This is a genomic window from Parazoarcus communis, from assembly GCF_003111645.1.
Classification (GTDB): Bacteria; Pseudomonadota; Gammaproteobacteria; order Burkholderiales; family Rhodocyclaceae; genus Parazoarcus; species Parazoarcus communis_A.
Map to the genome: position 1 here is coordinate 2,003,100 of NZ_CP022187.1, position 56,919 is coordinate 2,060,018.

Annotated in this window: 53 protein-coding genes (1 of these 53 cut by a window edge); 25 read left to right on the forward strand and 28 right to left on the reverse strand. The window is 64.1% G+C overall.

The window, feature by feature from the left end:
• On the forward strand, positions 1-102 hold the final stretch of the coding sequence (locus CEW83_RS09105; protein WP_108949055.1) for a YihY family inner membrane protein. 1,113 nt of this gene lie to the left of the window's left edge; the window shows 102 of its 1,215 coding nt (coding positions 1,114-1,215); its start codon lies off the left edge, out of view; the stop codon is at positions 100-102.
• 25 nt (positions 103-127) lie between these two features.
• On the opposite strand, the gene CEW83_RS09110 is transcribed toward CEW83_RS09105, so the two are convergent.
• Positions 128-1,651: a hypothetical protein gene (locus tag CEW83_RS09110; protein ID WP_108949056.1), complete on the reverse strand. Its 1,524-nt coding sequence runs from the start codon at positions 1,649-1,651 to the stop codon at positions 128-130.
• Between the two features lie 197 nt (positions 1,652-1,848).
• Between CEW83_RS09110 and rpsP the strand changes: the two genes are divergently transcribed.
• From rpsP to rplS, 4 genes are all read left to right on the forward strand, one after another.
• On the forward strand, positions 1,849-2,097 hold the full coding sequence (rpsP, locus tag CEW83_RS09115; protein WP_108949057.1) for a 30S ribosomal protein S16: 249 nt from the start codon (positions 1,849-1,851) through the stop codon (positions 2,095-2,097).
• A gap of 19 nt (positions 2,098-2,116) precedes the next feature.
• On the forward strand, positions 2,117-2,623 hold the full coding sequence (gene rimM / locus CEW83_RS09120; protein ID WP_108949058.1) for a ribosome maturation factor RimM: 507 nt from the start codon (positions 2,117-2,119) through the stop codon (positions 2,621-2,623).
• A 53-nt stretch (positions 2,624-2,676) separates the two neighbouring features.
• Entirely contained in the window at positions 2,677-3,417 is a 741-nt protein-coding gene (trmD, locus tag CEW83_RS09125; protein WP_234419074.1) for a tRNA (guanosine(37)-N1)-methyltransferase TrmD, read from the forward strand.
• An 86-nt stretch (positions 3,418-3,503) separates the two neighbouring features.
• The gene (gene rplS / locus CEW83_RS09130; RefSeq protein ID WP_108949059.1) at positions 3,504-3,896 is read left to right on the forward strand and encodes a 50S ribosomal protein L19; all 393 of its coding nucleotides are present in this window, start codon (positions 3,504-3,506) and stop codon (positions 3,894-3,896) included.
• 164 nt (positions 3,897-4,060) lie between these two features.
• Here rplS and lptG read toward each other — a convergent pair whose 3' ends face one another.
• Together lptG and lptF are read right to left on the reverse strand one after the other, a co-directional pair.
• Entirely contained in the window at positions 4,061-5,137 is a 1,077-nt protein-coding gene (gene lptG / locus CEW83_RS09135; protein ID WP_108949060.1) for an LPS export ABC transporter permease LptG, read from the reverse strand.
• The gene (gene lptF, locus CEW83_RS09140) at positions 5,134-6,213 is read right to left on the reverse strand and encodes an LPS export ABC transporter permease LptF (protein WP_108949061.1); all 1,080 of its coding nucleotides are present in this window, start codon (positions 6,211-6,213) and stop codon (positions 5,134-5,136) included. Before lptF ends, lptG begins: the two co-directional genes overlap by 4 nt.
• 123 nt (positions 6,214-6,336) lie before the next feature.
• On the opposite strand from lptF, the gene CEW83_RS09145 reads away from it, so the two are divergent.
• Genes CEW83_RS09145 through CEW83_RS09155 form a run of 3 tightly spaced genes read left to right on the forward strand, consistent with a single transcriptional unit; the run spans position 6,337 to position 8,788 of the window.
• Complete coding sequence (locus tag CEW83_RS09145; protein ID WP_108949062.1) at positions 6,337-7,839, forward strand: leucyl aminopeptidase; 1,503 nt, start codon at positions 6,337-6,339, stop codon at positions 7,837-7,839.
• 5 nt (positions 7,840-7,844) lie between these two features.
• On the forward strand, positions 7,845-8,282 hold the full coding sequence (locus CEW83_RS09150; protein WP_108949063.1) for a DNA polymerase III subunit chi: 438 nt from the start codon (positions 7,845-7,847) through the stop codon (positions 8,280-8,282).
• Positions 8,279-8,788: a hypothetical protein gene (locus CEW83_RS09155; protein WP_108949064.1), complete on the forward strand. Its 510-nt coding sequence runs from the start codon at positions 8,279-8,281 to the stop codon at positions 8,786-8,788. Before CEW83_RS09150 ends, CEW83_RS09155 begins: the two co-directional genes overlap by 4 nt.
• A gap of 131 nt (positions 8,789-8,919) precedes the next feature.
• Here CEW83_RS09155 and CEW83_RS09160 read toward each other — a convergent pair whose 3' ends face one another.
• From CEW83_RS09160 to dctP, 3 genes are all read right to left on the reverse strand, one after another.
• A complete protein-coding gene (locus CEW83_RS09160; RefSeq protein ID WP_108949065.1) occupies positions 8,920-10,452 on the reverse strand; it encodes a TRAP transporter large permease in 1,533 nt (510 codons plus the stop codon).
• 1 nt (position 10,453) lies between these two features.
• Positions 10,454-11,095: a TRAP transporter small permease subunit gene (locus tag CEW83_RS09165; protein WP_108949066.1), complete on the reverse strand. Its 642-nt coding sequence runs from the start codon at positions 11,093-11,095 to the stop codon at positions 10,454-10,456.
• A gap of 182 nt (positions 11,096-11,277) precedes the next feature.
• Positions 11,278-12,372: a TRAP transporter substrate-binding protein DctP gene (dctP, locus tag CEW83_RS09170; RefSeq protein WP_108949067.1), complete on the reverse strand. Its 1,095-nt coding sequence runs from the start codon at positions 12,370-12,372 to the stop codon at positions 11,278-11,280.
• A gap of 317 nt (positions 12,373-12,689) precedes the next feature.
• Here dctP and CEW83_RS09175 point away from each other — a divergent pair, with 317 nt between their 5' ends.
• Together CEW83_RS09175 and CEW83_RS09180 are read left to right on the forward strand one after the other, a co-directional pair.
• Complete coding sequence (locus CEW83_RS09175; protein WP_108949068.1) at positions 12,690-13,622, forward strand: LysR family transcriptional regulator; 933 nt, start codon at positions 12,690-12,692, stop codon at positions 13,620-13,622.
• Between the two features lie 98 nt (positions 13,623-13,720).
• Positions 13,721-16,717, forward strand: a complete 2,997-nt coding sequence (locus CEW83_RS09180; protein WP_108949069.1) for a valine--tRNA ligase — start codon at positions 13,721-13,723, stop codon at positions 16,715-16,717.
• Between the two features lie 95 nt (positions 16,718-16,812).
• Here CEW83_RS09180 and CEW83_RS09185 read toward each other — a convergent pair whose 3' ends face one another.
• Both CEW83_RS09185 and CEW83_RS09190 read right to left on the reverse strand, forming a co-directional pair.
• Positions 16,813-17,043: a sulfurtransferase TusA family protein gene (locus CEW83_RS09185; protein ID WP_108949070.1), complete on the reverse strand. Its 231-nt coding sequence runs from the start codon at positions 17,041-17,043 to the stop codon at positions 16,813-16,815.
• 91 nt (positions 17,044-17,134) lie between these two features.
• Positions 17,135-18,574, reverse strand: a complete 1,440-nt coding sequence (locus CEW83_RS09190; protein ID WP_108949071.1) for a M48 family metalloprotease — start codon at positions 18,572-18,574, stop codon at positions 17,135-17,137.
• Positions 18,575-18,688: 114 nt separating this feature from the next.
• Here CEW83_RS09190 and moaC point away from each other — a divergent pair, with 114 nt between their 5' ends.
• Positions 18,689-19,183, forward strand: a complete 495-nt coding sequence (gene moaC, locus CEW83_RS09195) for a cyclic pyranopterin monophosphate synthase MoaC (RefSeq protein WP_108949072.1) — start codon at positions 18,689-18,691, stop codon at positions 19,181-19,183.
• Between the two features lie 236 nt (positions 19,184-19,419).
• Positions 19,420-19,638, forward strand: coding sequence for a Nif11-like leader peptide family natural product precursor (locus tag CEW83_RS09200; RefSeq protein WP_108949073.1), 219 nt, complete (start codon positions 19,420-19,422; stop codon positions 19,636-19,638).
• A gap of 54 nt (positions 19,639-19,692) precedes the next feature.
• Here CEW83_RS09200 and CEW83_RS09205 read toward each other — a convergent pair whose 3' ends face one another.
• From CEW83_RS09205 to CEW83_RS09245, 9 genes are all read right to left on the reverse strand, one after another.
• Positions 19,693-20,664, reverse strand: coding sequence for a YcjF family protein (locus CEW83_RS09205; protein WP_108949074.1), 972 nt, complete (start codon positions 20,662-20,664; stop codon positions 19,693-19,695).
• Positions 20,665-20,745: 81 nt separating this feature from the next.
• Positions 20,746-21,459 (reverse strand): phosphate ABC transporter ATP-binding protein, encoded by a 714-nt coding sequence (locus CEW83_RS09210; RefSeq protein WP_108949075.1) that lies wholly within the window; start codon positions 21,457-21,459, stop codon positions 20,746-20,748.
• A gap of 10 nt (positions 21,460-21,469) precedes the next feature.
• Positions 21,470-22,174: an ABC transporter permease gene (locus CEW83_RS09215; RefSeq protein ID WP_108949076.1), complete on the reverse strand. Its 705-nt coding sequence runs from the start codon at positions 22,172-22,174 to the stop codon at positions 21,470-21,472.
• Positions 22,175-22,287: 113 nt separating this feature from the next.
• The gene (locus CEW83_RS09220; RefSeq protein ID WP_108949077.1) at positions 22,288-22,593 is read right to left on the reverse strand and encodes a hypothetical protein; all 306 of its coding nucleotides are present in this window, start codon (positions 22,591-22,593) and stop codon (positions 22,288-22,290) included.
• A 2-nt stretch (positions 22,594-22,595) separates the two neighbouring features.
• Positions 22,596-22,847 carry a MoaD/ThiS family protein gene (locus tag CEW83_RS09225; RefSeq protein ID WP_108951304.1) on the reverse strand — a complete coding sequence of 84 codons (252 nt, stop codon included), beginning with the start codon at positions 22,845-22,847 and terminating at the stop codon, positions 22,596-22,598.
• Between the two features lie 14 nt (positions 22,848-22,861).
• On the reverse strand, positions 22,862-24,127 hold the full coding sequence (locus CEW83_RS09230; protein WP_108949078.1) for an NAD(P)/FAD-dependent oxidoreductase: 1,266 nt from the start codon (positions 24,125-24,127) through the stop codon (positions 22,862-22,864).
• Between the two features lie 131 nt (positions 24,128-24,258).
• On the reverse strand, positions 24,259-26,106 hold the full coding sequence (locus tag CEW83_RS09235; protein ID WP_108949079.1) for an aldehyde ferredoxin oxidoreductase family protein: 1,848 nt from the start codon (positions 26,104-26,106) through the stop codon (positions 24,259-24,261).
• A gap of 13 nt (positions 26,107-26,119) precedes the next feature.
• The gene (locus CEW83_RS09240) at positions 26,120-26,596 is read right to left on the reverse strand and encodes a 4Fe-4S dicluster domain-containing protein (protein WP_108949080.1); all 477 of its coding nucleotides are present in this window, start codon (positions 26,594-26,596) and stop codon (positions 26,120-26,122) included.
• Between the two features lie 155 nt (positions 26,597-26,751).
• The gene (locus tag CEW83_RS09245) at positions 26,752-28,797 is read right to left on the reverse strand and encodes a sigma-54-dependent Fis family transcriptional regulator (protein WP_234419039.1); all 2,046 of its coding nucleotides are present in this window, start codon (positions 28,795-28,797) and stop codon (positions 26,752-26,754) included.
• A 221-nt stretch (positions 28,798-29,018) separates the two neighbouring features.
• Between CEW83_RS09245 and pedF the strand changes: the two genes are divergently transcribed.
• Positions 29,019-29,480: a cytochrome c-550 PedF gene (gene pedF / locus CEW83_RS09250; RefSeq protein WP_108949082.1), complete on the forward strand. Its 462-nt coding sequence runs from the start codon at positions 29,019-29,021 to the stop codon at positions 29,478-29,480.
• The gene (locus CEW83_RS09255) at positions 29,470-30,324 is read left to right on the forward strand and encodes a substrate-binding periplasmic protein (RefSeq protein ID WP_108949083.1); all 855 of its coding nucleotides are present in this window, start codon (positions 29,470-29,472) and stop codon (positions 30,322-30,324) included. The genes pedF and CEW83_RS09255 overlap by 11 nt, the downstream gene beginning before the upstream one ends.
• Positions 30,325-30,692: 368 nt before the next feature.
• Here the strand turns inward: CEW83_RS09255 and CEW83_RS09260 are convergent, their stop codons facing one another.
• The 3 genes from CEW83_RS09260 to CEW83_RS09270 form a co-directional block, all read right to left on the reverse strand.
• Entirely contained in the window at positions 30,693-31,013 is a 321-nt protein-coding gene (locus CEW83_RS09260; protein WP_108951305.1) for a c-type cytochrome, read from the reverse strand.
• A 58-nt stretch (positions 31,014-31,071) separates the two neighbouring features.
• Complete coding sequence (locus tag CEW83_RS09265; protein WP_108951306.1) at positions 31,072-31,440, reverse strand: DUF779 domain-containing protein; 369 nt, start codon at positions 31,438-31,440, stop codon at positions 31,072-31,074.
• 119 nt (positions 31,441-31,559) lie between these two features.
• The gene (locus CEW83_RS09270) at positions 31,560-33,080 is read right to left on the reverse strand and encodes an aldehyde dehydrogenase family protein (RefSeq protein ID WP_108949084.1); all 1,521 of its coding nucleotides are present in this window, start codon (positions 33,078-33,080) and stop codon (positions 31,560-31,562) included.
• A gap of 354 nt (positions 33,081-33,434) precedes the next feature.
• Between CEW83_RS09270 and CEW83_RS09275 the strand changes: the two genes are divergently transcribed.
• The 3 genes from CEW83_RS09275 to CEW83_RS09285 all read left to right on the forward strand — a co-directional run bounded on the left by CEW83_RS09275 (position 33,435) and on the right by CEW83_RS09285 (position 36,495).
• On the forward strand, positions 33,435-35,072 hold the full coding sequence (locus CEW83_RS09275) for a sigma-54-dependent Fis family transcriptional regulator (RefSeq protein ID WP_108949085.1): 1,638 nt from the start codon (positions 33,435-33,437) through the stop codon (positions 35,070-35,072).
• A 186-nt stretch (positions 35,073-35,258) separates the two neighbouring features.
• On the forward strand, positions 35,259-35,939 hold the full coding sequence (locus CEW83_RS09280) for a cupin domain-containing protein (protein WP_108949086.1): 681 nt from the start codon (positions 35,259-35,261) through the stop codon (positions 35,937-35,939).
• Between the two features lie 163 nt (positions 35,940-36,102).
• The gene (locus CEW83_RS09285) at positions 36,103-36,495 is read left to right on the forward strand and encodes a hypothetical protein (protein ID WP_199915252.1); all 393 of its coding nucleotides are present in this window, start codon (positions 36,103-36,105) and stop codon (positions 36,493-36,495) included.
• A 13-nt stretch (positions 36,496-36,508) separates the two neighbouring features.
• On the opposite strand, the gene CEW83_RS09290 is transcribed toward CEW83_RS09285, so the two are convergent.
• Together CEW83_RS09290 and CEW83_RS09295 are read right to left on the reverse strand one after the other, a co-directional pair.
• A complete protein-coding gene (locus CEW83_RS09290) occupies positions 36,509-37,225 on the reverse strand; it encodes a response regulator transcription factor (protein ID WP_108949087.1) in 717 nt (238 codons plus the stop codon).
• A gap of 35 nt (positions 37,226-37,260) precedes the next feature.
• Positions 37,261-39,318 (reverse strand): PAS-domain containing protein, encoded by a 2,058-nt coding sequence (locus CEW83_RS09295; RefSeq protein WP_234419040.1) that lies wholly within the window; start codon positions 39,316-39,318, stop codon positions 37,261-37,263.
• A gap of 257 nt (positions 39,319-39,575) precedes the next feature.
• On the opposite strand from CEW83_RS09295, the gene CEW83_RS09300 reads away from it, so the two are divergent.
• The 7 genes from CEW83_RS09300 to CEW83_RS09330 all read left to right on the forward strand — a co-directional run bounded on the left by CEW83_RS09300 (position 39,576) and on the right by CEW83_RS09330 (position 48,100).
• Positions 39,576-41,216 (forward strand): acyl-CoA synthetase, encoded by a 1,641-nt coding sequence (locus tag CEW83_RS09300; protein ID WP_234419041.1) that lies wholly within the window; start codon positions 39,576-39,578, stop codon positions 41,214-41,216.
• 72 nt (positions 41,217-41,288) lie between these two features.
• The gene (locus tag CEW83_RS09305; protein ID WP_108949090.1) at positions 41,289-43,079 is read left to right on the forward strand and encodes an acyl-CoA dehydrogenase; all 1,791 of its coding nucleotides are present in this window, start codon (positions 41,289-41,291) and stop codon (positions 43,077-43,079) included.
• A complete protein-coding gene (locus CEW83_RS09310; protein ID WP_108949091.1) occupies positions 43,079-44,710 on the forward strand; it encodes an electron transfer flavoprotein-ubiquinone oxidoreductase in 1,632 nt (543 codons plus the stop codon). The genes CEW83_RS09305 and CEW83_RS09310 overlap by 1 nt, the downstream gene beginning before the upstream one ends.
• Before the next feature lie 61 nt (positions 44,711-44,771).
• Positions 44,772-46,184 carry a solute carrier family 23 protein gene (locus tag CEW83_RS09315; protein ID WP_234419076.1) on the forward strand — a complete coding sequence of 471 codons (1,413 nt, stop codon included), beginning with the start codon at positions 44,772-44,774 and terminating at the stop codon, positions 46,182-46,184.
• A 63-nt stretch (positions 46,185-46,247) separates the two neighbouring features.
• Positions 46,248-46,415 (forward strand): hypothetical protein, encoded by a 168-nt coding sequence (locus CEW83_RS09320; protein ID WP_159099435.1) that lies wholly within the window; start codon positions 46,248-46,250, stop codon positions 46,413-46,415.
• 90 nt (positions 46,416-46,505) lie between these two features.
• Positions 46,506-47,438, forward strand: coding sequence for a rhodanese-related sulfurtransferase (locus tag CEW83_RS09325; protein ID WP_108949094.1), 933 nt, complete (start codon positions 46,506-46,508; stop codon positions 47,436-47,438).
• Positions 47,435-48,100 (forward strand): glutathione S-transferase, encoded by a 666-nt coding sequence (locus tag CEW83_RS09330; protein ID WP_234419042.1) that lies wholly within the window; start codon positions 47,435-47,437, stop codon positions 48,098-48,100. Before CEW83_RS09325 ends, CEW83_RS09330 begins: the two co-directional genes overlap by 4 nt.
• Positions 48,101-48,245: 145 nt before the next feature.
• On the opposite strand, the gene CEW83_RS09335 is transcribed toward CEW83_RS09330, so the two are convergent.
• From CEW83_RS09335 to atzF, 5 genes are all read right to left on the reverse strand, one after another.
• Positions 48,246-50,006: a dipeptide ABC transporter ATP-binding protein gene (locus tag CEW83_RS09335; protein ID WP_108949095.1), complete on the reverse strand. Its 1,761-nt coding sequence runs from the start codon at positions 50,004-50,006 to the stop codon at positions 48,246-48,248.
• A gap of 10 nt (positions 50,007-50,016) precedes the next feature.
• On the reverse strand, positions 50,017-50,862 hold the full coding sequence (locus tag CEW83_RS09340; protein WP_108949096.1) for an ABC transporter permease: 846 nt from the start codon (positions 50,860-50,862) through the stop codon (positions 50,017-50,019).
• A gap of 11 nt (positions 50,863-50,873) precedes the next feature.
• Positions 50,874-51,896: an ABC transporter permease gene (locus CEW83_RS09345; protein WP_108949097.1), complete on the reverse strand. Its 1,023-nt coding sequence runs from the start codon at positions 51,894-51,896 to the stop codon at positions 50,874-50,876.
• Between the two features lie 65 nt (positions 51,897-51,961).
• Complete coding sequence (locus tag CEW83_RS09350) at positions 51,962-53,572, reverse strand: ABC transporter substrate-binding protein (RefSeq protein WP_108949098.1); 1,611 nt, start codon at positions 53,570-53,572, stop codon at positions 51,962-51,964.
• Between the two features lie 22 nt (positions 53,573-53,594).
• Entirely contained in the window at positions 53,595-55,397 is a 1,803-nt protein-coding gene (gene atzF / locus CEW83_RS09355; protein ID WP_108949099.1) for an allophanate hydrolase, read from the reverse strand.
• A gap of 116 nt (positions 55,398-55,513) precedes the next feature.
• On the opposite strand from atzF, the gene CEW83_RS09360 reads away from it, so the two are divergent.
• The gene (locus CEW83_RS09360) at positions 55,514-56,422 is read left to right on the forward strand and encodes a LysR family transcriptional regulator (protein WP_108949100.1); all 909 of its coding nucleotides are present in this window, start codon (positions 55,514-55,516) and stop codon (positions 56,420-56,422) included.
• A gap of 16 nt (positions 56,423-56,438) precedes the next feature.
• Here CEW83_RS09360 and CEW83_RS09365 read toward each other — a convergent pair whose 3' ends face one another.
• The gene (locus CEW83_RS09365) at positions 56,439-56,717 is read right to left on the reverse strand and encodes a hypothetical protein (RefSeq protein WP_108949101.1); all 279 of its coding nucleotides are present in this window, start codon (positions 56,715-56,717) and stop codon (positions 56,439-56,441) included.
• Between the last annotated feature and the right edge of the window lie 202 nt (positions 56,718-56,919).

Below are 56,919 nucleotides of genomic sequence, written 5' to 3' on the forward strand. Positions count from 1 at the left end.
AGCGTCTCGGCCCTTGCACAGCGCCTCGGGCGCAGCATGCGGATGGAAGGCGAAACCATTGCCAGCCTGCTCCAGTCACCGCAGACCGGTGCGCCGGACTGAGTGGCGCACAAGGCCAGCGCGCCACTCAGATCGGATAGGGGTCGATTTCATAGCGGAAGAGCTCGATGCTGGCCGTCTGCATATCCAGCCCGAGCACCCGCCCCTGCGCGACATAAAGGTGCTCGCCGTCGTTGACCAGCGCAAAACGTCGCGACACATAGGTCCCGGCCGGCGCCACCAGTGCCTGGTGCTGCCTGACGGCCGCCAGGGGGGGCAGCATCAGCGCCGGCGTCATCTTGCGCACATCGCTGCCACGGAAGCCCACCTGAACCGCACTGAAGCCCTGGGAGATCACCTGCAGGCCGAGCTCGACCTGATCCGGGTTGTCGCTGCGAATCCAGCGCACCACGCAGACTGACCAGCCCAGCGTGGATTCGCGACGCAGTGCCAGCAGCATGCCCGCCGACAGCGCGGAATCGACGCCACCCACGCACAGGATGGCATACCCCCCGGGGCTCTCGTTGAACACCATCCACTCCGCCACCTCGGTGCCGGTGCCACGACCGATATCCCAGATCGCCTTCAGACCGGCACAGACCTGCACCGAGTACTGATGCTTGCGCCGAGGCTGCGCCCGCTGCGGCGGTGTGGCCCAGCGGTCGCGCAGACGACGCAGCAGCGAAAGCACCTCGACCGGCGTCAGCCCCTCGGGGAGACCGGACGTTTCCGGATCGAGCAGTTCACCGTCGCGCTCGAGCCCGACGACCTCGGCCTCGAGAACCCGCTCCTCCAGCCACGCAACCTGCTGACTGATGCGGCGGCAGATCCCCTGCGGACTGAAGTAGATGATGTCGCGCCCACCCTGCGGTTTGTGCCGCACGATCGGTATCGGCGGATTGTCCTGCGCCAGGTCGATCCAGTAGGACGTGGTTTCCGGCTGCAGCGGCTCGGTCGACAGGTCTGCGTCGCACGCTGCCGTATCGAGATAATCGAAGAGCCATTGCAATTCACGCGCAGTGAGGCTTTCGGGCTGGCTCACGGAAATGGTCATCACACGCCGGTACTGCACGCACAGTGCAGCCATCCCCGCGTCAGCACCTGCGCCACCCGCCAGCTGTTCGCGCATGCCGGCTGCAAGCCACAACACATGTGCATGCTGCCACAAGCCGAACGGCACCACCGCGCCAGCCATGTTGCCAACAATGCAGGCCTCGCCGATGAGTTCGAGCGCCTGCGCACTCAGATCGACCAGCTCCTGCCTGCGCGCCCACAACCAGCGCCGCTGCAGTTCCGCCGCCAGACCCCGGTAGTGATCGGAGATGGCGAGCAGGCTGTCGATCAGCGCCATTGCGGTGCGGTGGATCTCCCGGCTCAGCGGCAGGCTCGCAGTGAGCAGGCGTGGCCGGAAACGTCCACAGATGTCCTTTGCGCGTACCCGCAGCAGCCCGAGCAATTCCTCGCGCTGCGCCACCGTGAGCGCGCTGTCGCCCGCCGCGGGTTCGTGGTGCCGCAGGGCAGCGAGGTCCGCAACCGGGTCGTCATCTGGCTCGCCGTTCAGCCAGGTCAGCGCGGCTTCGTGGGTTGCGGAGAGTTGATCGGGCTCTGACATCGACTGTCGCTATGGATTAAGTGGCTTACCATTCTATTCAACTTTGGAACGGCGCACCGCCCTGTAACTCAGGGCGAGCACATTGCCGTCGCACATGAGTCCGGCAAACCCTGAAAAATACACAAGCACCTTGCCGAAAAACCCTATGTGCCCTACAATCGTGCGCTTTTCGTCTCTACCGATCTCAGGATACTCAGATGGTCGTCATTCGCCTTGCCCGTGGTGGCGCCAAAAAGCGCCCGTTCTACAACATCGTTGCTGCCGATTCGCGTAACCGTCGTGACGGCCGCTTTATCGAGCGCGTCGGTTTCTACAATCCGGTTGCTTCCGGCGCCGAAAACGCGCTGGTCATCAATACCGAGCGCCTGGCCTACTGGGAGCAAAACGGCGCCCAGCTTTCCCCGACGGTTGCCCGTCTGGTGAAGCAGTCCGCCAAGGCTGCCTGATTTTCAGGACGCTTCAAGCATGATCGTACTGGGGCGCATTGTCGCCCCTTTCGGCGTTCAGGGCTGGCTCAAGATCCACCCTTTCGGTGATGATCCGCTCACGTGGCGGAACATGCCGAACTGGTGGGTTTCGAACGATCCCGACGCCCCTGCAGAAACATGGTCGCAGCGCGAATTGCGCGGCTGCCGTGCCCATGGCAAGGGCCTGGTTGCGACGCTCGAAGGCGTACCCGACCGCAACGCCGCAGAAGCCATCGAAGGCTGGTACATCGGCGCGCCCCGCGAGGCCCTGCCGAAGCCTGCTGCCGATGAATACTACTGGGGCGACCTGGTCGGACTGGAAGTGAGCAATGAAGCCGGCGAGGCCCTGGGCACCGTCAGCGGACTGATCTCTACCGGTGCCCACGACGTGCTGCAGATTCAGGACGGAGACAACGAACGGCTCGTGCCCTTTGTTGCCGCCTATGTCCTCGATGTAGACCTGGCAGGCCGGAAAATCCGGGTTGCCTGGGAAAAAGATTGGTGATTCAGGCATACGGCGATCCGCGCCGCTATGACGTGATCACCCTGTTCCCGGAAATGTTCGCAGCCCTCACCGGCAGCGGCATTACCCGTCGGGCGCTGGACCGCGATCTTTACCGGATCGCCTTTCACAGCCCGCGCGATTTCGCCACCGACGCGCATCGCACGGTGGACGACAGGCCTTATGGCGGCGGCCCGGGAATGGTCATGATGCCCTCTCCTCTGGAGCAGAGCATCGCACAGGCCCGGCAGCAGCAGCGGGACGCGGTGGGCAGTGCCGGACCGGTGATCTATCTGTCACCGCAAGGCCGCACGCTGCAGCACGAACGAGTGATGGAACTCGCACAGGCGCCAGGACTGATCCTGCTGTGCGGGCGATACGAAGGTGTCGATCAGCGTGTGATCGACCGTTGCGTGGATGAAGAAGTCTCGCTTGGCGACTTTGTCCTTTCGGGCGGCGAACTGCCCGCGATGGTGCTGCTCGATGCCATCGTGCGACAACTGCCTGGCGCACTGAACGATGCCGATTCGGCGGTGGAGGACTCCTTCGCCGATGGCTTGCTGGACTGTCCGCACTATACGCGGCCGGAAGTATATGAGAATGAACGGGTGCCGGACGTACTGCTGTCCGGCAACCATGCCTTGATCCGCCGCTGGCGCTTGAAGCAGTCGCTCGGACGCACCTGGTTGCGCCGCCCGGAACTGCTCGCCGACAGAGCGATGACCAAGGAAGAATTGCGCCTGCTTGAGGAATTCAAGCGGGAGCAAACTGAGGCGAAAGACGGCGCTGCCGGCTGACGCTTCGATGACAAACCGCATGCATCAGGTGGCGACCTGCTCTGCATGCCAGGCCAAAGGCCATTAGACGAGATGGAGTCAAACACATGAACCTGATTCAGCAACTCGAACAGGAAGAAGTCGCCCGCCTTTCCGAAGGCAAGACGTTCCCCTCATTTGCCCCGGGTGACACCGTGGTTGTGCAGGTGAAGGTCAAGGAAGGCACGCGCGAGCGCCTTCAGGCTTATGAAGGCGTCGTGATCGCAAAGCGTAACCGCGGTCTCAACTCTGCCTTCATCGTCCGCAAGATCTCCTCCGGCGAGGGTGTCGAGCGTACGTTCCAGACCTACTCCCCGCTGGTCGCCTCGATCGAGGTGAAGCGCCGCGGTGACGTACGTCGCGCCAAGCTGTACTACCTGCGCCAGCGCTCGGGCAAGTCGGCACGGATCAAGGAAAAGCTGGACTACAAGTCGGCGGCAGCAAAGAAGCAGCAAGGCTGATTGCCAGTCTCGGAATCGCACAGAAAACGGACCCTCGGGTCCGTTTTTTTATGTCTGCGCTGCGTACCCGGCACGCGTGAGCGGCCCCGCAAAGGACCGCACCGCCACCGCCTGCCAGCTCGCCACGGCCCGGCGCGACGGTCCCGAGCGACGGGCCTGAGACCTCAGCGGCGCTCGACCATGTAGAGCATCACGGCCGCAGCGAGCAGGAACAGCATGCTCGGGGTCAATGCCGCCATCGCGGGCGACCAGGCGTTGATCACGCCAAGATTGGAGAACAGCCCGTTCAGCAGGTGGAAGCCGACGCCAAGCATGACGCCAAGGAAGACCTTGACGCTGACCCCGCCCATGCGATCGTGGGTGAAGGCGAAAGGCAGCGCCAGTGCAATCATCACCAGCGCGGCAAACGGATAGATGAGCTTCTTCCACAGCGCAATCTCGTAGCGCTCGGCGCTTTGCTGGTTGTCGCGCAGATGTCGAATGAAGGCCCACAGATTGCCGACCGACATCCGTTCCGGAACCACCATCAGCACGCTGAGCACTTCTGGCGTCAGCTCCGAGTGCCAGATGAACTCGGGCAGGGTTTCGACGTCGGTGCGGTCGGCACGGAAGTTGGTCTGCACCACACCGGTCAGGCGCCAGAATCCGTCCTGGGTGTACTCGCCCCGCTCGGCCTCGCTGATCGAAGCCAGCGCGGTGTTGTCATCGAAGGTATAGACACGCACCTTCTCCATCGTGCGATCGGGCTGCAGCGTGCGCACATTGACCACAAGACGCCCGTCCTTGACCCACAGGCCTGAGCGCAGCTGCTGCGACACCGTCGAGTTAGTCGCGGTCAGCCGCCACTGCTGGGCAGCGCTCTCGGCGGGCGGGGCAATGTACTCACCGAAGACGAAGGTCAGCACCACGAACACGCTTCCGATCAGCCCCAGCACCCGCAGCATCCGCCACGTCGACAGACCCGACGCGCGCATCACGGTAATCTCGGAATGGCGGGCGAGCGTGGTCAGCGCGTAAAGCGAGCCGATCAGCACCGCCACCGGGAGCAGCTCATACACCCGCCCCGGCAGGATCATCGCCACGTAGATCATGGCGTGATGCAGCATGTAGCCGTCCTTGCCGACGCTATCGAGCTCGTTTACGAAATCGAAAAAGGCGAACAGGCCGAGAAAGGCAACCAGCACCATCGCCGTGGCGCCATAGATCTCGCGCGCAAGGTATCGGGTCAGAATCCTGCTCATGAGCGCGACCGCCAGAAAGGAGTCACCACCAGCCGGCGGTAGAACATGAATGCCACCAGCGCCAGGACGGCAAGGTGCGGCAACAGCAAGGCGAGCTCGAAACGCAGACGCCCCTGCGACACCCAGGCCTGGCAGACGGTGATCGCATTGCTGTAGATCAGATAGGTAAACAGGGCCAGCAGCAGGTTGTTGGTACGACCGGCACGCGGGTTGACGAAGGACAGGGGAATCGCGAGCAGCGCCAGCAACAGGGCTGCGAGCGGAATGCCGATGCGGCCCGCCAGTTCGGCCAGATTGCGGTCATCCGGGTTCTGCAGCAGCTGCAAGGTGGGGCGGGTCCGGGTCTTGGCCGGCGCAGCTGCCATCTGCCTGGATTCGATCTGCACCTGATAGCGCTCGAAAGTCATGACCCGGTACTCGGGCGTACCCGGCGTGCCATCGTAGCGCCGGCCCTTCTCGAGAATCACGTAGCGGTTGCCGTCGTCATCGTTGTGCATGAAGCCTTCTGCAGCGGCAATGACCGTCAGCTTGCCCTTGTTCTCTTCGCTGACGAAGACGTTGCGCACCCGCCCGTCCTCGCCGGCACCCACCTCGACGAAAAACACCCGGCGGGCGCCTGACGACTCGCGAAACACGCCCGGGGCCACACGGGTCGTATCGTCGCGACTGTCGAGACGCTCGCGGTACTCGGCGTTCTTGAGCTGCGCCCACGGGCCGAGGAAGAGCGTCACCCCGGCAATGACCAGCACCAGCGGCACCGCAAAGCGCAGCACGGGCGAGATCCAGGCCGTCAGCGGCACGCCGGATGCAAACCACACCACCATTTCGGAATCACGATAGCCGCGCGACAGCGAGAGCAGCACCGCAATGAAGAGCGTGAGCGTGAGCACAACCGGAAGCTCGCTCAGGGCGCCGAAGCCGATCAGTGCCGCCACGGCGTCCGCGGGCACGCTGCCACCCGCGGCCTGACCGAGAAGCCGGATCAGCACGGTGGTGATGAGAATCGCGAACAGGGCGACAAATACAGCCGCTGCGGCGTAGGAAAATTCCCGCTGAAGGGCGCGGCGGAAGATCATCGCACCAAGTCTGGACCAGTAAGCGTTTTTGGGGAGGGTGTTCAGCTGCTTTTGACGGGCTTGTCGGGAACGGGCCATAATCGGCAACAGACCCAAGGACGCGTCGTACACAGGAGTAAGCTCGTGGAATTTACCATAAAGACCGTCAGCCCGGAGAAAGTCCGGACCGGCGTGCTCGTTGTCGGCGTGTTCGCCGGCGGCACCCTGACCGCCTCTGCGCAGACCCTCGACAAGGCCAGCAAAGGCAAGCTGTCACAACTGATCAAGCGCGGCGACCTCGAGGACAAGGCCGGCGCCTCCATGACACTTCACGACCTGCCGGGCACGACCGCCGACCGCGTACTCCTGGTGAGTCTGGGCAAGAAAGAGGACTTCAGCGACAAAGCCTATCGCGATGCCCTCGCCAGCGTCGCCAAGGCACTGTCGGCCAGCCCCGCCAAGGACGCCGCAATCACCCTCGCCGACACGGCACCGGGCGCGCGTTCGCAGGCATGGTGCCTGCAGCAGGCCAGCCGCATCATCGCCGACGGTGCCTACCGTTTCGACGCACCCAAGGCGGGCGGCAAGGACAGTAAGAAAGAGCGCGGTGCGCGCAAGATCACCCTCACCATCGACTGCAAGGTCAATGCTGAGCTCGAAACCGCCGTGCGCCGCGGGCAGGCCGTGGCAGAAGGCATGGCGCTGGCCAAGGACCTCGGCAACCTGCCGGGCAACGTGTGCACCCCCGCCTATCTCGCGGACACCGCCAAGGCGCTCGGCAAGCAGTTCAAGCTCGACGTCGATGTGCTCGACCGTGCCGACATGGAAAAGCTCGGCATGGGCTCGCTGCTCTCGGTCGCAAAGGGCTCCGAGCTGCCACCCAAGCTCATCGTCATGCACTACAAGGGCGGCAAGGCCAAGGCCAAACCCGTCGTGCTGGTCGGCAAGGGCGTCACCTTCGACTCCGGCGGCATCTCGCTCAAGCCCGGTGCCGAGATGGACGAAATGAAATACGACATGTGCGGCGCAGCCAGCGTGATCGGCAGCATCAAGGCCATTGCACGCATGGCCCTGCCGATCAACGTCACCGTAATCGTGCCAGCCACCGAGAACATGCCCAGCGGCACCGCGACCCGCCCGGGCGATGTGGTCACGTCGATGTCGGGCCAGACCATCGAGATCCTGAACACGGACGCCGAAGGCCGGCTCATCCTGTGCGACGCCCTCACCTACGCCGAGCGCTTCAAGCCGGACTGCGTCATCGACGTCGCCACGCTGACCGGTGCCTGCGTTGTCGCGCTGGGCAAGATCCCCTCCGGACTGCTCGCCAACGACGACGACCTTGCCGCCGAACTGATCAAGTGCAGCAACGACTCCGGCGACCGCGCGTGGCAGATGCCGTTGTGGGAGGAATACCAGGATCTGCTCAAGAGCAACTTTGCAGACATGGGAAACATTGGCGGACGTTACGGCGGCACCATCACTGCGGCCTGCTTCCTGTCGCGCTTCACCAAGGCCTACAAGTGGGCACACCTGGACATTGCCGGAACAGCCTGGGTGTCGGGTGACGCGAAGGGTGCAACCGGACGGCCAGTGCCCTTGCTGACCGAGTTCCTGATGAGGCGTGCCGAGGGCACGGCGGACTGAACGCGGTGACGCGGGTACAGTTTTATCACAACACGCCGGACCGGCTCGCGCTCACCTGCGAGCTGGCCGCAAATGCACATGCGGGTGGCAGGCAGGTCGCCATCCGCGTGGCCGATTTCGCCCACGCACGCCGCCTCGACCAGCATCTGTGGACGGCTGTACCGCTCTCGTTCATTCCACATGTGCTGCTTGAATCCCCGCTCGCAGCGGAGACGCCGATCGTGATCGGCACTGCTGACAGCACCCGCCCCTGGCCCCATGGCGACCTGCTGTTCAACCTTGCCGACGACATTCCGCCGGGTTTCGAGCAGTTCCGCACCGTGGTCGAAATCGTCGGCCAGAGCGAGGCGGACAAACTGCCCGCACGAACACGCTGGCAGCAGTACAAGGCCAGCCAGGTCCCACTCAAAGCCTTCGACGCCGAAAGCAGGTCAGCCCTATGAACGCGTGGTCACCCCGGGACGAGAACTCCGACGCCGAACTGGAGCTGGCCGACAGCCTGATCGGCAAAGCCGATGCGCTGCTGCGCCGTCACCACGCCACCAACGCCCCGCCCGCAGCCATGCCGGCCGAGACCCCCGATGACGGCGACGAACTGCCCATCCTTACCGATGTCGTCCTCGACTTTGACGAAAACATCCCGCTGCTCAGTGAAGTGGCGCAACTGCAGCAGAACACCCCGTCGCCCGCACCCGCAGCGGCCGCGAATCAGGCGGGCCTGAGCATCCAGGACCGTGCCGTGCTCGTCGAACATCTGGTTGAAATCGACACCCTGATCGCGCACGAAGTGGAAACCTGGCTGAGCAACGAGCTCCCGCAACTGCTGTCCCGTGAACTCGACAAGCTCAACGAGCGACTGCGAATCGAGACTCTCGCCCACCTGCGCGCAACCCTGCTCCCGACCCTTTCGGCGCATATCGCGAGCCGTCTGGACGACATCGAGCGCTAGACCGCCCGAGCACCGGCAGCCTCCGCCGGCACAGGATGACCGCCACGATGCACAAAGGGCCCGACGATCATCCGCCGGGCCCTTTGATCGTTTACGCCGCGCCGGTCTGCACCGGCCACGCCCTGCCGCGCTCAGGAACCATAGAGCAGCCCGGGCAGCCAGGTCGCCAGCGCCGGGAACACCACCACCAGCACCAGCGCCAGCACCTGGATGGCCAGGAACACCAGCGACGACTTGAAGATCGTTGCCATGCTGATCGTGGCCGGCGCAACCCCGCGGATGTAGAACAGCGCATAGCCGAATGGCGGACTGAGAAAACTCATCTGCATGTTGACCAGATACAGCACCCCGAACCACACCAGCACCTGGTCCGGCGTCGGTCCGGGCATGCCGAACAGCCCGTCGAAGGCCAGACTCTTCACGATCGGCACGAAGATGGGCACAGCCAGCAGCAGGATGCCGACCCAGTCGAGGAACATGCCGAGGATGACCAGCAGGAACATCATCAGGAAGAGGATGCCGTAGGGCGAGAGTCCGGTACCGAGCAGGCTGTCGGTAATGAAGGACTGTCCGCCCTTGAGGATGTAGAGCCCGACAAAGATCGACGCGCCGAAGATGATCCACAACACCATCACGGTCGCCTTGGCCGTTGCCAGACTCGCACCGAACAGGCCGTCGAGCGTGAGACGGCCGTGAATCAGCGCCACGATCATGGCACCGAAAGAACCGAGGCCGGCAGCCTCCACCGGCGTGGCGACACCGGTAAACAGCAGCCCCAGCACGATGATGACCAGCAGAATGGGCGCAATCAGGCCGCGCAGCAGGATGAGCTTGGCCCCCAGGCTGAGACGCTCCTCTACCGGAACGGCCGGACCGACCGCCGGATTGAGCAAGGAACGGATCAGCACGTAGGCGACATACAGTCCCGCCAGCATCAGGCCCGGCACCACGCTGCCCGCATACAGCTCGCCAACCGACTGCTGCGCCACCACCGCGTAAAGAATGGCGAGAATGGACGGCGGGATGAGCACCCCGAGTGCGCCGCCCGCCATGATCGAGCCCAGCGCGATCTGCTCGTCATAGTGACGCTTGAGCATTGCCGGCAGCGCAATGATGCCCATGGTGACGATCGCCGCCCCCACCACGCCGACCATCGCGGCAAGAATGGTGGATGCGAGGATGGTGGCCACTGCAAGCCCGCCGCGCAGGCCACCCATCCACTGATAGACGGCGTCGAACATCTCCTCGATCAGGCCCGCGCGTTCGAGCATCGTCGCCATGAAGATGAAGAGTGGAATCGCCGCCAGATCGGGGTTGGTCATCATCGGAAAGATGCGGCTCGGCACCATGTTCAGCATCGCCGAGTCACCGACCAGGTACAGAAACACCACGCCGAGACCGCCGGCAACGAAGGCCAGCGGCAGTCCGGCCATCAGCAGCACGAAGAGCGAGCCGAACATGATCCAGGTGAGCGCACTCATTTCCACGTTGGCCAGCACGCCCTGCATGCGGAACAGGAAGTAGTCGTCCCCCCAGGGATCGTAGAACGCGATGTTTACCGCTTCGATCGCCATGATTGCGGCGAGCAGCAAGGCCCCGCCATAGACAGCAAAGCGAAAACCGGTGTGGTTGGCAGCGGAGCCGTTCGAATTGGTGGTCTGCATGTCAGTGGTGCTCCCGGCAGGCCGTTTCAAATCTGCGGATGTCCTTGATCAGGTGCGAGATCCCTGCCAGCAGGATCAGGATGGCCCCAAGCAGCAGCGCGGCCTTGACCGGCCAGTACTGCACCTGCCAGGTTTCCAGCGAACGCTCCCCCTGGTTGTAGCTGTCGGAAAAGAAGCGCCATCCGGTGGAGATCATCACCAGCACGAAGGCAAAGAAGAACACCGAGGTCACCACATCGACCGCGCCTCGCGCCCGCCTCGACAGCTTGGTGTAGATCACATCCACCCGCACGTGCGAGCCATGCAGCAGGCCGTAGGCGCCGGCGAGCGCGTACTGCATGCCGAACAGCAGATAACTGGACTCATGCACCCAGATCGTGGGCTGATTGAAGGCGTAGCGCATGAGCACCTCGTAGGTGTAGGCGAGCACCGCGTTCACGCTCCACAGCGCGACGAAGGTCCCGCTGCGGTCGCTCAGCCAGTCGACCACTCTTTCAAAGGTGGTCGCAGTCGCCTCATGCTTGACCGCGGGCAGCACCCCCTGCCGTTGCGCAAGCACGATCAGGATCAGCGGCATCACTGCCAGCCAGCCCCAGTAGGCCCAATGGGGCATGACAAAGCCAAAGCCCTGCAGGTCACTCATCGCGTACTCCGGGAAATAAGCCGGACCACCCCCGTCCGCAGACAGGTTCGATCCGGAAAAAGATCAGTTGCCGGCAGCGCCGTGCCCCGTCGCCGCGGGCACGCTGCGGTTGTGCGCCCGGATCGCGCCATGACGCGATCCGGGCGCACAACCACGTTCAAGACCGGCGCCGCTGGCCAGACTCAGAGGCTCTGACCCTTGAGGTCGTCTGCGGTCACGTAGCCAAGGATCTCGTTCTTCATGTAGTCGAGCTGCAGCTTGAACACACGCGTCGCATCCGGATCCTTCTTCGCCCACTTGTACCAGATCGGGATCGCCGCCTTGCGGAAGCGCTCGATGTCGGTCGGCCCCATGCGCGAAACCTCGGAGCCGGCCGCGATGAACTTGTCCATCGCAACCATGTTGGCCTTCTGGATTTCAACGTAGTGGTGAAGGGAGTAGCTCTTGACCTGATCCTCGACGAATTCCTGCATCTTCTTGCTCAGGCGTTTCCAGGCCCCCATGTTCACCGTGAGATCCATGATGTCCACCGGCTGATACACGCTCATCGTTCCCGGCGGTCCGAACAGGATGTACTTGGTCACCTGATGGAAGCCGAGGTCGTAGTTGACCGCCGGACCGACGTAGTCGGCAGCATCGATCGTGCCCTTCTCAAGCGCGGGAAAGATGTCCGAGCCCGGCAAGGCCACCGTGGAGCAGCCAAAGGTCTGGAACACCTCGGCAACCATGCCGCCGGGCAGACGGATCTTCTTGCCCTTCAGATCGTCGACCGAGCGGATCGGCACCTTGGAGTGAATGATGTTGGCGTCGTGGTGGATCGGGCCGACGAAGAAGAGCCCCTGCTTGGCGTAGATCTCGCGCGCCAGTTCGAGCATGCCGAGGCCGTAATACATCGTGTCCCACTGTGCCGGCTGATCCGGCCCCATCGGGTACGAGGACAGGAACACCGACGCGGGGATCTTCCCCGCCCAGTACAGCGTGAACGGGTTCATCCCCTGCAGCACGCCACTGCGCACCGAATCGAACAGGGAATTGTTGTCGGCCGCGACCGCCTTTGCCGGAAAGGGCTGGATGCTCAATTCACCGCCGGACTTTTCCTTGAAGTTGTTGCACCAGGTCTCGAAGAGCTTGTAGCCAGTGGTCCCGGCATCCCAGGTCGACTGCACTTTCCACGTCGTTCCCGACTGCGCCTGTGCATTGCCGATAAACGGCGCCGTCACCAGCGCAGTCGATGCAGCCACCTTCAGAGCCTCTCGGCGTGTGAATGTCTTGCTCATCTTGTCTCCTCCGTCGTTGTTTGGCCAGGCAGGCACCCTCGACTTATTTATTCCCGCAGCGCAGCAATTTCACTTTGCGCGGACTCGCTACAGCACCTCACCCGGTACATCAGAATCAAGCGTGGCTGCAGCGAGCTGCACTTCCGAATTCGCCACAACCCTTTGATACAAGGGATAACCCCTAAGGCCACACCAGCACCCCAGACGCCGGCGCCACTGCATATTGCGCTGAATTCAAGCCCTGAAAAACACAACATAAGGAATATCAATTATTCTTCGCTGGAATCAGTGAAGGCCTTCGCCACGGGAGTATGCCGATGGACAGATTCACCAGCATGCAGCTCTTCATCCGCCTTGTGGATAGCGGCAGCTTCTCGCGCACGGCGCGCGACATGAACCTGACGCAGCCGACGGTCACCAAGCACATCGCTGCAATCGAGGCCAGACTCGGCGTGCGCCTGCTCAACCGCAACACACGCGGCATGCGGCTTACCGAGGCAGGCACGCTGTTCTATGAACGCTGCAAGATCATTCAGCGGGAAGTCGAGACCGCCGACGACATGGTGACCCGCCTCGGTGAGCGGGTGCACGGCCGCCTGCGCATCGCAAGCTCCTCGGGTTTCGGGCGCAGGGTCGTGATGCCGCTGGCGCTCGAATTCATGGCCGGCAATCCGGGCGTACAACTCGATCTGCAGTTCGACGACCACATGATCGACCTCGTCGAGCACGGCATCGACGTGTCTGTCCGCATGGGCAAGCTCGCCGACTCCACGCTCGGCAGCCGCTGTCTAGGCCTCAACCCCTGGGTCACCGTGGCGAGCCCGGCCTATCTCGCCCGCTGCGGCGAACCCACCCATCCATCGACGCTCACGGCACATCACTGCATCGTCTACAGCAGCGTACAGGGCGACCACCTGTGGCATTTCGCCGACAGCAAGGGCAACCCGGTCCCGGTGGCGGTGAGCGGCCCGGTGCGCTCAAACAACATCTCCTGCGTCGCCTCGGCCGCAATCGACGGCATCGGCATCGCCCTGCTGCCGCTCTACATCGCGCGCCGGTGGATCGTGCGCGGCACGCTGACCTCCATCCTCAAGGGCTTTCCCCTGCCCTCGCAGGAGATCCATGCCGTCTATCCGTCGCCACGGCTCGTTCCCGCCAAGGTCAGCGCATGGATCGCCTTTCTGCAGACGCAGTTCGAGGACGATGCGTGGATCAGGCGCGAATGGGGAAATCTCGACTCCCTGCGCTGAGCGATCAGTCCTTGCGCTGTTTCCGACGAATGCCACCGGGAGTGTTGGTGGCGCATCCGTTATAATTACGCCTTTGCCTTCAAGCGCGCTAAAACAACATGGAACTGGCCAAAAGCTTCGAACCGGAGAACATCGAGCGTCGCTGGTACCCCGAGTGGGAATCCCGCGGCTACTTTGATGCCGGCCTCGACAAGTCGAACCCCAACGCCTTCTGCATCCTGCTGCCGCCGCCGAACGTCACCGGCACGCTGCACATGGGACATGGCTTCAACCAGACGATCATGGATGCGCTCACCCGCTACCACCGCATGCGTGGTCACAACACGCTGTGGCAGCCGGGCACCGATCACGCCGGCATCGCCACGCAGATCGTGGTAGAGCGCCAGCTCGACGCGCAGGGCATCTCGCGTCACGAACTCGGGCGCGAGAAGTTTCTGGAGAAGGTGTGGGAGTGGAAGGAGTACTCCGGCGGCACCATCACCCGCCAGATGCGCCGCCTCGGCACCAGCCCGGACTGGAAGCGCGAGCGCTTCACCATGGACGAAGGCCTGTCGAAGACCGTCACCGAAACCTTTGTCCGGCTCTATAACGAGGGCCTGATCTATCGCGGCAAGCGTCTGGTCAACTGGGATCCGAAGCTGGGTACGGCGGTATCCGACCTCGAAGTCGTTTCCGAAGAGGAAGACGGCAAGCTGTATCACATCATGTATCCGTTCTCGGACGGTGCGATCGACGGCCTGCAGGGCCTCACCGTCGCCACCACCCGGCCCGAGACGCTGCTCGGCGACGTCGCGGTCATGGTGCACCCGGAAGACGAACGCTACGCCCACCTGATCGGCAAGACCGTGCGCCTGCCGCTCACCGGCCGCGACATCCCGATCATCGCCGACGACTACGTCGACCGCGAATTCGGCACCGGCTGCGTCAAGGTCACGCCCGCGCACGACTTCAACGACTACGCAGTCGGTCAGCGTCACAAGCTCGACATGATCGTGGTGCTCAAGCTCGACGGCAGCATGCCCGCCGTGGCCGAGCGCTATGACACCAACGGCCAGGCACTGGAAGGCGTGGCCATGCCCGCCGGCATCGTCGGCATGGACCGCGTCCCCGCGCGCCAGCAGGTGGTCAACGAGCTCGAAGCCCTCGGCCTGATGCTCGAGATCAAGGCGCACAAGATGCAGGTGCCGCGTGGCGACCGCACCAACGTCGTGATCGAGCCGATGCTCACCGACCAGTGGTTCGTTGCCATGAGCAAGCCGGGCGCCGACGGCAAGTCGATCACGCAGAAGGCGCTCGACGTGGTTTCGTCGGGCGAGATCAAGTTCTATCCGGAAAACTGGATCAACACCTACAACCAGTGGCTCAACAACATCCAGGACTGGTGCATCTCGCGTCAGCTGTGGTGGGGCCACCGCATTCCCGCCTGGTATGACGAGGAAGGCAAGATCTACGTCGCCACCGACGAAGAGGCCGCGATCCACGCGTGGAAGGCCGATCTCGAAGCCGAGATCAACCGCCTCAAGGCTGAAGTCCAGTCCCGCCAGGCCGCAGGCGAGACCACCGAGCAGCACCCGGAACTCGCGCAGCGCCTGTCCGTGCTTCACGCCCGTTACGAAGAAGGCAAGCTGCGCCGTGAAGACGATGTGCTCGACACCTGGTATTCGTCTGCGCTGTGGCCGTTCTCCACGCTCGACTGGACCGCCGAGTGGCCGCAGCAGAGCAACGATGCACTCGACCTCTACCTGCCCTCCACCGTGCTCGTTACCGGCTTCGACATCATCTTCTTCTGGGTCGCCCGGATGGTGATGATGACGACTCACATCACCGGCAAGATCCCGTTCAAGCACGTCTACGTGCATGGCCTGATCCGTGACGCGGAAGGCCAGAAGATGTCGAAGTCGAAAGGCAACGTGCTCGACCCGATCGACCTCATCGACGGCATCGCCATCGATGAACTGGTGAAGAAGCGCACCTTCGGCCTGATGAACCCGAAGCAGGCGCAGAGCATCGAGAAGAAGACGCGCAAGGAATTCCCCGAAGGCATCCAGGCCTTCGGCACCGACGCCCTGCGCTTCACCTTCGCCAGCCTGGCCAGCCCGGGGCGTGACATCAAGTTCGACCTCGCGCGCTGCGAGGGCTATCGCAACTTCTGCAACAAGCTGTGGAACGCTACCCGCTTCGTGCTGATGAACTGCGAAGACCAGGACTGCGGCATGAACGAGCACACGCCCGATCAATGCGCGCCCGGCGCTTATCTCGACTTCTCCTTTGCCGACCGCTGGATCGTTTCCCGTCTGCAGCGCACCGAAGCGGACGTTGCCACCCAGTTCGAGTCCTACCGCTTCGACCTCGTCGCCCGCACGGTGTACGAATTCGTGTGGGACGAGTACTGCGACTGGTACCTGGAGCTGGCCAAGGTCCAGATCCAGACCGGCACCCCGGAGCAGCAGCGCGCCACCCGGCGCACCCTGCTGCGCGTGCTCGAGACCGTGCTGCGCCTCGCCCACCCGCTGATCCCCTTCATCACCGAAGAGCTGTGGGAAACCGTTGCGCCGCTCGCCGGACGCAAGGATGCCGACAGCGTGATGCTGGCACGCTACCCGCAGGCCGATCTGAGTCGCGTCGACGAAACTGCAGAAGCGAAGGTCACCGAGCTGAAGGCCATGATCTACGCCTGTCGTAACCTGCGCGGCGAGATGAACATCTCCCCCGCCCAGCGTCTGCCGCTGGTCGCGGCGGGCAGCGCCGACAAGCTCAAGGCCTATGCGCCCTATCTTGCGGGCCTGGCCAAACTGTCGGATGTCGAGATCGTCGCCGAAATCAGCGCCGAAGAGCTGGCACCGGTGGCCGTGGCTGGCGAAACCCGCCTGATGCTGCGCGTGGAGATCGACATCGCCGCAGAGCGCGAGCGTCTGGGCAAGGAGATCGCCCGCATCGAAGGCGAGATCGTGAAAGCCGAAGGCAAGCTGGGCAACGCCAGCTTCGTCGATCGTGCCCCCGCTGCCGTCGTGCAGCAGGAACGCGATCGCCTCGCCGGCTTCAAGGTCACGCTGGAGCAGTTGCGCCCGCAACTGGCAAAGCTGGCCGGGCATTGATGCAATCGCCCGGGGCCGAGGTGGCCCCGGGATGAAGCTCAAGCAAAAGGGCCGCTCATCGCGGCCCTTTTGCTTGGGTAACACTCAGTGCAGCATCACTTGCGCCGCATGTAGAACTCGAATGCCTTATCAGCGGTCTCGCCCTGCTTGACCAGTTCATTCCCGGTCTGCTTGGCGAACGCCTGAAAGTCTTTCACCGACCCCGGGTCGGTCGCAATGATCCGCACAACCTGACCATGATCAAGCTCGGCCAGTGCCTTCTTGGCACGCAGGATCGGCAACGGGCAGTTCAGACCGCGGGCGTCTACTTCCTTGTCGAAATCCATTGCTTCGTCCTTAGTCTTCGTTATCAGCAAACCCGACGATTTTAATGTAAAGCGCAGCGCGCCGGTAGACGCAGCCCGCGAGCAAAATACCTCAGCGCTCAAGTCCGCGCTCGCGACGTTCGTCGCGCACGCGGATTTTCAGTTCGCGCAGGCGCGCGTCGACGGCAGAAAGGTCGTAGAAGTCGCCGTCCCCCGCCTTGCGTGCAAGTTCGAGTTGCTCGACCGCCGCAGGATAGCTCCCCTGCAGCGTGTACACTTCGGCCTGAGCGCGATGGCGGGCGGTCAGCTTGCCAAGCTGGGCGTTGGCTCGCGACAGCAATTGCCACAGCCGGATATCCTCACCGCGCGTCTGCAGCCCCTGACGAACGCCGGCAACCGCGTCCGCCGCCCGTCCCGCAATGATCTGCGCATCGGCCAGCGCGTAGCGCAGGCTCTGACTCGCAGGAAAACGCCGCACCGCCGCGTCCAGCGTCCTGACCGCGGCCCCTGCGTCACGCCGTGCCATCGAAAGCTCTGCGGCAAGCGTCTCGATGAAGACTGAGGGCTCGGTGCTGCTACGCAATGCCTTCAGCCCCGCCTCGGCGTCGTCCAGCCGCCCGGCGCGCATCTGCGTCCGGATCAGGCCGTAACGCACGGCCTCGTCCTTGGGCGTGCGTGCGAGAAGGTCTTCAAAGGTCTTCAACGCCTCAGCCGGCTGTGCCGTCTGCGATCGCAGCTTGGCCCGCACGTAGCGGAAGTCGGCGGAATCCGGCACCTGCCGGTAGCGCAGCGACGCCGCACGGTTCTCCATGTCGGCAATACGTTCGGTCGTCAGCGGGTGGCTGCGCAGATAGGCCGGTGCATTGTTCTCGTAAAGACGGCTCGAGCGCTGCAGCCGCTCGAAGAAGCTGGGCATGCCGCGCACGTCGAATCCGGCGGCCTCCAGCGTCTGCAAACCCGCACGATCCGCTTCGCGCTCGAAATCACGGGAGTAGCCAAGCTGCGACTGGATGGCCCCGGCCTGGCCGGCGGCAACGGCTGCCATGCTGGCGTCCGAGCTGCTGCGCGCCGCCAGCACCGCCACCAGCAGCGAGGCGAGCATCAGAATGCCGGCCTGGCTCTGCTTGCCGACGATCTGGGCGATATGACGCTGCGTGACGTGAGCGATCTCATGGCCGAGCACCGAAGCCAGCTCGGACTCGCTCTCGGAGGCGAGAATCAGCCCCGAGTGCACACCGATATAGCCTCCCGGCAAGGCGAAGGCATTGAGGGTGGCATCCTTGACCACAAAGAAATCAAAACTCTGCAGCGGATCGTTGCTGACTGCAGCCAGCCGCTTGCCGAGTCGATTGACGTATTCCTCGACCTCTGGATCGTCGAGATAGGCCGCATCCTTCCAGCGGATCTCGCGGATGATCTCTTCACCGATACGGCGCTCTTCCGCCGGCGACAGGTCGGACGTACCCACGTCGCCGAGATCGGGCAGATCGACGGCATGGGCAGGAAAAGCCAGCGCGAGGCTGAGCAGCAGGGCGAGGGATCGACGCATCATGGGATGCTATGATAACCCTCCCGAAGCGTAGTTCCGGCGTGCGGTGTATCGGCATGTAGCAAGCGTCAGTCGCGCCGTCGAACCATTCACTCAATCCCCTTCCGACACCGAACAATGAGCGATTCCACTCCGTCCGCCCTGACCCATTTCGACGCCGAAGGCCAGGCCCACATGGTTGATGTCGGCGCCAAATCGGAAACCCGCCGGGTTGCCGTCGCGACCGGCCGCATCCTGATGGAAGCCGCGACCTTCGACACCATTCAGAGCGGCACGGCAAAGAAGGGCGACGTGCTGGGCATCGCCCGCATCGCCGCCATCCAGGGCGCCAAACGCTGCAGCGACCTGATCCCGCTGTGCCACCCGATCCCGCTCACCCGCGTCGCCGTCGAGTTCGAAAGCGATCCCGCCGCGCTCGCCATTCGCTGCACGGTGACAGCCGAAACCGTCGGCCGGACCGGCGTCGAGATGGAAGCGCTCACCGCGGTCAACGTCGCCCTGCTCACCATCTACGACATGTGCAAGGCGATGGATCGCGGCATGCGCATGGAAGGCATCCAGCTGATGGAAAAGCTCGGCGGCAAGTCGGGGCACTGGGTTTCTGGCAGCTGAAGCCGCTTGGGCGCAAAACCTTCATTGCGCGGCACAAGGGGCGAAAGCCGACAATGCGTTCCGCTGAAAATCGCCCAGGAAACAGCGTAAGCCTCTGAATTCATTCTGTTGATCAAGACCAGGTCAGGACAGGCACCGGAATTGCGTTCACGCCGGATGCAGTCTTGCTTCAAAGGTCAGGCGTGGTGCAGACGCCACGCCCTGGTTTAAATCTGGAATGAACACGCAGGGAAATCATGGCAATCAAGGATATCAAGGCCTTTTCGGACAAAGCCCGCGCTGATGCGGCCCTCGGCGAACAGCTGAAGGCCTGTCAGAAAGTCAGGGAACTTCTCGCACTCGCGCGCGACAGCGGCTTCCCGATCGACGAAGTCGAACTCTATCCGCCCAACGAGCCGCAGTTCACCGAAGACCAGTTCTCCGAGCGCCTGTGCAAGGCGCTGCTGCGGGTCTGATCCGACAAGGGCCTGACATCCGTCAGGCCCGGCCTTCCTCCGGCGCGAACAGGCTCAGCGCCCGCGCACCATGGACATGATCTGGCCCGCATCGAGCGAACCCGCCCGCTCCTGGATCTGCGGCAGATAACGCGCCTGCATCTCCTTGGCCGGTCCCAGCAGATTCTGGAACGTGTCGCGCAGCAGTTCGGTACTCATCTGCCGCCCGCCTCCGTAGTAGCGCCGCGCCACCTGACCGAGCGCATAGGTGGTGGCGAAAGAGAATGCGACGCTGGTCGCGGACTTGCCGAGCTGGCGCCCCAGGCCGCCCCCGACCTTGCCCAGCAGCCCGCCAAGCAGCTTGCGCCCGAACTGTTCGAGATACTGCGAGGTCAGGCCGACGCCCATCGTGGCCAGCAGTTCGCGGATGTGGCCCTGGTCGAGTTCGTGCCCATAGGTCTTTCCGATGCCATAGACCATCTTGATCTGCAGCGGAATGATCGCCATCGAGGCCCACGACTGCGGCAGAAGCTCAAGCGCCCCATTCAGAATCGCGTAGTTGAGAATGCTGCGATCCATCTCGGCGTCCGCCGCAGGGTTCGATGCAGCGCGCGGGACTTCCTGACCGGCAGTCGCGCCCGCTGGCGCCATCGGCGCTGCCGCATCGATCAGGTCGGCCATCTCCTCCCCCTGCTGGTCGACCGGCGCTGTCACCGCCCGCCCCAGCCCCAGCGCGGCCGCGAGCGCATCGAGGAAGGCACGCTCGGCCGGACTGGTGTGACCGTCTGCATCGCACACACAGACGGCCATCTCGTATGCAAGCTGCCGGTGGGTCGGCTCGCCCAGCGCGGCGACCGCATCGTCCAGGCTGACGCGCTTGAGCAAGACCTGCTGGTAAAGACCGCGCAGATCGGTACCACCGGCTTCTCCGCTCAGCGATTCGGCGATGCCGCGAATCTGCTCACGCTCCTGCTCGTCGTTCGCGCCGTCGGCAAAGGCGGCCATCAGGGCGATGGTCAGGACGGCTTTCTGCTGATCTGCATTCATGATGTCTCGGGCTCGATGAAACGGGTGCACTCAAGACCCGATGAGCATGCATGAGTTCCCCGCAGTGACGCAGGCGCCCGATCAGAAAGTCATGCGCCAGGGCAGTTCGCCCTGGATGAAGAGTCTGGCCTCGTCCGACGCCGGGCGGGAGAAGAAGCGCTGCGTCGGCGTGTGTTCGCACACCTTGCCGGCCGACAGAAAGACGATGTCGTCGCCGAGCCGGGTGGCCTGTCCGAGGTTGTGGGTGACCATCAGGATGCGGGTGCCGTCGGTACGGATCTCGCGGATGATGCGCTCGACTTCCGCTGTTGCCGACGGATCGAGGCTGGCGGTGGGTTCGTCGAGCAGCAGCAGGCGCGGGCGGGTCAGCCAGGCGCGCGCAAGCGCCAGCCGTTGCTTCTCCCCGCCCGACAACTGGCGCGCGCTGTCACCGGCGCGATGCGCGAGCCCGATGCGCTCGAGCACGGCCATCGCCCTGCGCTGACGCTCGGCCGCGGACACGCCGAGCGGCTTGAGTCCGAGCGCGACGTTCTCCAGCACCGTGGCACGCAGCATCATCGGATGCTGGAACACCATCATCACCCCGCGCGCCGGACGCACACCACCGCCCCAGTCGATCGTCCCGCCGCTGGGTTCGACCAGGCCGCACAGCACGCGCAGCAACATGCTCTTGCCCGCTCCGTTGGGGCCGAGCAAGAGCGTGATGCCCTCGCTGCCGAGCTGCAGATCGATGCCGTCGAGCACGGCATGTCCGTTGGGTGAAAAGCGCAGGTTTTCGATACGGACAGGAAACATCGGACCTCGGTCAGTCGTAGCGTCGCATCGCCCACTGCCGCAGCAGGAAGGCAAAGGCGTTGAGCGCGAGAATGAGCAGGATCAGCACGAGACCGAGCGCAATGGCCAGCGGCAGGTCACCCTTGCTGGTTTCCAGCGCAATGGCCGTCGTCATCACCCGGGTCGAGCGGTCGATGTTGCCACCGACGATCATTACCGCGCCCACCTCGCTCATGGCGCGGCCAAGACCCGCGAGCACCGCGACCATCAGGGAGTGGCGACAGTCGTACAGCAGCGTGGTCACGCTTTGCCACCAGCTGAAGCACATGACCTGGAGTTCTTCCGCGTAGCGTTGCCACACATCTTCCACGACCTGGCGCGCAATCGCAGCCATCAGCGGTATCACCAGCAAGGTTTGCGCGACCACCATTGCAGCCGGGGTGTAGAGCAGGCCAAAGTCGCCGAGGGGCCCCGAGCGCGACAGAAACAGATAGACCACCACGCCCACCACGACCGAGGGCAGGCCCATCAGGCCGTTGATGAGTACCGAGGCGGCATGCTTGCCGGGGAAACGCCCGACGGCCAGACAGGCACCGAGCGGAAGGCCGATGAGCGTACCCAGCATGACCGCGCCGCCGCTGACCTTCAGCGACAGCCAGACGATCTCTCCCACTCGCGCGTCGAAAGTCGCGAGCAGGGCCAGTGCGTCGGCAAAGGTGGAGGTGAACATCGACATCGCGGGGAGAATACCCGAAACCGCGCGACCTGCCGTGATCGAGGGCGGCCCTGGAGGCTGTTCCGGTGTGGCCGCCGGGGCCGCCCTCGATCACACCCCTGGATTACACGCCGTCAGCCGCCACCCTTCTGCATCGAGCGATCGAGCCTGGCGAGCCAGCTGCGCCGCGCCGGCTCGTCACCGCCTTCAAAGCAATATCTGACCTGCAGCTGAGGCAGCTCGAAAAGCCCCAGCTTGCGCACCGGCAACACGAGCAGTTCCAGCCTCAGGCGCTGCTCGCCATCAACCAGCAGCAGGCGTCCCGGCGCCGGACGGCTCACGCCTGTCCATGCGGCACGCAGATCGCGCTCGAACTCCGCCGGCGTCGCCGTCACCAGGCGCTCGACGACCTCCGGCACCGGTCCATTGATGAAAGCCATCCTCAGCCGCCGGCGATCGGCGGCCAGATCGCCAGTTCGTCACTCGGCTGCAGACGGTGGCGAATGCGCTCGGACGGCGGGATGAAGACACCATTGACCAGCACCAGATGCGCACTGCGCTCGGGCACGTTGTAGCGGCGGATCAGGTCTGCCACCGTCGTTCCGTCCTCCACATCGAGCTCAAGGCGGTTGCCCTTGCGGTCGGCGGGAAGGTAGTCGGACAGCGAAGCAAACAGTTTGAACGCAACTTTCATCGTGACACGTGCCCTCACCTTGCCAGCGCCATCGGCTGCGAAGTCGCGACATAGGCATCGACGAACTGCAACGGTGTCTCAAGCAGGCGCTCTTTCCACTTCCCGAGTTTGACCTGCCCGTGAATCAGGCCGCGCAGGGCACCGACATGCTCGGTCAGCCCGATCGATGTGGCACCGATCAGTACATCGTCCTTGAACTGCAGGCTCAGGTAGCGGCTTCGAATTTCATCCACATGCTCGACGCCCTCACCGCCCTTGTCCGCCGCCTCACCCCACCATTGTCCGAACGAGGTCGAGATCAGGCCCAGGGTATCGAGCACGTTGATGGCGAGCACGCCGTTCAGGCAGTTGTCCCGTCCCGCCATGTTGAGTGCGGCCACGCGGGCCTGATCGGCAGCGTTGGGCTGAATCGCGGCGACGAGGTGGGCGCCGGTAAACACGTCCGGCGCCTCAGCCACGTCACCCGCAGCGTAGATGCCTTTCACGCTGGTTTCCAGATGGTCGTCCACCAGCACGCCCTTGGCCACATGCACGCCCGTTCCCTCGAGAAAGGCGACGTTCGGCGCCACGCCCGCGGCAACGATCACCAGATCGCAGTCGATCTTGGCACCCGTGCTCAGGCTCACGGTCAGTGGCGAGCCCGCACCGCGGTCGATGCGGTTGACCCCGGCCGAGGTGATCACCTTCACGCCCTTGTTCTCGACCCACTCCTTGATCATGCCACCCGCTTTCGGCGTCATCATGCGCGGCACCATGCGGTCGCCCATCTCCACCACGGTGAGCTCGACGCCGCGCTTGGCCAGCGCCTCCATGATGATGCAGCCGATGAAGCCGGCGCCCAGCTGCAGCACCCGCGCACCGGGTTTCGCGTGTGCGGCGATCGCACGCGCATCCTCCAGGGTCCAGCAGGTCTGCACCTCGGGCAGGTCGACGCCCGGAATCGGTGGGCGCACCGGATGCGAACCGGTCGCGATCAGGAGACGGTCGTAGTCCTCGAAATGGCCGTCGAAAAACAGCATGCGCTGCTTCTCGGTGTCGAGCGCCACGGCCCGCCCGCGCAGTTCGCGGATGCGGAGCTGCTCGAAGTGGCCCGGTGCCTTGCGCAGCCAGGTGCCCTTCTCGTCGATGTTCTCTTCCAGCAGGTAGGGAATCGCCATGCGCGAATACGGCGGCGAGTCCTCGTTCCCAACCAGCACGATTTCGTCCTGCGGCGCGGCGCGGCGCAGGGTTTCAGCGGCCACCACACCAGCGGGGCCGTTACCGAGTATCAAGTGTTTCATCAGACATCCTCGATGCACAGCCGCGGGCGGCCCCTCGCAAGGCCTCCGCGATCATTGCAAATGCGACCGATGCGGGCGCTGCCACGAGCGGCCGGTTGTCGGCCGGCCGCTCACTGGCTCCCGCTCCCCGTTTACAGCCCCAGGCGGGCCTTGGTCTCAGCGGTCGGCACACCGTCAGGCGTCCAGCCACGCGCCTTGTAGTACTCCGGCAGCATGGTCGCCAGCCCATTGACCAGCCCCTTGGCCGGACCGGTCTTGGCCGGCTCGGTGGTCAAGCGCGGCGGCAGGTTGTCGTCCTTGGCGGTGAAGCCGGCAGCGTTGTTGAACTCGCGCTCCATGTTCCAGATGCGCTCGCCCACCTCGTTGAGCTTGTCCATGCTCCAGTCGCCCTCGCAGGCGGCGTCGAGCTGGGGCTGCACATCGGCCAGGGTCCACGCAAAGCTGGTGAAGACGCAGATGCCGGCAGAGTCGAACACTGCGGTGGCATCCTGGAACGCCTTGACCAGCTCCGGCTTGCCCTCGGTGGTGAGCGGATCGGTCTTGACCGGAATGCCGAGCACTTCGGAGGCCACGGTGTAGCCGCGCAAATGGCAGGCGCCGCGGTTCGAGGTGGCGTAGGCCAGGCCCATGCCCTGGATGCCGCGCGAATCGTAGGCCGGGAATTCCTGGCCCTTCACGCTCATCGACAGCTCGGGATGACCGTACTTTTCGCACAGGCGCTTGGAGCCGAGGCCGATCTCCTTGCCAAAGCCCTCGCCATTTGCCGTCATCTCCACCAGCTTCGCCAGCGCCTCGGCAGAGCCGAAGGGCGAATCGATGCCGATCTTGGCCGAATCGAGCACGCCCATGTCGTACAGCTCCATCACCGCACCCACGGTCGCGCCGAAGGAGATCGGGTCCATGCCCTGCTCGTTGCAGATCATGTTGGCGTACTGCAGGGCCTCGATATCGCCCACGCCGTTGGCTGCCCCCAGTGCCCAGGCGGCCTCGTACTCCAGACCGCCGGACGCCCCCCAGTACTTGGGACTGTTCTTGACGGTGAAGTGGCCCTTGTCGATTTCCGAGATGCGACCGCAGGCGATGGTGCAGCCGAAACACGCGGCATTGGTCACCAGCTGCGACTTGCCGTCGCTCTCGCGTTTCTCGTGCATCGCCTCGGCGGAGATCTTGCCGGCGTCCTCGAACTGCACGTCGCGGTGATTGCGGGTGGGCAGCGCGCCCATCTCGTTGATCACGTTCATCAGCACCTGGGTGCCGTACTTGGGCAGTCCCTGGCCGGTCACCGCGTTATCCGCCAGCACCTTCTTGGCGTCGGTGGTCGCCTTCATGAAGGCCTTGAAGTCGTGAATGCCGGACACGCCCTTGGTGCCGCGCAGTGCGACTGCCTTGAGGTTCTTCGAGCCCATCACCGCGCCCACGCCGGAGCGCCCTGCTGCACGGTGCAGGTCGTTCACCACACAGGCGAACATCACCTCGTTCTCTCCCGCGAGGCCGATCGACGACACGCGCACCAGCGGATCCTGCAGCTCGTGCTTGATCGTTTCTTCGGTCTCCCAGCAGCTGCGGCCCCAGAGATGTCCGGCGTCGCGCAACTCGGCCTTGTCGTTCTCGATGTAGAGATAGACCGGCTTGGGCGACTTGCCCTCGAAGATGATCATGTCCCAGCCGGCGAACTTGAGTTCGGCGCCGAAGTAGCCGCCCGAATTCGAGCACGCGATGGCCCCCGTCAGCGGCCCCTTGGTCACCACCGTATAGCGCCCGCCGGTCGAGGCCATGGTGCCGGTCAGCGGACCGGTGGCCATGATCATCTTGTTGTCGGGTGACAGCGGATCGACCTTGGGATCGATCTCCGATACCAGGTACTTGGTCGCCAGACCGCGCGAGCCCAGGTATTCCTGAGCCCACTTCATGTTCAGCGGCTCTTCCTTGCAGGTGCCTGCCGTCAGATCGACACGCAGGACTTTTCTGTTCCAGCCCATGGTTTCTCCTCCTTCAGGCGGCAGTGGTCGGCGTATTGGCCTTGGCGGCCCAGGTGCGCATCTTGTCCAGCCCGGTCCAGTCGGCGTCGATGTAGGTGATCGCCGCCGTCGGACAGGCCTCGGCACAAGCAGGATTGCCATCGCACAAATCGCATTTCTGCACCTTGCCCGATTCCTGGTTGTAGTTGATCGTGCCGAAAGGACAGGCGATCGTGCACACCTTGCAGCCAACGCAGGTGTCTTCGAACACCATCTTGGCGCCGGTGGAAAGGTCGATGCGGATCGCATCGACCGGACAGGAATTCAGGCACCAGGCTTCGGTGCACTGGGTACAGGTGTATGGCACCTTGCGCCCCTCGGCCTCGAAGTTGAATACCTTGATCCGCGACTTGCTGGGATTGAAGACCCCGGTGTGCTCATACGAGCAGGCCATCTCGCACTGCAGACAGCCGGTACACTTTGCGGGATCAATATGAAGTGATTTCCACATCAACCTTCTCCTCCGATTTCCGTTGTTATGGCAGTGATGAAGCATTTCCTATGAAGCACACTTCATACCTGCCTTCGAGAATACGCCCGACCCGGGACGGGACAAGCGCAGGAAAACCCCTATTGCTTATGGATTGGACGCCCCGGAACGCAGCCTCATTTCATGCGGCCGATCTTGCGATACAGGGTGTTGCGACTGATGCCGAGACGGCGTGCTGCGGCCGACACATTGCCGCCCTCTTCGAGCATCACGCGGGAGATTGCATCGAGCTCGATCTCGTCCAGGCTGCGCCCCGCGGCGACTTGCACGGGTACTGCCGCGGCAGCCAGTGAGGACGCCGCCACCGCGCTGGCCTGCCCGCTCTCGGCGTCGTCCATCGGATCGGAACCGAACAGCTCCTCTGGCAGATGCAGGGGCAGAATCTCGCACTCGTCGTCATCCAGCAGCGCCACTGCAACCCGGATCACGTTCTGCAGCTGGCGCACATTGCCCGGCCAGGGATAGCGCTCGAAGAAGTCGAGCACCTGCTCGCTGATCGTCACCTCGCCACGCGCGGGGTCGACTTCGGACGCCAGAATGATGGCGACGATCGAGCGGATGTCACTGCGGTCGCGCAGGGGCGGCAGGGTGACGGTCAGGCCATTCACCCGATAGTAAAGATCCTCGCGGAAGCTGCCGTTGCGCACCGACTCTCGCAGCACCCGGTGGGTCGCACACACCAGGGTGATATCGACCGGCACATTGCGTTGAGCCCCCACCGGTGTCACGCAGCGCTCCTGCAGCACCCGCAGCAGACGCGCCTGCATCGCCAGCGGCATGTCGCCGATTTCGTCAAGGAACAACGTGCCGCCGTGCGCCTGCTGGATCTTGCCCACGGCCCCTTCGCGCCGCGCACCGGTAAAGGCGCCGCCGACGTAACCGAAGAGTTCGGATTCGATCAGGTTCTCGGGAATGGCCGCGCAGTTGACCGCCACGAAGGGGCCGTCCTGGTGCGGACTGGAATAATGGAATGCGCGCGCAAACAACTCCTTGCCCACGCCCGATTCACCCTGAATCAGGAGCGGAATGTCCTTGCCCATGATGCGCGCCGCGCGATCCAGCGCCAGCTGCAGGCGTGCATCGCCGGTCGACAGGCACTCGAGCGTCGCCCGCCCGCTGCGACGGTCGCACGGCGGATTGCGTCCAGCGGGCTCGCCCGCGCCCGACGTGCTGCGCGCCTCACCCTGTCCGCCGGCATCGCTGCGCGAGTTCGCCTGCCCCACCGTCGGCACCCGCCCGCGAATGCGCGCATAGAGCGGTTCGCCCCCGCGCAGTTCAAGCGCCTGCAGCGAGCAGACGTCGCGCGAGCAGCGGTCGATGAAGGTGCCGAAGGGCAGGCGGAACAGGGTGCCGAACTCACCGCAGACCATTCCACCCTGCTTCACGCCGAGCAGGGCCCTGGCCACCGGATTGGCCCCTACGACGCGCCCCTCGGGCGACACCGCGAGCAAGCCCTCCTGCAGGCCGCCGACACACTCGGGACGGTTATGGAATGCGATCAGCAGTTCGCGCGCGAACTCGATCTCGAACAGTCGCTTCTCGAGCAATTGCGCAGCCAGACGCGCCAGTCCGAGGGTATGGCGCTGATTGCCACGATAGTCGCCGGAGATGTCCAGCACCCCCTCGATCTCACCACGCGGGTTGAACACCGGCGAAGCGCTGCAGGTCAGGATGCCGTTACGGTCGAGAAAGTGCTCGGCACCGTTGACCTCGACCGGCGCAGCCTCGACCAGCGTGGTGCCGATCGCATTGGTGCCCCGTACCGACTCGCTCCACGAGGAGCCTGGCTGCAAGGCCACGCGTTGCGCCCGGCTGACGAAATCGGGATCGCCCATGCTGTGCAGGATCATGCCCTGGCTGTCGGCCAGGATCACCATGCTGCCTGAAGCGCGGATCTGCTCGAACACATGCTCCATGATGCCGGCCGCGTTGCTCAGCAGGGACTGGCTGCGTTCCCGCGCAAGATCCAGCCCGGACCGGCCTTCGGGGTCGCCGCGGCCATCGTCCCGATAATCGACACTGCTGTCCCGGCAGCGCAGCCAGGATCGCAGCACCTCCTGCGGCAGTTCGATGTCCGCGCTCTCTCCACGATCGAAAAACTGGTGTCGCGCCTCACGAACCCGCAGTTCGTGCGGCGTCGTGGCCATTGGGTGACCTGTCATGTTGTCTCCTCCAGCCCCCTGTCTCTATTTTTTGTCGGGGGACATGTTCCAAAACTTAGCACCTGTCACGATGCGCAGCAACCGCCGCACCCTGGCGGCAGTTCATCGTCAGCAATTTCCTTGCCAGACGGGGAGTCCGGCAACAGTGGCACAGCGTTTGCAGAGCATGAGCACACCGGCCCAACCGGGGACATGCGAATCAAAGCGCTTCAATACCAGCCATGAGGAACGATACAGTGGAAGACAAGTACAACAAGGAGACAGTCACCCGTTCATTGCGTCAGATCGCTTGCGCCGCAGCATTGGCAAGCGTCACGCTGATCGCGGGTGCTCACGGAGACGTCACGCCGCAGGCGGTTGATGTATCCACGCTCAAGCCGCTCGGAAAGGACTGGCTTGTCAGCAACCCCTATCGCAAGGACAAGGAAGCCATCCGCATCGGCGACTCGGCCTACAACCAGAACTGTGCGCGCTGCCACGGCCTGGGCGCCGTCTCCGGCGGGATCGCACCGGACCTGCGTTACCTGCCTGAAGGTGACGAGGGCGACGAGATTTTCATGCAGCGCATCCGTGACGGTGCCAGCCGCGGGGGACGTGTCTACATGCCGCCGTTCGAGGGTATCCTGCCGCAGGAAGCAATGTGGTCGATTCGTGCATGGCTGGAGACCGTACGTGAAGAATGAACGCAGACACTTTCTCCTGGGCGCAGGCGCAATGCTGGTCGCTGCCGCGCTGCCCGCGCGTGCAGCGGCGGCCGAACTCGAGCTGCAACAGGCTGGCGCACTGCGCATTGCGGTCTATGCCAACTATCCGCCCTGGTCGGACAAGGGCCAGGGCATTGATATCGCACTGGGCAGGGCGCTGGCGGCCAGGCTCGGGCTGCGTGCCGAGTTCGTCGAGTTTCCGGCCGACGAAGACATGAGCGACGACCTGCGCAACATGGTGTGGAAAGGCCACTACCTGGGCATGCGCCCCGGCGACGTGATGCTGCACGTACCGGTCGATCGCAACTTTGCCGCCAACAACGACAAGGTTACGATCTTCGCGCCCTACCACCTCGAAACCATGGCGATTGCGCGCAACAGCGCACGCATTCCTGCCATCGCGGGGTCGGCCGCCAACGCATTCGAAGTGTTCACGCGCGAGCGCATCGGCGCCGAGCTCGACACCCACGGTAGCGACTTCATGCTCCATGTGCTCAACGGCCGCCTGCGTGACCAGGTCACTCACTACCGCAGCGTTCCGCTCGCAGCGGCGGGTCTGAAGGCCGGCGAAGTGGCTGCCGTGATCGGCACCCGCACCGAACTTGAAGTGGCATTCAAGGATGCGCCCGGCGTTGTCATCGACAGCCTGCAGATGCCCGAACTTCGCGTGACCGGCTGGCCACTGGGTATGGCGGTGAAAGCCGATCATCCAGCGCTTGCCGCCGCACTCGGCGACGCCCTGGCAGAACTTCAGCGCAGCGGCGAACTTGGCCGCATCTTCAGTGAAAACGGCAGCACTCACCGCCTCCCCGGAGGAATCTGACGCATGACAACACGCCAGAACCGGCGGTGAGCATGCACTCCGTCACCCCTTGCCCTGCATGACATTTGGGGGCCTGGCGCCCGGCCTCGCCGGCGCGGTCCCTCTTGCCCATGTCCCAACTGAAAAGTCGGGCACGGTCCGCGACACCGAAACCGATCAGCCCGTGGGCGAGCTGCCATGGGGCGTTGAAATCAACTAAGCACGCAACGCAACACAACGGTCGCAGCGCCATGTTGCTGCACTGAGTGCACGCCATCCTGGTGCCGGGCCTGATCGACTGAGTCGGAAAACGGTGTCGCGCGCAAACGGACGACACCTGTTCCAAAACGAGACACCTGCTCCACTCCGGAGCAGGTGTCTTTTTATGCTCAGTCCTTTGCGCCAGCAAGAATCCATGCGATCGCGGCTTTCAGATTGTCGTCGCTGATCCTGCTTTCATCGTTCGGCGTCATTGGAATGGCGCCCCAGGTGCCTGAACCGCCGTGGCGGACCTTGTCGAAGAGCTCGGATGCCGCGCCGGCCTGCCCTTCGTACTTTGCCGCCACCTCACGATAGGCCGGGCCCACCATCTTCTTGTCGACTGCATGACAGGCCACACAGCGCGCTTTCTTCACGATCTCCATCGACGCCATTGCCGGCGCCGACATCGAGGCCATCAGCACAGCCCCCGCTACCATCGTCCTGATCATCACGGTCTTCACTCCTTGCCTGGGTGCACGCCGCACCCTTCTGTTGGGAAACGGGATTTCAAACAATACCGGCTGCCACCAGCCCGGCCCATTCTTCGTCGGTGAACAGGCGCGAGCGGGTATGAAAGCTCTTGCCTTCAGGCCCTTCCAGCGAGAAGGTTCCACCCCCACGCGTATCGAGCACATCAATGATCAGCTGCATGTGCTTCCAGTACTCGTACTGCGAACTGCTGATATAGAAAGGACAGCCGCCGATCTCGCCCAGGCACACATCCTGGTCGGTGCACAGTTCGCCCGGCAGATAGCAGTTGGCGGCGCTGCCGTCACAACAGCCGCCGGACTGGTGGAATATCAGGTCGCCATGCTTGGCACGCAGCAACTCGATCAGGGCCAGTGTCGCCTCGGTTGCAATGACTCTCTCGACCATGGCGGGCTCCATCGTTGCAAAAAAAGCGGGCGGCAATTGCCGCCCGTGAACTCACTTTCATGAGGAGGGAGAACTTCAGGCGGCTCCGCATATCGCAGCTCGACATGCGGGGCCTTGCATCAGAAGAAGCCGAGCTTCTTCGGGTCGTAGCTGACCAGCAGGTTCTTGGTCTGCTGATAGTGGTCGAGCATCATCTTGTGCGTCTCGCGACCGATACCGGACTCCTTGTATCCGCCGAAGGTGGCGTGTGCCGGATAGGCGTGATAGCAGTTCGTCCACACACGACCGGCCTTGATCGCGCGGCCCATGCGGTAGGCAGTGCTGCCGTCGCGCGACCACACGCCGGCACCCAGTCCGTAGAGGGTATCGTTGGCCAGTTCGAGCGCTTCTGCTTCGGTCTTGAAGGTGGTCACTGCCAGCACCGGTCCGAAAATCTCTTCCTGGAAGATGCGCATCTTGTTGTGGCCCTTGAACAGGGTCGGCTTGACGTAGTAGCCGTCACCCAGCTCGCCTTCCAGCTGCGCCCGGCCGCCGCCGATCAGGAGTTCGGCACCTTCCTGCCTGCCCACATCCATATAGCTCATGATCTTGCTCAGCTGCTCCTTCGAGGCCTGAGCACCCATCATCACGTCGGTATCGAGCGGGTTGCCCTGCTTGATGGCTGCGACGCGCTCAAGCACACGAGACATGAACCTGTCGTAGATCGACTCGTGGATCAGCGCACGCGACGGGCAGGTGCATACTTCGCCCTGGTTGAAGGCAAACAGCACCAGACCTTCGATCGCCTTGTCGAAGAACTCGTCGTCGGCATCGGCGATGTCGGCGAAGAAGATGTTGGGCGACTTGCCGCCCAGCTCAAGCGTTGCCGGAATCAGGTTGTTTGCAGCGGCCTGGGCGATCACGCGGCCGGTGGAGGTGGAGCCAGTGAAGGCAATCTTCGCAATCCGCTTGCTGTTTGCCAGCGGCATGCCGGCTTCGCGACCGAAACCGTTGACCACGTTGAGCACGCCCGGCGGCAGCAGGTCGGCGATCAGCTCGACCAGCACCAGGATACTGACGGGGGTCGATTCAGCCGGCTTGAGCACCACGCAGTTGCCGGCGCCGATTGCTGGCGCCAGCTTCCAGGCGGCCATCAGAATGGGGAAGTTCCACGGAATGATCTGACCCACGACGCCCAGCGGCTCGTGGAAGTGGTACGCCACGGTGTTCTCGTCGAGATCGCTCAGACTGCCTTCCTGCGAGCGCAGGCAGCCGGCGAAATAGCGGAAGTGATCGACCGCCAGCGGGATATCCGCATTGAGCGTCTCGCGAATTGGCTTGCCGTTATCCACGGTCTCGGCATAGGCAAGGATCTCGAGGTTGGCTTCGAGCCGGTCCGCGATCTTCAGCAGGATGTTGGCCCGTTCGGCCGGCGGGGTGCGGCCCCAGGCGTCAGCAGCGGCATGCGCGGCATCGAGTGCGAGCTCGATGTCCTCCGCGGTGGACCGGGCGGCCTTGCAGAACACGGCGCCGGTAATCGGCGTGATGTTGTCGAAGTACTGCCCCTTGACCGGCGGAACCCACTCGCCACCAACGTAGTTGTCGTACTTGTCCTTGAACTGAACCTTGGCACCAGGCCTGCCGGGCATTTCGTAGATCACTTTTTGTCTCCTTCCGGGTAAGCGAATAACGCGGTGTTGCGTTGCACCTCCTTTCGCAGGCCCCATGCCAGCCCTTGAGCCCTTGCATCCCGTTCGGAAAAATCTTCATAGTTTTCCTGCACATGTCTCGTTTCGAGGCGGCATGCACCGGTATCGGGCGACGCATGACTGTGACCCGCCGCGCTGTTCAATTTGGGTACAGCTGCTCCAATGCGATGCAGGGTTCCCTATGAATCAGGCTGCATATCGACGCACACAAGGCCTATGCAACAGAATTTGTGCAGCAGAAACAAGCACGCCGCACCCAGGAAGGTTAACGTTCACGGAAGGCACGTTTCCTGCATCAAAAATGTCATGAACAAGGCAAGCTCATCCGTTGCGCTCCCTCCCGACCTGCGCGCCTCCTGGCTGCGCAGCCAGGCGCATGGGCTGCAGACCGACCAGCCACTTCCGCTCGACCCGCTGAATCGGGCAGATCTCGCAGACCGTCTTGAGTCCAACGCCCGCCTGGTGACGTTCTCGCAACCGGTCATCGAGAACCTGCTGCGGCAGATCGACAGCAGGGACGCAACCGTACTCCTGACCGACAATCAGGGGCTCATCCTCAGTGCAAACGGGGACACCGGCTTTCTGGACCGGGCCGCCCGCGTCGCGCTCGGCCCCGGCGCGGCCTGGAGCGAGGAAGCGATGGGCACCAATGCCATCGGCACGGCGCTCGCCACTGGCGACATCATCGCGGTTCGCGGACATGAGCACTTTCTCGAGCGCAACCGCTTCCTGACCTGCGTCGCGATTCCCATCCTGGCGCCCACCGGCGGCATCGCAGGCATCCTCGACATCTCGACCGATGCCAATGCCAACCTGTCGCATTCCAACGCGCTGTTGCGCACGACGGCCGAGATCATCGAGCACCGCCTCGTCGAGAGCATGGACGACGGCTTTCTTCGCGTGCGCTTCCACAACCGCCCTGAACTGCTCGGCAGCCCCCTCGAAGCCATTGCAGTGTTTGACGAGGGCGGGCGAGTGATGGCCTGCAACCGCAACGCCCGCAACCTGCTCAGGCTGCATCAGGAGTATCCCGACGCAAGCTGCGAAGACTGCTTCGCCATCACCTGGCAAAGGCTGCTCGACTGGGCAGCGCTCGATCAGAGCCTTCCCTTCCCGCTGCGCGCCCGCCAGGGCCAGACCCTGGCGGCCCGCGTCAGCCTTCATCGACGCCCGCTCGACTTCAGCCATGGCCGCACTCACGGCAAGACGGGGACACCCGGTGCAGGCAACCCGCCCGCAGCAAACGCAGACAGCGTCGTTGCCGTCACACGCAGCACACCATCAGGCGACCCCCGCGTCATCGCCGCCACGACACAGATCCGCCGTTGGGCCAGTGGCAAAGGCCCGTTGCTGATCGAAGGTGAAACCGGCACCGGAAAGCATTACCTGGCAAGCACCCTCTGGCACGAGCACGCCCCCGGCACCGCGCTGATCCAGATGGATTGCCGCGCCCTCGCCTCCAGCACCGACATCGGCGCGGAGCTGGCAGTCGCAATGCGGCAGGCGCGCGGCGGTGCGCTCTATCTGAGCGACATCGACGCCCTGCCACTTTCATGGCAGGGCAGCCTGTTCGCAGATACGGCGCACCTCAGCCCGCGGCTTGTTGCCGCGACCCGTCGCAACCTCGATGTCCTGGTCGACGAGAACCGCCTCAACATGAGCGCCTTCGCTGCCAGCCACGGCACCGAAGTCCATCTGCCGCCGCTGCGCCGCCGCAGCGACTTCGACAGCCTGGTGCGCGGCTTCGTCCGCGGAGAATGTCCCGACCGTCCGATGTACGTCTGCCCCGACGCCCTCGCCCTGCTGCGCAAACACCGCTGGCCCGGCAACCTGAGCGAACTTCACAACCGCCTGCGCCTGATCCTCGCGCTGATGGGCGACGAAGCCGGGCAACTGTGCCCGGACGACATCCCCGAAGAGCTGCTGGAGCAGATCGGCGACTGAAGGTCCGGCAGACGCAGGCCCGCCCTGCTCGTGATCTCAATGATTGAAACGGCGGCTGCTTCGCGCAGAGGCACAGAGGACAACTCGTGCAGTCGTGCTTCTCCGCGTCCTCCGCGCCTCCGCGTGCCACTCCCCCCTTTGGTACAGTGACGTTCCTGTCAGAGAACCACATAGCGGATATTTTCGATGCACATCAACGCGGACTTCTCCATGCGCGCCGTCGTACAACATCAGGACCTGCCCTGGGTCAGTTCTCCCGCTGGTGGCGTCGAGCGGCGGATGCTTGAGCGCGATGGCGACGAGGTGGCGCGCGCGACCTCGATCGTCCGCTACCTGCCGGGGGCAAGGTTCGAGCGCCACCTGCATGAACTGGGCGAGGAGATCTTCGTGCTCGAGGGCACATTCAGTGATGAATCCGGCGACTACGGTGCGGGCACCTATCTGCGCAATCCCCCGGGGTCGTCGCACGCGCCGCACTCGGCCACGGGCTGCGTGCTGTTCGTGAAACTGCGTCACATCAACCCGGCGGATCAGGCCCATCTGGCGATCGATACCACGACCGCGACCTGGTATCCGGGGCTTGTGCCCGGCCTCTCAGTGCTACCGCTGAGCGAATTCGGTACCGAGCACACGGCGCTGGTGCGATGGGCACCGGGGACCTGCTTCAACCCGCACCGTCACTACGGCGGTGAGGAAATCTTCGTCATTGACGGCGTGTTCGAGGATGAATTCGGACGCTACCCTGCGGGCACCTGGATACGCAGTCCTCACCTGAGCCAGCACAAACCCTTCAGCCGCGAGGGCTGCACCATCCTGGTCAAGACCGGCCATCTGCCCCTCCCCGCCGACATCGCGTCACGGAAATGACATTTGCGGCTGCGGGGATGAGCACCTATGCTCCAGAGGCACGCCCAACGCGCAGTGCCGTGCTTCGCGCTCACGCCGGGCGCTGAAGCGGAAGACATTTTCATGCATGCCTTAAGCATGTGTTTGCGGCACCGTCGAATATCGACTGTGAAAGCTCACGAACATGGACAAGGATATGCCGGACCTGGACAGCGAAACCCATGCGCTTCACGAACCCGATGCGCACACGCGCAAATTTCAGGCAGTCGCAAGCTGGGTGGTCGTAGTGATCCTGATCGGCTTCGGCTCCTACGCCCTGATGAAGCTCGTGTCCGTGCATGAAACCCCGGGCACTTACTGGCGGGATCTGATCCGCGAGCAGTTTCCGGTGCTGGTGGGCTTGCCCATGGCCGGGCTGGGCGCGCTGTTTGTCACGCTCATTCTGCGGATTTCGACCGGGCCGCTGGAATTCGAGATGGCGGGGGTCAAGTTCAAGGGCGGCGCCGCACCGATCGTGTTCTGGATCATCTGCTTTCTGAGCATCGTGCTGTCCATCCGGATGCTGTGGCAGAGCTGATTCGCGCGCAGAACTACTTCCAGCTGACGGTCGATGCAAACAGGTAGCCCGCACCGTACACCGTCTTGATCACCTTGGCGCGCTGCGGGTTCTCCTCCAGCCGGCGGCGCAGGCGCGACACCCTCAGGTCGATGCTGCGATCGAGCGCGGACACATCGCGTCCGCTGAGCAGCTGCTCACGCGACAGAATCTGGTTGGGATGCTCGAGCATGGTGATCAGCAGCTGTGCTTCGGCCAGACCAAGGGTGTCTTCCCTGCCGTCGGCGCTGATCAGCCGGTGCGTGCCGAGCTCGAAGCGCCAGCCCGCAAACTGCGCGACCTTGGCCGCACCCAGTGCAGGATCGGGTTGCGCCGGCTCGTAGCGTCTCAGCACGCTGCGCACACGGGCAATGAGCTCACGCGGCTCGAAGGGCTTGAGCACGTAATCGTCCGCTCCCAGCTCCAGCCCCATCACCCGGTCCGAGGTATCGGTCCGGCCGGTGACGATGAGCAGGCCGAAGCGATGCCGCGTGCGCACCTGCTGCAAGACCTCCATGCCATCCATGTCCGGCAGTCCGAGATCGAGAATGCACAGCTTGGGTTGCTGCCCCCTCAGCCGGCGCAGGAAATCACTGCCGGTTCGAAACACCTCGCACTCATAACCAAAACGCTGCAGGGCGCCTTCAATCAGTCGTGCAACAGTTGCGTCATCTTCGACCACATGGATGAGCACGCTATCCTTGACCTGCATCCAGCCCCCGTATTTTCTTCTGTCGATGTACCCGTCTAGCGCCCCAAGGATGTGAGCGCTGCCGCAAGCTTATCGCGGCTGAAGGGTTTGTCCAGCATCGGGACGTCATCATCGCCTCTGCGCCCCGGCTCCGAACTCGCGTAACCGCTCATCAGCACCACCGGAAGATCGGGACGGAAGCGTCTCACGAAACGCGCCAGCGCGCGTCCGTCCATGCCGCCGGGCATGACCACGTCGGACAGCACGAGCGCGATTGACGCGACGTTTTCCACCATGTCGGCCGCCTCGTTGCCGCTTTCCGCCTCCAGCACGGTGCACCCGAGCGAAGCCAGCTGCTTTCGCACCACCTTGCGCACGTCATCATCGTCCTCGACAAGCAGCACGAGGCGGTCCTTGAGATCCATCCCGACCGCAGCAGGCGCATCCAGGTGCAAGGTCACGGCGGGGCGGGCTGCGCACGGCAGGATCAGCGCAACCGTGGTACCGACCGCCTGGCGGCTGCGAATGCGCACGCCACCGCCGGACTGCTTGATGAAGCCGTACACCATGGCCATGCCCAGACCACTGCCCATGCCAAACTTCTTGGTGGTGAAGAAAGGCTCGAACACGCGGGCAACGGTCGCCCCGTCCATGCCCATGCCGTTGTCGCTCACGGCGATCTGCACATAGCTGCCGGGCGGCAGTTCGAGGTCGGCCGCCTCCGCGCGCCCCAGCGCTTCGAGCGAAGACTCGATGCACAGCGCGCCGCCATTCGGCATCGCATCGCGCGCATTCAGCGCCAGATTGAGCAGCGCACTCTCCAGCTGATGCGCGTCGACCATGGCGACCAGCTGATCGGTTTTCGACTGGGTGAGGATGGAGATATTGCCCGGCACAGAGCGCCGGATCAGGCGCGCCAAGCTGAGCACGAGCTCGTTGACCTCGACCGGCTCCGGCGCCATCGGCTGCTGGCGCGAGAAGGTGAGCAGGCGCTTGATCAGCGTGGAGCCCCGCTCCGCGGCTTCCAGCGTCGGATCGACAAACTCTTCGATCACCGGATGCCCGGGCAGCGCCTCGCGCAGACCGGCGAGGTTGCCCATCACGACGGTCAGCATGTTGTTGAAGTCGTGCGCGAGGCCACCGGTGAGCTGGCCGATGGCTTCCATTTTCTGCGCCTGCGCAAGGGCGCTGAAGGTGCGCCGCTGTTCGGTGATATCGACCGCATGGACAAAACAGCCGATCACCTCGCCATCCGGCCCCACGTCAGGCACGAGCGTGCTGCGGGCGAAGCGCATCATGCCGTCGGGCGCGATGAGCGAGTACTCGTAGGACACCTCCTCGCCTTCAAGCGCCCGCCCCACCGCGTCTTCCACGGCCTCGAACACCTGCAGCCCGATCACTTCGCGGATGGGCTGGTTTGCCATGGTTTCGCTGGTCCACCCGAACCACTCCGCATAACTGCGGTTGGCGTAACGGTAGATCCACTGATTGTCGAAGTAGGCGATATGCGCCGGAATGGTGTCGGTGATCTGACGTAGCCTGGCCTCGCTGAAACGCAGCGCCGCGGTAATCCGGCGGTTGTCCTCGATGGCGGCGGTGAGCTCGGCATTGGAGCGGGTCAGCTCGGCGGTACGGCGCTCGATGGCGGCCTCCTGCTCGATCTGCTGACGTTCGATCTGGGCCTGCTTGGCATCGAGCTCGGTGATGTCCGAGTACAGCGCGATGAAGCCGTCGTGTGGCAGCGGAAAGCCACGGATCAGCAACAGCGTGCCATCCGGACGGCGACGCCGGGTTTCGTGGGGCTTGAACGCACGCGCGGCCTCCACCCGTTCGCTCACCTGCAGGTCGGGGTCGCCCGGCCCGTACTCGCCACGATTTGCGTTGTAGCGGATGAAAGCCTCGAACGGTAGCCCGGGCTCGGCCATCGTGTCGGGGAAGTCGAGCAGGCGCAGGAAGGTGCGATTGCACGCGACCAGACGCAGGTTGCGGTCGAAAACCGTCACCCCCTGATCAAGCAGATCGAGCCCTGCAGCCGTCATCTCGCGATAACGGCGGTCACTGATTACCGGTTTGTTCGTGTCGCCAGCCGCAGCTGGCACCTGCCCTGATGTCATGCCGATTCACTCATTCCTGCACTCCCGCATTCTCCGGGTACGGACTGATTCTAGTCGGCCCGCAAGCCACGGGGCAGCGCCGACAAGATTCAGTACATTTCCTCGAAATTGGCGACAAGTTTGTTTGTCATTCTGCACCCGCAGCGCAGATCGACCACTGCCAGCCAGCTCGCCTGGCGGTTTCCGGGTTGCAGACGCGCGGTGACTGCCGGACCACCGGCAAGGGTTTTCATAAAAACGTCATGGAGGAGCAAGGGGTGTCGAACAATCCTTACGAGCAGGGCCTGGACAAGAATGCAGCGAACTTTGTACCGCTGTCGCCCCTGAGCTTCATTGAACGCAGCGCCTACGTGTATCCCGATCGTGTCAGCGTGATTCACGGTGCCCGTCAATTCACCTGGAAGCAAACCTACGAGCGCTGCCGCCGCCTGGCAAGCGCGCTCACCCAGCATGGCATCGGCAAGGGCGACACGGTCGCGGTCATGCTGCCCAACGTGCCAGCCATGGTCGAGGTGCATTTCGGCGTGCCGATGACCGGCGCCGTGCTCAACACCCTCAACACCCGCCTCGACCCCGAAGCGATCGCCTTCATGCTGTCGCACGGAGAGGCCAGGGTGCTGATCACCGACCCCGAGTTCGCAGCCATCGTCCGCCCAGCCCTCGACAGGCTCGAAGGCGAGAAGCCGCTGATCATCGATGCGCTCGACCCGGAATTTCCTTCCACCGAATGCCTCGGCTCGATCGAGTATGAAGCCTTCCTCGACACCGGCAAGCCCGACTTCGAGTGGAAGCTGCCCGCAGACGAGTGGGACGCAATCGCCCTCAACTACACCTCGGGCACCACCGGCAACCCCAAAGGGGTGGTCTACCACCACCGCGGCGCCTATCTCAACGCCGCCTCAAACATCATCAGCTGGGGCATGCCGCAGCACGCCGTCTATCTGTGGACGCTGCCGATGTTCCACTGCAACGGCTGGTGCTTCCCCTGGACCATCGCCGCCAATGCCGGCGTGAACGTGTGCCTGCGCAAGGTCGACGTGGCACTGATCTATGAGCTGATCCGCAAGCACAAGGTCACGCACTTCTGCGGCGCCCCCATCGTCCACGGCATGCTGATCAATGCCAACGAAGCCTTGCGTGCCGGCATCGAGCACAAGGTGTCGGCCCTCATCGCCGGTGCGGCGCCCCCGGCCGCCATCATCGAAGGCATGGAGCGCATCGGCTTCGACATCACCCATGTCTATGGCCTCACCGAGACCTACGGCCCGGCTTCCGTCTGCGCCAAGCACCCCGAATGGGATGCCTTGCCGATCGACAGGCGCGCCGAGCGCAACGGCCGTCAGGGCGTGCGTTACCACATGCAGGAAGCGATCACCGTGCTCGACACCGACACCCTGCAACCGGTGCCCGCCGATGGCGAGACCATGGGCGAGATCATGTTCCGCGGCAATCTGGTGATGAAGGGCTACCTGAAGAACCCCAAGGCCACTGCCGAAGCCTTTGCAGGCGGCTGGTTCCGCACCGGCGACCTCGCGGTGATGCACCCGGACGGCTACGTGAAGATCAAGGACCGCTCCAAGGACGTGATCATCTCCGGCGGCGAGAACATCTCGTCGCTTGAGGTCGAGGAGGTGCTGTATCGCCACCCCGCGGTCATGACTGCAGCCGTCGTCGCCCGCCCCGACGAGAAATGGGGTGAAGTCCCGGCCGCCTTCATCGAGGTCAAGGAAGGCGCGAACGTCACCGCCGACGACATCGTCGCTCACTGCCGCGAGCATCTGGCCCGCTACAAGGTGCCCAAGCACATCGAGTTCTGCGTCCTGCCCAAGACCTCGACCGGAAAGATCCAGAAATTCGTGCTGCGCGATCAGGCGAAATCCGCTTCGGCAATCGGCTGACGCGCTCCGCCGCCGTGCCACCGCGCACTGCGGCGTGCCAGGCCTGCACCCAACGACACAAGGAACACGCACATGACCACTTACACCGCTCCCGTACGCGACATGCTGTTCGCAATGAACGAACTCGCCGGACTTGAGGACATCTACTCGCTGCCGGGCAATGAGGACGTCAGCGCCGATCTCGTCGAGGCCATTCTCGACGAAGCCGGCAAGTTCGCAGCCGAAGTGCTGGCGCCGATCAACGCTTCGGGCGATCGTCAGGGCAACACCTGGCACGACGGCGAAGTCAGCACCGCCGACGGTTTCAAGCAGGCCTACGAGGTGTTCTGCGACACCGGCTGGAACGGCATGCCCTCATCCACCGAGTTCGGCGGCCAGGGCCTGCCGGTCACCGTCTCCACCGCCGTACTGGAGATGTGGAAGTCGGCCAACATGTCGTTCTCGCTGTGCCAGATGCTGACCCTGGGTGCGGTTGAAGCCATCGCCCATCATGGCAGCGACGAGCTGAAATCGACCTATCTCCCGAACATGGTGTCCGGCAAATGGACCGGCACCATGAACCTGACCGAGCCTCAGGCCGGCTCCGACCTCGCTGCGGTACGCAGCAAGGCCGAGCCACGTGGTGACGGCAGCTACGCGCTCTCCGGCACCAAAATCTTCATCACCTGGGGTGAGCACGACATGGCGGAGAACATCATCCACCTCGTGCTCGCACGCCTGCCCGACGCACCGCCGGGGGTGAAGGGCATCTCGCTCTTCGTCGCGCCCAAGTTCCTGGTCAATGCCGACGGCAGCCTCGGCGCCCGCAACGATCTGGTATGCGCATCGATCGAACACAAGATGGGCATCCACGCTTCCCCCACCGCAGTGATGGTGTTCGGCGAGAAGGAAGGCGCGATCGGCTACCTGGTGGGCGAACCCAACCGTGGCCTCGAGTACATGTTCACGATGATGAACCATGCCCGCCTCAACGTCGGCCTCGAAGGCGTGGCGATTGCCGAACGCGCCTATCAGGCCGCGCTCGGCTATGCCCGCGAACGCGTGCAGGGCCGCATCATCGGCGACAGGTCGGGCGAGACCAAGCCCATCCTGCATCACCCCGACGTGCGTCGCATGCTGATGGACATGAAGGCCCGCACCGAGGCCACGCGCGCCCTCGCCTACTACGTTGCCGGCTGCATGGACCGCGCCCGCAGCGACGCCGACGAGAACGTGCGCAAGGACAACCAGAGCCGGCTCGAACTGCTCACCCCTGTGGTCAAGGGCTGGTGCACCGAAACCGCGCAGAGCGTGACCTGGAACGGTATCCAGGTACACGGCGGCATGGGCTTCATCGAAGAAACCGGCGCCTGCCAGCACATGCGCGACGCCCGCATCACTACCATCTACGAAGGCACGACCGCCATCCAGGCCAATGACCTGATCGGACGCAAGGTGGCCCGGGAAGGCGGTCACGCCATGGCAGCCCTCATCGAGGAGATGTCCGTAACCCGGGCTCAACTCGAAGCGCACGCCGACAGCCAGCTGCAGAAGATCGGCGCGTCCTTCGGCAAGGGCATCCTCGCCCTGCGCGAAGCCACCGACTGGCTGCTGGCCAACTACGAACGCAACCCGCAGGCGGCCGCAGCGGGTGCCGTGCCTTTCCTCAAGCTCGCCGGCACGGTGGCGGGCGCCTGGCTGATGGCACGCAGCACCGCAATTGCGATCGAGCGCATGCAGGGGCCGGATGCCGGCTTCTACGGCGCCAAGCTCGTCACCGCGCGCTATTTCGTCGAGCACGTGCTGCCCGAGGCCAACAGCCTGCGCGACGCCATCGTGAATGGCGCCGAATCCGTGCTGGCACTGCCCGAGGAGCTGTTCTGATGAGCCGCGAATCGATGGAATACGATGTCGTCATCGTCGGCGCCGGCCCCTCGGGGCTGAGCACCGCGATCCGGCTCAAGCAGCTTGCCGAAAAGGCGGGGCGCGAACTGTCGGTGTGCGTGGTGGAGAAAGGTTCGGAAGTTGGCGCGCACATTCTGTCCGGCGCAGTGATCGAGCCGCGCGCGCTCAACGAGCTCTTCCCCGACTGGAAGGAACGCGGCGCCCCGCTCAACACCCCGGTCACCGAAGACCACTTCATGCTGCTGTCGGAAAAGGGCGCGCGCAAGCTGCCGACGCCGCCGCAGATGCACAACGAAGGCAACTACATCATCAGCCTGGGCAACTTCTGCCGCTGGCTGGGTGAACAGGCCGAGGCGCTGGGCGTGGAGATCTACCCCGGCTTCGCCGCCGCCGAAGTGCTGTTCGACGAAGCCGGTGCGGTACGTGGCATCGCCACCGGCGACATGGGCGTGACCCGCAACGGCGAACCAGGCCCCAACTACCAGCAAGGCATGGAGCTACATGCGCGCCAGACGGTGTTCTCGGAGGGCTGCCGTGGTTCGCTCACCAAGGGTCTGATGGCGCGTTACGACCTGCGCCGCGATGCCGACCCGCAAACCTACGGCATCGGCATCAAGGAGTTGTGGGAGGTCGATCCGGCCGTCCATCGCCCCGGCCTCACGGTGCATACCGCCGGCTGGCCGCTGAAGTCGGACACCTACGGTGGCTCCTTCCTGTATCACCTCGAAGGCAACCTGGTGTCGGTGGGCTTTGTCGTCGGCCTCGACTACAGCAACCCCTGGCTGTCGCCGTACGAAGAGTTCCAGCGCTTCAAGACCCACCCCGAGATCCGCAAGTACTTCGAAGGCGGCCGCCGCGTGTCGTATGGCGCACGTGCGCTGTCGGAAGGCGGCTTCCAGTCCCTGCCCAAGCTCACGTTCCCGGGCGGCATGCTGGTCGGCGACACCGCAGGCTTCCTAAACGTGCCCAAGATCAAGGGCACCCACATGTCGATGAAGTCGGGCATCGAAGCCGCTGCTGCACTGTTCGCGCACCTGACCGCCGACGATGCAAAGACGACTGAAGTCACGGGCTACCCCGAGCGCCTCAAGGCGAGCTGGCTGTGGGACGAACTGTACTCGGTGCGCAACGTCCGCCCGTCCTTCCGCTGGGGCCTGTGGGGCGGCATCGCCTACAGCGCCATCGACACCTTCCTGTTCCGCGGGCGTGCGCCATGGACCCTGCGCAACCATGCCGACCACACCCAGCTGAAGAAGGCGGCCGACTGCGAGCAGATCGTCTATCCGAAGCCGGACGGCAAGATCAGCTTCGACCGCCTGTCATCGGTCTTCATCTCGGCCACCAACCACGAGGAAGAGCAGCCCTGTCACCTGCGGCTGAAGAATCCGCTGACGCCCATCGTCACCAACCTCGCCGATTTCGAGGCCCCCGAGCAGCGCTACTGCCCGGCCGGCGTGTATGAAATCGTGCGCGAAGAACAGGGCCCGCGCCTGCAGATCAACGCCCAGAACTGCCTGCACTGCAAGACCTGCGACATTAAGGACCCGACGCAGAACATCGACTGGGCGGTGCCCGAAGGCAGCGGCGGCCCCAACTACCCGAACATGTAATCAAGCCCGCACGACAGCATCAACAAACAACTTTTAACAGACGAGGAGAGACATCGTGTCCATGCAACGCCCTCACGGGGCCGAACAGCCCTACTGGCCATTTGGCCCCTTCAAGATCCGGCTGCCCTTCATCCACTATCGCTGGGAATATCCCGAGATGATCCAGGGCCTGATCATGTTCGTGGTCGGCCTGGCGATGATTCCGCTGCTGCAGAAGTATCTCGGCATGCCTTACGAGGCTGCGCTCGCCTTCTGCGTGATCGCCGGTGTCGGCTACATGCTGCCCGCCCTGCTCGGGGTGCCACTGGTACCGGGCTGGATCACCCCGGCCATTCCGGTGGTGATCCTCTTCCTGCAAGGCTTCGAGCCCGGCCCCGAGGCGATCAAGGCGCTGTTCGCGCTGCAGATCGAAGTGTTCGCGATCTTCCTGATCCTGGGCATCACCGGTCTCGGCAACCGTTTGGTCACCATCATCCCCAACTCGCTCAAGTCCGGCATCATCATCGGCGCCGGTATCGCTGCGATGATGGGCGAACTGAAGGTCGGTGGCCGTATCGACAACACACCCATCTCGCTGATCATCGGCTCAATCGTGTCGGCTTACGTGCTGTTCTCGCTGTCGTTCAAGAGCATCGTCGAGAACAACGTATGGGCCAAGCGCATCTCCAACTTCGGCATGGTGCCCGGCATGATCCTGGCCATGCTGGTCGGCTGGGCCGTGGGTGAGTACCCGTGGCCGGACGTGCAGTGGGGCATCACCAATCCCGACTTCAAGCTGATGTGGAACTACCTGGTGTTCTCCACTGGCCTGCCCGACGCCAGCACCTTCCTGCTCGCGCTCCCGACCGCCATCATTGCCTACGTGATCGCCTTCGGCGACATCGTGGTCGGCTTCACCCTGGTGAAGCGGGTCGACCACCTGCGTGAAGACGAGAAGATCGAAGAGGGCATCACCCGCGTTCACCTGGTGACCGCCATCCGTAACGGCATCCACGCCTTCTTCGCGCCGTGGCCCGGCCTGGCCGGCCCGTTGTGGACGGCTGCGCACGCCACGGTTGCCGAGCGCTATGCACTCGGCCGCAAGGCGATGGACTCCATCTACAGCGGCGGCGGCACCTTCTGGATCACTGGCTTCATCGCACTGTTCATGCTGCCCCTGGTCAGCATCTTCAAGCCGGTGCTGCCGATTGCGCTGTCGCTCACCCTGGTGCTGACGGCCTACATCTGCATCATGGTCGGCATGGAAGAGCTCAAGAGCTCGACCGAGCGCGGCGTGGCCGGCATCGTTGCGGTCACCCTGGCGATGCCAGATCCGAAATCCACCGTGTATGCAGTGGTGATCGGCCTGGTCCTGTACTTCCTGATCGAGCGTCCGCATCGCATCGGCACCCGTGAAACCAAGGATGTGAGCATCCTTGCCAACACCACTGCCGAAATGGAAGCGGCCGACAGCCACGGTCAGACCCGCGGTTAAACGCACACGGCCATCATTGCCCTGCAAGGGGTCATGGTGGCCGCCTCCCACGCCCCTGCCCCCATGTCCGCACTCATTCATCGCCTATGCGGCGCCGACGCCGAGCCCCTCCCGCGCAGCCGGAGCCTCGCCCGTCTCGGACTGACCGTTGCGCTTGTCTCCCTCTATGCGCTGACCATGCTGCTCGTCTTTGCGCCCGAAGCGCTGCACTGGGCCGCGTTCGGAAACTGAACACCCACCGCCTGCCGCGCACCCTCATCGTGGTGCAAGCCGGCCACCAATCCGGGCTAAAATTGGCCGCATTCCATTCCGGCCTTCCCCATGTCCCGTTTTCTGACCGCAGCGCTGTACAAGTTCGTCCGCCTCCCCGATTTCCGAGAGCTGCAAGCCCCGCTGCTGGATTGCTGCAACCGTCATCAGGTCAAGGGCACGCTGCTGCTGGCCGAGGAAGGCATCAACGGCACCATCGCCGGCTTGCCCGAAGACATCGAAGCGGTGCTGGCCTGGCTGCGCAGTGATCCGCGTCTGGCCGAACTCGAGCACAAGTCCTCGTGGGCCGAAACGCCCCCGTTCCAGCGCATGAAGGTGAAGCTCAAACGCGAGATCGTCACCCTTGGCGTGGAAGGCGTGTCACCCACCAACATGGCCGGCGAGTACGTCAAGCCGCAGGACTGGAACACGCTGATTGCCGCCCCCGACGTGGTGGTGGTCGATTGCCGCAACGACTACGAGGTGGCCATCGGCACGTTCGACGGCGCGGTCGATCCACACACCCGCAGTTTTTCCGAACTGCCAGCCTGGGTGGAAAAGGAGTCCGCACCCGGCGGACTGCTCGCCGACAAACCGAGGGTGGCGATGTTCTGCACCGGCGGCATCCGCTGCGAGAAATCCACCGCCTTCATGCGCATGCAGGGCTTCGAGGCGGTCTATCACCTCGAAGGCGGCATCCTCAAATACCTCGAGACCATTCCTGAGGCTGACAGCACCTGGCAGGGTGAATGTTTCGTGTTCGACGACCGCGTCTCGGTCGGCCACGCGCTGGTACCTGGCGGGCTGGGCCGCTGCCTTGCCTGTGGCTACCCGCTCACCGCAGAAGAACAGGCCTCCGAGCACTACGAGGATGGCGTGAGCTGCCCGCATTGCTGCGACTCGACCGAAGAACGCAAGGCCGAACTGCGCGAACGCCGCCGCCAGCAAGCGCTGGCCGCAGAACAGAAGCGCGCCGACGACAAGGCCGCACGCCCCAAGCCGTGAGCGACGGCGCCCTGCCCCTGCTGTATTCGTTCCGGCGCTGTCCCTATGCGATGCGCGCCCGCCTCGCGATTGCAGCCAGTGGCGTGCAGGTCGAATTACGCGAGGTCGTGCTCAGGGACAAACCGCCCGAACTGATCGCTGCCTCGCCCAAAGCCACCGTCCCGGTGCTGGTCCTGCCCGACGGCAAGGTGATCGAGCAAAGCATCGACATCATGTTGTGGGCGCTGCGCTTGCACGACCCGCAAGCCTGGCTGAATCCGCCATCGGGCAGGCTCGACGAGATGCTGGCGCTCATCGCCCGCAACGACAGCAACCGCGAAGGCGGCTTCAAGTACCACCTCGACCGCTACAAGTACCCGAACCGCTATCCGGCTGCAGACGCCGCACCGCATCGCAGCGCAGGCTCCGCCTTCCTGATGGAACTCGAACACCGGCTCGAAGCGACGGCGTGGTTGTTCGGCAACCGTCCAGCACTCGCCGACATGGCGATTGCCCCCTTCGTGCGCCAGTTCGCCGCCACCGACCCCGACTGGTTTGCCGGCCAGCCCTGGCTGCGACTGCAAGCCTGGCTGAACACCATCACGACAAGTCCGTGCTTCAACCACGTAATGGGCAAGTACCCGCAGTGGCGAGCAGGTGCGCAACCCACCCTGTTTCCATAATCAGTCCATAAATCGACTCACGCGGAGACGCGGAGAGCGCAGAGAAGGTCCATTCGGATTTTCTCCGCGCTCTCCGCGCCTCCGCGCGAAACACCTTCCGCCATCATCACCGACGACGCAAATAAGCGCTGGCGTAACGCGGCGTTCAGGTCATGGTCTCGGGCTGAAAGTGCGGGATCGCGTTGATGAGCGTGCGGGTGTAATCCTCCTGCGGGTTGCGCAGGACCTCGGTTGCCGTCCCGGTTTCGACGATGCGCCCGCGGTTCATCACGATCACCCGTTCGCACAGCAACCGCACCACGTTGAGGTCGTGCGACACGAAGATATAGCTCATGCCCAGCTCGCGCTTCAGGCGGTCGAGCAGCTGCAGCACGACCGCCTGCACCGATACGTCGAGCGCCGACGTCGGCTCGTCCAGCACCAGCAACAAGGGATCGACCGCGATCGCGCGGGCGATGCCGACGCGCGCTTTCTGCCCCCCCGAAAGCTGGTGCGGAAAGCGCGTCAGCAGCTCGCGTGGCAGGCCGACCATGTCGGCAAGCTGCGTGACCCGCGCGGCGATCTTGCGCCCGTCGCGCATGCCCTTGAGCCTGCGCAAGGGTTCGCCAATCGCATCCTGCGCGGAGTAACGCGGATCGAGGCTGTCGGTGGGATCCTGGAACACCATCTGGATCTTCATGCGCTGCGGCAGACTGGCAAAGCGCGCCGCGGGGTGCGTGGTGATGTTCTCGCCGTCCAGGATCACGTCCCCCGAACTGGGATCGAGCAGGCGGGTAATGATGCTCGACGTCGTCGACTTGCCGCAGCCCGACTCGCCTACCAGCCCCAGGCTCTCGCCGCGCTGCAGCCTGAAGGAGATCCCATCCACTGCGCGAAACTCGCTCTCGGCCGGATCGGCGCGGCGCCACGGCCAGCCGCCGCCGGTATCGCGGCGCGGAAAGACCTTCACCAGATCGACCACCTCGAGCACGGTGTCGCTGCGCGCCGGCGCATGGGCAATGACGGCAGGCGCTTCGCTGCCACCCGCCAAGACCATCGCTTCACCCGAGGCTGCCGTGCCGACGAGACCATCGACAAGCTCGTCGGGCACCGCGGTCAGATCTGAAAGATCGGTCTCCGGTCCCGGCGACGCCGCGATCAGCTTGCGGGTGTAGGGGTGGGAGGGATGTCTGAACAGGTCGGCCACCGCCGCCGACTCCACGACCTTGCCCTTCTGCATCACCGCAATACGGTCGCAGTAGGCCGCAGCCAGGCCAAGGTCGTGCGTGATCAGCACCACCGCCATGTTGCGCTCGCGGGTCAGGTCGGCGATCAGGTCCATCGTCGCCTTCTGCGTGGTCACATCCAGCCCGGTCGTGGGCTCGTCCGCGATCAGCAGGCGCGGATTGCACGCCAGCGCCATCGCGATCATCACGCGCTGACACATCCCGCCCGAAAGCTCGAAGGGATAGGCGTGGTAACGATGGGCGGGGTCGACGATGCGCACCTTGTCGAGCATCTCGATCGCCTTTTCGCGTGCGGTCAGCCGGGTTGCCTGCGAATGGCGCACCAGCACGTCCTCGATCTGACGGCCGACGGTGCGAATCGGATTGAGTGCGGCGCGCGGGTTCTGGAAGATCATCGAGATCTCGCGTCCGCGCAGATCGCGCAAGGCGGCCTCCGACGCGCCGGTCAGCGGCATGCCGTCGAAGCTGGCCGAGCCTCCGGCAGCCGTGCCGGCGGCATCGAGCAGGCCGAGCACGGTATAGGCGGTGACCGATTTGCCGGAGCCGCTCTCGCCCACCACACCGAGTACTTCACCTTTCTCGACCGTGAGCGAAACCTCGTCAAGGGCACGGACGACGCCGTGCCGGGTGCGAAACTCGACCGACAGACGATCCACCGACAGCAGGGGATGAGTGGACACGGAACGCTCCTCAGGTACGACGCTGGGGGTCGACCAGGTCGCGCAGACCGTCGCCCAGCAGGTTGAAACAGAACACCGCCAGCATCAGCGCCAGGCCGGGAAAGAGCGCCATCCACCATTCGCCGGACACGATGTAGGTCGCGCCCTCTGCAACCATGATTCCCCACTCCGCATCGGGCGGACGCACGCCCAGCCCGATGAAGGACAGGCCGGCCGCATTCAGGATTGCCCAGCCCATGTTGAGCGAGACCTGCACCATCATCGGCGGCAGGATGTTTGGAAAGAGATGCGTTGCCAGAATGCGCACATCGGTGCAGCCGCACAGGCGCGCCGCCTGCACGAAGCCGGCGTTGCGGCGAATGCTGGTTTCCGAACGCGCGACCCGGGCGTAGAACGGCAGGTTGATGATGGCCGTGGCGTAGATGATGTTCTCCACCGAGTTGCCCAGCGCGGCAACCACACCCATCGCCAGCACGAACAGCGGGAAAGCCATGATGGTGTCCGTCACCCGGCCGACGATGCGGTCGGTCCATCCGCCCCAGAAGCCGGCGGCACAGCCAAGCGCACTGCCGACGAAGAAGGACAGCGCCACCGCGGCGAGGGCGATGCCGAGGTCGAGCCGGGTGGCCACGATCACACGGCTCAGCATGTCGCGACCGAGGTGGTCGGTGCCGAAGGGGTGCGCCCACGACGGCGCCTGCAATGCATTGGCGGCACTGGTGGCGATCGGGTCGTACGGTGCCAGCGCCGGGCCGAACAGGGCGATCAGCACGATGGCAAAGAACAGGAAGAAGGCCCCGGCCGTCACCGGGTTCTCACTCATCACATAACGGAAATGACGCAGGAAGCGGATCATTGCAATGGTCCTCAGGCGTCAAGACCGACGCGCGGATCGACCAGGGTCAGCACCACGTCGATCAGCAGATTGACGAAAACGAACAGCAAGGCCATTGCCAGCACGAAACCCTGCACCGCAGCGTAATCGGACGCCACCAGCGCCTGGATCGCGTAGGAACCGATGCCCGGCCACGAGAACACCTTCTCGACCAGCACGTTGGCGCCGAGCAGGAAGGAGAACACCATGCCCAGCGTCGTCAGCACCGGCAGCGCCGCGTTGCGCAAGGCATAGGCGCCCAGGATGGTGGAGCGCGACAGGCCGTTGGCGCGTGCCGAGCGCACGTATTCGCTGGACAGCGCATTGAGCATTGCTGCACGCGTCATGCGGGCAATGGGCGCCATCGCGAACACGCCCAGGGTGATCGCCGGCAGCACCAGCTGGCGCAGACTGGCCCAGAAGGTCTCGGCGTCACCGGCGATGATGCTGTCGATGAGGAAGAAGCCGGTCACGCGCTCGGGCGAGAGATACAGAATGTCCAGCCGCCCCAGTGGCGACGGAGCCCAGCCCAGCAGAAAGTAGAAGATGTAGATCAGGAACAGTCCGGTGAAGAAGGTGGGGAGCGAAACCCCCGCCGTCACCACCACGCGGCACAGATGATCGATCCACGAGCCGGGACGGGTCGCCGCCAGTACGCCGAGCGGAATCGCCACCGCGATCGCCAGCCCCAGCCCGCAGAATGTGAGCTCCAGCGAAGCCGGCAGCCGCGTCAGCAGCTCCTCCATCACCGGCACGCCGGTGCCGAGCGACATGCCTAGGTCGCCCTGCAACAGCCGCCCGACGTAGAGAACGAACTGCTCCGGCCAGCTCCGGTCCAGACCCAGCGATTCGCGCACCTGGGCAATGGACGCAGCGTCGGCCATCGCGCCGGCAAAGTAGGCCGCCGGATCGCCCGGCAGCGCCCGCGTCAGCACGAAGGAAATGACCACCACACCGAACAGTGAAGGAAGCGACTGCAGCAGCCGCTTCCCGATCTGGATGAGTTTTGTCGGCATCAGCGCACCCCGCCCGAAGACATGGGTGCGCGCGCCATGGGCACCGAAGCTCTGCTCACGATATCTCAGGCCTTGGTGATGGTGCTGCAGTCGAGCTGGCGGTGGTACCACGAGGCGTAACCACCGACGTTCTTCGCCAGCGCGGCATCCAGATAGGGCTGATACAGCGGGATGCGCGGCACGTCGGCGAACGCAATCGCGATCATGCGCTTGATGTTGGGCGCGTACTTCGGATCGCTCACTTCCATGTGCAGGGTTTCATCCACGAGCTTCTCCATCTCTTCGTTCTTGTAGTTCGAGGAGTTGAACAGGTGCCCATGCTTGTACGCCCAGAAGAAGTAGTAATCCGGGTAGTTGAGCCAGCCGCCGAAGTTTTCCAGATGCATCGGCAGGCGCTTTTCCACCAGCGCAGCGGTACGCCAGTTGGCACCCGGAATCTTGTCCAGCGTGACCTTGATACCGATCTTGCCCAGCGCCTCCTGAATCAGCAGCGCGGTCGGCTCCTGCCAGTCGGCCAGCCCGAGGTTGAAGGACAGCGTCGTTTCGAAGCCGCCCGCAAGGCCCGCCTCCGCAAGCAGCGCACGCGCCTTGACCAGGTCGGTATCGTAGGGGAAAGCCTGCGGCCACTCGGTCGTGGCTGGCGTTTTCGCACCAGCACCGAACATCGGCTTGCCGCGGCCATAGGCTGCAGCGGAAAGGATGTCCTTGTACGGCAGGGCATAGGCGACGGCCTGGCGCACACGCGGATCGTCGAAAGGCTTGTGCGTCACGCTGAGCCCGAGCACGTGCAGGCAGTTGTCGATCGGCGCACCGGAGACCTTGACCTTGCCGCCTTCCATGAGCTCCTTTGAGTCCTTGGCCGGCACATCCATGTAGAGATCGGCATCGCCGCGCTCGATCAGCGCACGACGCGTTGCCGCGGACGGCACCTCACGCACGATCACGCGGCGCAGCGCCGGCTTGGGTCCGAGGGCCCAAGCGTCGTTGCGTTCGTACACGAACTGCTGACCCGGTTCCCAGCGCGCAATCTTGAACGGACCGGAGCCGGCCGGCGTCTTGTGCAGGTACTCGGTGGCCCAGGGGTCTTCCTTGGTCGCATGTTTCCTGGCGACCTTGGCGTTGATGATGAAGGGCACCGGCACCGCGAGGTCGGGCAAGGTCAGCTTCGAAGGCGCGGGCAGGTCGATGCGAAAGGTCTGCGCATCGACCACCACGAACTGCTCCGGACTGGTCATCGAGCCCGCCTTCATCTGCACACCGGCAAAACCGCCCAGGCTCACTGCCCGATCGAAGGACCACTTGACGTCCTCCGCCGTCACCGGCGAACCATCCCAGAAGCGTGCCTTGGGGCTGAGCTTGAAGGTGATCGACTTGCGGTCGCTCGAGTAGGTCCAGGATTCCGCCACTTCCGGCACGATCTTGGTCGAATCGTAGGACAGCGAGCCATCTTCCAGCGTCTTCACACCGAAACGCACCAGGCGGTCGTAGACGTTGACCGTAATCTGGTAGCTCGGACGGTTGGTCCCGGCGCGGTGCAGGTCGAGGCTGTTGATGCCGTCACCGGTCACCACCACCAGCGTGTCGCTGCCGGCCGCTGCGTGGGCGGGCAGGTGACGCAGGAAAGGCAGCACGCTCGCGCCGACTACGCCTGCCTTGATGAAATCTCGTCTTTGCATGATCGAACTCCTTGGTGTGTAGTCAGGTTGAAGCCAGCGCGGCCATGTAGGCGCGCCAGCCTCCGAAATGGGTAATGTCCTCGGCACCCGCGGTGCCCATGGGCTCGCACAGAAATCCCTTCACCTGGCTGCCATCCGCCAGATCGAGCGTGCCGATGCCGAGCGGCTGCGGAATGCCGCGCATGAACTCGCCGAAGCGGGAAAGCGGCAGCGCCCAGACTTCGAGATCGATCGCAGCACCCGCCTCGCTGCGCACCAGCCCGGGCCGCCGCGGCGGGCCACCGGCGAGGCTGTAGAAGCGATAGTTCGGGGCGGTTTGCGTGGCGCGCAGAAAGCGGGCACCGAGGCGGGTCAGCTCGTGGTTGAGCGGCAGACCCGACATGTGCGCGCCCACCACGGCCAGCGCAATCTCGTCACGGTTGGCGACCGGCAAAACGTCGGCAGCCTGAGGCAGGGGCCAGCCGGTCGCACCGAGCGGTGCGGCGCAGTCCTGCTGCAGCACCGCGGCGACTGCCGCGATGCGTGCATCCTCCCCGCGGCCGGCGATCAGGGTGACACTGCCCGGCCTGCCGTCGGCACGCGTACGAACCGGCACCGCGATTGCGCACATGTCGAGCAGGTTCACGAAATTGGTATAGGTTCCGAGGCGGGAATTGGGCCCCACCGGATCCGCTTCGAGCTCGGCCACGGTGCAGAAGGTCGGAATCGAGGGCACGCACAGGAGGTCGACCGCATCGGCCACGGCAAGCGCCTCGCGACGCAGATCCTGCAGACGGTAGAAACCGCGGAATGCGTCGGCCGCAGAGAACTTCTCGGCGCGCTGGATGATGGCCCGTGTCACCGGCAGCACAGCCTCGGGCTGCTCGCGCAACAGCGCCTCGATCACGGTGTATCGCTCCGCCACCCAGACGCCGTCGTAAAGCATCTCCGCGATGGCATAGAGCGGACCGAAGTCGAGTTCGACGATCTCCGCCCCCCGCTCACGCAGGGATTCCAGCGTGGCATCGAAGGACGCCGCCTGTACCGCATCACCGAAGAAGCGCCGACTCGCGGTATCCGGCACACCCACGCGGAACGTCGGCGCGGCGACGGGGCTCTCGGCCAGCACAAGCGGTCGCGCGTACGAATCCGCGGGGTCGAACACTGCCGCAGCGGCGAACACCTTGTAGGCGTCGCCAACGGTCAGCGCGAAGATCGAGATCGTATCGAGGGTGCGGCAGGCGGGCACCACGCCGGTCGCCGAAAGCGCACCGAGCGTTGGCTTGAGCCCCACGATGCCGTTCAGCGCCGCCGGCACCCGGCCCGACCCGGCGGTGTCGGTGCCCAGCGAGAAACTCACGATGCCGTGCGCGACCGCCACCGCAGAACCGGAACTGGATCCGCCCGGCACGATCGCGGGGTCGAGCGCGTTGAGCGGTACAGGAAAGGGGGTGCGCACACCGACCAGTCCGGTCGCGAACTGATCCAGGTTGGTCTTGCCGATCAGGATTGCCCCCGCGGCACGCAGCACACCGACGACGAAGGCGTCTGCCCCGGCCTCGTAGGCATAGGCTGGGCAGCCTGCGGTGGTGGGCTCGCCGGCGGCGTCGATGTTGTCCTTGATGGCAAACGGAATGCCCCACAGCGGCTTGCTGTCGGGATCAAAAGCGCCAAGCTGCGCAAGCTGGGCCTGCAGCGCAGCGGGCTCGAGCACATGCAGGAAGATGCCCGGATCGCCTGCGGCCCCGATGCGGCGGTGGGCCTCCTCCATCACGGCAGCGGGATCAAGCCCCTGCGCATAGGCGGCGTGCAGGCTGGAGATATCGAACGGGAGTGTGTGCAGCATGAAATGTCTTCCGGAAACGTCTGGAAGTGATTTGAGCAGGGATCACTGACGCGGCATACTGCTAATTTTCGCCATCTGTGCTGCAAATTTTGCATCACAGAAAACGGAGCATCGCCATGAAGCATCTTCTGCCGCTGCGCTACATCGACGTCATTGCTCGCAGCGGCTCCATCCGCAAGGCGGCAGACAGTCTCGCGATCACATCCACCGCACTGAACCGTCGCATCCTCGCGATGGAAGAGGAACTGGGCGTACCCATTTTCGAGCGCCTGCCCCGCGGCGTGCGACTGTCCGCCGCCGGCGAGATCCTGATCCACCATGTACGCAACCAGTTGAGCGACATGGAGCGCGTCAAGAGCCAGATCTCCGACCTCACCGGCGAGCGTCGCGGGCATGTTTCCATCGCCTGCAGCCAGGCCCTGCTGCCGTTCTTCCTGCCCAACCAGATCGCCCAGTACCGGCGCGCGCACCCGGCCGTCACCTTCGAAGTCCTCGTCCGCGACCGTGCCGCCGCCGAGCAGGCGCTGGTCGACATGAGCGCGGATCTTGCACTGGTATTCGAGCCCTTAAGGCTCATGGACTTTCAGATCCTGCAGCGCGTGCGCCAGCCGGTTCATGCGCTCATGCGCCCGAACCACCCGCTGGCACAGGCCGGGACCTTGCGCCTGCGCGACTGCCTGCGTTATCCGGTGGCGCTGCCGACCTCGCAATATGGCGTGCGCCACCTGCTCGAACTGGCGGTGCAGCGCAGTTCGCTCACCTTGCAGCCGGTGGTCGAGTCAGACAGTTTTGAATTTCTGCGCAGTCACGCGCTGGAAGAAGACATTCTCGCCTTCCAGATTCCGATCGGCCTGCCGATCGACACCGAAGGCAGCGGCATGGTCAGCAGACCGCTCGACGTACGCGACGTCCCGCCCGGCGTGCTCTATTTCGGTCAGTTGCGGGGTCGCATCCTGCCGGTTGCGGTGTCGCGCTTCGCCAGCCAGGTACTGGAAACCCTCACCCTCCGCTTCGAGACGGACTAGCGAGTCCGCTAGAACTTCATTGCGCCGGCATGGACTCAAGGACCACAACCACGCCAAACGCGCCAATGGAAACCAGACGCTGATTCACCATCGTGTAGGACGCCACTCCCAGCGGATGATAGTGCGACACGAAGGCCGTAAAAGCACCCAGTCCGAGCAAACCCGCGACGGGACTGCGCTCGGCAATCGCCTGCCGAATCTGCTCCCGGTGCTGCTCGGGGGTCGGGTTGAGCCAGAATGCCAGCGCGACGACTGCCAGTGTAATGACCACGGACACGATGGAAGCTTTAGCCACTGCAATGTTTCCTGTAATAGACGAAGCGCGCTTCACACGGAGGCACGGAGCACCCGCCCATTATGCCTTTCTCCGCGACCTCCGCGCCTCCGCGTGAAACCGCCACGCTCCGCGCTTCCCCTTGGTGCGGGCGAGCGCCCTGAACGCCTTACGCAACGACTGGCCAGTTTGACGGTCGGACCTTGCATGCATAATCGGGGCC

Bases quoted from the DNA above. Each gene is read 5' to 3' on its own strand.
- CEW83_RS09110 (WP_108949056.1), bottom strand. From the start codon at position 1,651: ATGTCAGAGCCCGATCAACTCTCCGCAACCCACGAAGCCGCGCTGACC.
- rpsP (WP_108949057.1), top strand. From the start codon at position 1,849: ATGGTCGTCATTCGCCTTGCCCGTGGTGGCGCCAAAAAGCGCCCGTTC.
- rimM (WP_108949058.1), top strand. From the start codon at position 2,117: ATGATCGTACTGGGGCGCATTGTCGCCCCTTTCGGCGTTCAGGGCTGG.
- trmD (WP_234419074.1), top strand. From the start codon at position 2,677: ATGTTCGCAGCCCTCACCGGCAGCGGCATTACCCGTCGGGCGCTGGAC.
- rplS (WP_108949059.1), top strand. From the start codon at position 3,504: ATGAACCTGATTCAGCAACTCGAACAGGAAGAAGTCGCCCGCCTTTCC.
- lptG (WP_108949060.1), bottom strand. From the start codon at position 5,137: ATGAGCAGGATTCTGACCCGATACCTTGCGCGCGAGATCTATGGCGCC.
- lptF (WP_108949061.1), bottom strand. From the start codon at position 6,213: ATGATCTTCCGCCGCGCCCTTCAGCGGGAATTTTCCTACGCCGCAGCG.
- CEW83_RS09155 (WP_108949064.1), top strand. From the start codon at position 8,279: ATGAACGCGTGGTCACCCCGGGACGAGAACTCCGACGCCGAACTGGAG.
- CEW83_RS09160 (WP_108949065.1), bottom strand. From the start codon at position 10,452: ATGCAGACCACCAATTCGAACGGCTCCGCTGCCAACCACACCGGTTTT.
- CEW83_RS09165 (WP_108949066.1), bottom strand. From the start codon at position 11,095: ATGAGTGACCTGCAGGGCTTTGGCTTTGTCATGCCCCATTGGGCCTAC.
- dctP (WP_108949067.1), bottom strand. From the start codon at position 12,372: ATGAGCAAGACATTCACACGCCGAGAGGCTCTGAAGGTGGCTGCATCG.
- CEW83_RS09175 (WP_108949068.1), top strand. From the start codon at position 12,690: ATGGACAGATTCACCAGCATGCAGCTCTTCATCCGCCTTGTGGATAGC.
- CEW83_RS09180 (WP_108949069.1), top strand. From the start codon at position 13,721: ATGGAACTGGCCAAAAGCTTCGAACCGGAGAACATCGAGCGTCGCTGG.
- CEW83_RS09185 (WP_108949070.1), bottom strand. From the start codon at position 17,043: ATGGATTTCGACAAGGAAGTAGACGCCCGCGGTCTGAACTGCCCGTTG.
- CEW83_RS09190 (WP_108949071.1), bottom strand. From the start codon at position 18,574: ATGATGCGTCGATCCCTCGCCCTGCTGCTCAGCCTCGCGCTGGCTTTT.
- moaC (WP_108949072.1), top strand. From the start codon at position 18,689: ATGAGCGATTCCACTCCGTCCGCCCTGACCCATTTCGACGCCGAAGGC.
- CEW83_RS09200 (WP_108949073.1), top strand. From the start codon at position 19,420: ATGGCAATCAAGGATATCAAGGCCTTTTCGGACAAAGCCCGCGCTGAT.
- CEW83_RS09205 (WP_108949074.1), bottom strand. From the start codon at position 20,664: ATGAATGCAGATCAGCAGAAAGCCGTCCTGACCATCGCCCTGATGGCC.
- CEW83_RS09210 (WP_108949075.1), bottom strand. From the start codon at position 21,459: ATGTTTCCTGTCCGTATCGAAAACCTGCGCTTTTCACCCAACGGACAT.
- CEW83_RS09215 (WP_108949076.1), bottom strand. From the start codon at position 22,174: ATGTCGATGTTCACCTCCACCTTTGCCGACGCACTGGCCCTGCTCGCG.
- CEW83_RS09220 (WP_108949077.1), bottom strand. From the start codon at position 22,593: ATGGCTTTCATCAATGGACCGGTGCCGGAGGTCGTCGAGCGCCTGGTG.
- CEW83_RS09225 (WP_108951304.1), bottom strand. From the start codon at position 22,847: ATGAAAGTTGCGTTCAAACTGTTTGCTTCGCTGTCCGACTACCTTCCC.
- CEW83_RS09230 (WP_108949078.1), bottom strand. From the start codon at position 24,127: ATGAAACACTTGATACTCGGTAACGGCCCCGCTGGTGTGGTGGCCGCT.
- CEW83_RS09235 (WP_108949079.1), bottom strand. From the start codon at position 26,106: ATGGGCTGGAACAGAAAAGTCCTGCGTGTCGATCTGACGGCAGGCACC.
- CEW83_RS09240 (WP_108949080.1), bottom strand. From the start codon at position 26,596: ATGTGGAAATCACTTCATATTGATCCCGCAAAGTGTACCGGCTGTCTG.
- CEW83_RS09245 (WP_234419039.1), bottom strand. From the start codon at position 28,797: ATGACAGGTCACCCAATGGCCACGACGCCGCACGAACTGCGGGTTCGT.
- pedF (WP_108949082.1), top strand. From the start codon at position 29,019: ATGAGGAACGATACAGTGGAAGACAAGTACAACAAGGAGACAGTCACC.
- CEW83_RS09260 (WP_108951305.1), bottom strand. From the start codon at position 31,013: ATGATCAGGACGATGGTAGCGGGGGCTGTGCTGATGGCCTCGATGTCG.
- CEW83_RS09265 (WP_108951306.1), bottom strand. From the start codon at position 31,440: ATGGTCGAGAGAGTCATTGCAACCGAGGCGACACTGGCCCTGATCGAG.
- CEW83_RS09275 (WP_108949085.1), top strand. From the start codon at position 33,435: ATGAACAAGGCAAGCTCATCCGTTGCGCTCCCTCCCGACCTGCGCGCC.
- CEW83_RS09280 (WP_108949086.1), top strand. From the start codon at position 35,259: ATGCACATCAACGCGGACTTCTCCATGCGCGCCGTCGTACAACATCAG.
- CEW83_RS09285 (WP_199915252.1), top strand. From the start codon at position 36,103: ATGGACAAGGATATGCCGGACCTGGACAGCGAAACCCATGCGCTTCAC.
- CEW83_RS09290 (WP_108949087.1), bottom strand. From the start codon at position 37,225: ATGCAGGTCAAGGATAGCGTGCTCATCCATGTGGTCGAAGATGACGCA.
- CEW83_RS09295 (WP_234419040.1), bottom strand. From the start codon at position 39,318: ATGACATCAGGGCAGGTGCCAGCTGCGGCTGGCGACACGAACAAACCG.
- CEW83_RS09305 (WP_108949090.1), top strand. From the start codon at position 41,289: ATGACCACTTACACCGCTCCCGTACGCGACATGCTGTTCGCAATGAAC.
- CEW83_RS09310 (WP_108949091.1), top strand. From the start codon at position 43,079: ATGAGCCGCGAATCGATGGAATACGATGTCGTCATCGTCGGCGCCGGC.
- CEW83_RS09315 (WP_234419076.1), top strand. From the start codon at position 44,772: ATGCAACGCCCTCACGGGGCCGAACAGCCCTACTGGCCATTTGGCCCC.
- CEW83_RS09320 (WP_159099435.1), top strand. From the start codon at position 46,248: ATGTCCGCACTCATTCATCGCCTATGCGGCGCCGACGCCGAGCCCCTC.
- CEW83_RS09325 (WP_108949094.1), top strand. From the start codon at position 46,506: ATGTCCCGTTTTCTGACCGCAGCGCTGTACAAGTTCGTCCGCCTCCCC.
- CEW83_RS09340 (WP_108949096.1), bottom strand. From the start codon at position 50,862: ATGATCCGCTTCCTGCGTCATTTCCGTTATGTGATGAGTGAGAACCCG.
- CEW83_RS09345 (WP_108949097.1), bottom strand. From the start codon at position 51,896: ATGCCGACAAAACTCATCCAGATCGGGAAGCGGCTGCTGCAGTCGCTT.
- CEW83_RS09350 (WP_108949098.1), bottom strand. From the start codon at position 53,572: ATGCAAAGACGAGATTTCATCAAGGCAGGCGTAGTCGGCGCGAGCGTG.
- atzF (WP_108949099.1), bottom strand. From the start codon at position 55,397: ATGCTGCACACACTCCCGTTCGATATCTCCAGCCTGCACGCCGCCTAT.
- CEW83_RS09360 (WP_108949100.1), top strand. From the start codon at position 55,514: ATGAAGCATCTTCTGCCGCTGCGCTACATCGACGTCATTGCTCGCAGC.